57 protein-coding genes (2 of these 57 only partly in view) are annotated in these 56,985 nt (G+C 55.0%); 39 read left to right on the forward strand and 18 right to left on the reverse strand.

Going from position 1 to position 56,985, the window contains the following annotated elements; translation table 11 throughout:
• Positions 1-698, reverse strand: partial view of an MFS transporter gene (locus tag PGR23_RS17130; RefSeq protein WP_045373827.1) — the 5' portion only. It extends 544 nt beyond the left edge of the window; the window shows 698 of its 1,242 coding nt (coding positions 1-698); it begins with the start codon at positions 696-698; the stop codon falls past the left edge of the window.
• Positions 699-921: 223 nt separating this feature from the next.
• Here PGR23_RS17130 and PGR23_RS17135 point away from each other — a divergent pair, with 223 nt between their 5' ends.
• On the forward strand, positions 922-1,917 hold the full coding sequence (locus PGR23_RS17135; protein WP_289575816.1) for a LacI family DNA-binding transcriptional regulator: 996 nt from the start codon (positions 922-924) through the stop codon (positions 1,915-1,917).
• On the opposite strand, the gene araE is transcribed toward PGR23_RS17135, so the two are convergent.
• The 4 genes from araE to PGR23_RS17155 all read right to left on the reverse strand — a co-directional run bounded on the left by araE (position 1,918) and on the right by PGR23_RS17155 (position 6,925).
• Positions 1,918-3,336, reverse strand: coding sequence for an arabinose-proton symporter AraE (araE, locus tag PGR23_RS17140; RefSeq protein ID WP_015369908.1), 1,419 nt, complete (start codon positions 3,334-3,336; stop codon positions 1,918-1,920). It abuts the gene before it with no gap.
• A gap of 295 nt (positions 3,337-3,631) precedes the next feature.
• Positions 3,632-4,393, reverse strand: a complete 762-nt coding sequence (kduD, locus tag PGR23_RS17145; protein ID WP_047044182.1) for a 2-dehydro-3-deoxy-D-gluconate 5-dehydrogenase KduD — start codon at positions 4,391-4,393, stop codon at positions 3,632-3,634.
• Between the two features lie 366 nt (positions 4,394-4,759).
• A complete protein-coding gene (locus PGR23_RS17150; protein ID WP_045396653.1) occupies positions 4,760-5,938 on the reverse strand; it encodes an acetyl-CoA C-acetyltransferase in 1,179 nt (392 codons plus the stop codon).
• A gap of 111 nt (positions 5,939-6,049) precedes the next feature.
• Entirely contained in the window at positions 6,050-6,925 is an 876-nt protein-coding gene (locus tag PGR23_RS17155) for a LysR family transcriptional regulator (RefSeq protein WP_045396649.1), read from the reverse strand.
• Between the two features lie 102 nt (positions 6,926-7,027).
• On the opposite strand from PGR23_RS17155, the gene PGR23_RS17160 reads away from it, so the two are divergent.
• From PGR23_RS17160 to PGR23_RS17180, 5 genes are all read left to right on the forward strand, one after another.
• Entirely contained in the window at positions 7,028-7,489 is a 462-nt protein-coding gene (locus PGR23_RS17160; RefSeq protein ID WP_348875085.1) for a multidrug/biocide efflux PACE transporter, read from the forward strand.
• 139 nt (positions 7,490-7,628) lie between these two features.
• On the forward strand, positions 7,629-8,858 hold the full coding sequence (locus PGR23_RS17165) for an amino acid permease (RefSeq protein WP_015369902.1): 1,230 nt from the start codon (positions 7,629-7,631) through the stop codon (positions 8,856-8,858).
• Between the two features lie 115 nt (positions 8,859-8,973).
• Positions 8,974-9,840, forward strand: a complete 867-nt coding sequence (locus PGR23_RS17170) for an aldo/keto reductase family oxidoreductase (RefSeq protein WP_047078956.1) — start codon at positions 8,974-8,976, stop codon at positions 9,838-9,840.
• Positions 9,841-10,240: 400 nt separating this feature from the next.
• Entirely contained in the window at positions 10,241-10,945 is a 705-nt protein-coding gene (locus PGR23_RS17175) for a flagellar brake protein (protein WP_045396640.1), read from the forward strand.
• Between the two features lie 5 nt (positions 10,946-10,950).
• On the forward strand, positions 10,951-11,535 hold the full coding sequence (locus tag PGR23_RS17180) for a helix-turn-helix transcriptional regulator (RefSeq protein WP_045396712.1): 585 nt from the start codon (positions 10,951-10,953) through the stop codon (positions 11,533-11,535).
• 21 nt (positions 11,536-11,556) lie between these two features.
• On the opposite strand, the gene PGR23_RS17185 is transcribed toward PGR23_RS17180, so the two are convergent.
• Positions 11,557-12,258 (reverse strand): ArsR/SmtB family transcription factor, encoded by a 702-nt coding sequence (locus tag PGR23_RS17185; protein ID WP_047044179.1) that lies wholly within the window; start codon positions 12,256-12,258, stop codon positions 11,557-11,559.
• A 21-nt stretch (positions 12,259-12,279) separates the two neighbouring features.
• Positions 12,280-12,597, reverse strand: coding sequence for an antibiotic biosynthesis monooxygenase family protein (locus PGR23_RS17190; RefSeq protein WP_032709056.1), 318 nt, complete (start codon positions 12,595-12,597; stop codon positions 12,280-12,282).
• A 369-nt stretch (positions 12,598-12,966) separates the two neighbouring features.
• Between PGR23_RS17190 and PGR23_RS17195 the strand changes: the two genes are divergently transcribed.
• Complete coding sequence (locus PGR23_RS17195; protein ID WP_015369896.1) at positions 12,967-13,179, forward strand: YdgH/BhsA/McbA-like domain containing protein; 213 nt, start codon at positions 12,967-12,969, stop codon at positions 13,177-13,179.
• Between the two features lie 112 nt (positions 13,180-13,291).
• On the opposite strand, the gene PGR23_RS17200 is transcribed toward PGR23_RS17195, so the two are convergent.
• Positions 13,292-14,158 carry an EamA family transporter gene (locus PGR23_RS17200; RefSeq protein ID WP_047044178.1) on the reverse strand — a complete coding sequence of 289 codons (867 nt, stop codon included), beginning with the start codon at positions 14,156-14,158 and terminating at the stop codon, positions 13,292-13,294.
• Between the two features lie 80 nt (positions 14,159-14,238).
• On the opposite strand from PGR23_RS17200, the gene PGR23_RS17205 reads away from it, so the two are divergent.
• The 11 genes from PGR23_RS17205 (at position 14,239) to PGR23_RS17255 (ending at position 24,070) form a co-directional block, all read left to right on the forward strand.
• Positions 14,239-14,748 carry a MarR family winged helix-turn-helix transcriptional regulator gene (locus PGR23_RS17205; RefSeq protein ID WP_047044177.1) on the forward strand — a complete coding sequence of 170 codons (510 nt, stop codon included), beginning with the start codon at positions 14,239-14,241 and terminating at the stop codon, positions 14,746-14,748.
• Positions 14,749-14,900: 152 nt separating this feature from the next.
• The gene (locus PGR23_RS17210; protein WP_045373865.1) at positions 14,901-15,377 is read left to right on the forward strand and encodes a MarR family winged helix-turn-helix transcriptional regulator; all 477 of its coding nucleotides are present in this window, start codon (positions 14,901-14,903) and stop codon (positions 15,375-15,377) included.
• 346 nt (positions 15,378-15,723) lie between these two features.
• Entirely contained in the window at positions 15,724-16,869 is a 1,146-nt protein-coding gene (locus PGR23_RS17215) for an amidase (RefSeq protein ID WP_047044176.1), read from the forward strand.
• 39 nt (positions 16,870-16,908) lie between these two features.
• Positions 16,909-18,075, forward strand: a complete 1,167-nt coding sequence (locus PGR23_RS17220; protein WP_015369891.1) for an acyl-CoA dehydrogenase family protein — start codon at positions 16,909-16,911, stop codon at positions 18,073-18,075.
• Positions 18,076-18,092: 17 nt separating this feature from the next.
• Positions 18,093-18,605, forward strand: coding sequence for a nuclear transport factor 2 family protein (locus PGR23_RS17225; RefSeq protein ID WP_396279436.1), 513 nt, complete (start codon positions 18,093-18,095; stop codon positions 18,603-18,605).
• Positions 18,606-18,627: 22 nt separating this feature from the next.
• Entirely contained in the window at positions 18,628-19,932 is a 1,305-nt protein-coding gene (locus PGR23_RS17230) for an aromatic ring-hydroxylating oxygenase subunit alpha (protein ID WP_015369889.1), read from the forward strand.
• Entirely contained in the window at positions 19,932-20,411 is a 480-nt protein-coding gene (locus tag PGR23_RS17235; RefSeq protein WP_045396614.1) for an aromatic-ring-hydroxylating dioxygenase subunit beta, read from the forward strand. Before PGR23_RS17230 ends, PGR23_RS17235 begins: the two co-directional genes overlap by 1 nt.
• 7 nt (positions 20,412-20,418) lie before the next feature.
• Positions 20,419-21,159, forward strand: a complete 741-nt coding sequence (locus PGR23_RS17240; protein WP_047044170.1) for an SDR family NAD(P)-dependent oxidoreductase — start codon at positions 20,419-20,421, stop codon at positions 21,157-21,159.
• A gap of 24 nt (positions 21,160-21,183) precedes the next feature.
• Complete coding sequence (locus PGR23_RS17245; RefSeq protein WP_045396606.1) at positions 21,184-22,152, forward strand: PDR/VanB family oxidoreductase; 969 nt, start codon at positions 21,184-21,186, stop codon at positions 22,150-22,152.
• An 11-nt stretch (positions 22,153-22,163) separates the two neighbouring features.
• On the forward strand, positions 22,164-22,658 hold the full coding sequence (locus PGR23_RS17250) for a flavin reductase (RefSeq protein ID WP_015703350.1): 495 nt from the start codon (positions 22,164-22,166) through the stop codon (positions 22,656-22,658).
• Positions 22,659-22,789: 131 nt separating this feature from the next.
• Positions 22,790-24,070, forward strand: a complete 1,281-nt coding sequence (locus PGR23_RS17255; protein ID WP_047044168.1) for an MFS transporter — start codon at positions 22,790-22,792, stop codon at positions 24,068-24,070.
• Positions 24,071-24,113: 43 nt separating this feature from the next.
• On the opposite strand, the gene PGR23_RS17260 is transcribed toward PGR23_RS17255, so the two are convergent.
• From PGR23_RS17260 to PGR23_RS17275, 4 genes are read right to left on the reverse strand one after another with little or no spacing between them, the layout of a single operon-like run.
• Positions 24,114-25,112 (reverse strand): hypothetical protein, encoded by a 999-nt coding sequence (locus tag PGR23_RS17260; protein ID WP_047078950.1) that lies wholly within the window; start codon positions 25,110-25,112, stop codon positions 24,114-24,116.
• 13 nt (positions 25,113-25,125) lie between these two features.
• Entirely contained in the window at positions 25,126-27,609 is a 2,484-nt protein-coding gene (locus tag PGR23_RS17265; RefSeq protein WP_348876493.1) for a fimbrial biogenesis outer membrane usher protein, read from the reverse strand.
• A gap of 18 nt (positions 27,610-27,627) precedes the next feature.
• Positions 27,628-28,311: a fimbria/pilus periplasmic chaperone gene (locus PGR23_RS17270; RefSeq protein ID WP_047044161.1), complete on the reverse strand. Its 684-nt coding sequence runs from the start codon at positions 28,309-28,311 to the stop codon at positions 27,628-27,630.
• Positions 28,312-28,362: 51 nt separating this feature from the next.
• Positions 28,363-28,929: a fimbrial protein gene (locus tag PGR23_RS17275; protein ID WP_063415452.1), complete on the reverse strand. Its 567-nt coding sequence runs from the start codon at positions 28,927-28,929 to the stop codon at positions 28,363-28,365.
• Positions 28,930-29,279: 350 nt separating this feature from the next.
• Here PGR23_RS17275 and PGR23_RS17280 point away from each other — a divergent pair, with 350 nt between their 5' ends.
• A complete protein-coding gene (locus PGR23_RS17280) occupies positions 29,280-29,525 on the forward strand; it encodes a hypothetical protein (RefSeq protein ID WP_063415450.1) in 246 nt (81 codons plus the stop codon).
• Positions 29,526-29,561: 36 nt separating this feature from the next.
• Here the strand turns inward: PGR23_RS17280 and PGR23_RS17285 are convergent, their stop codons facing one another.
• On the reverse strand, positions 29,562-30,035 hold the full coding sequence (locus tag PGR23_RS17285; RefSeq protein WP_032706451.1) for an Lrp/AsnC family transcriptional regulator: 474 nt from the start codon (positions 30,033-30,035) through the stop codon (positions 29,562-29,564).
• Between the two features lie 138 nt (positions 30,036-30,173).
• On the opposite strand from PGR23_RS17285, the gene PGR23_RS17290 reads away from it, so the two are divergent.
• From PGR23_RS17290 to PGR23_RS17340, 11 genes are all read left to right on the forward strand, one after another.
• Positions 30,174-30,785, forward strand: coding sequence for a LysE family translocator (locus PGR23_RS17290; protein WP_045396582.1), 612 nt, complete (start codon positions 30,174-30,176; stop codon positions 30,783-30,785).
• An 833-nt stretch (positions 30,786-31,618) separates the two neighbouring features.
• On the forward strand, positions 31,619-32,224 hold the full coding sequence (locus PGR23_RS17295) for a tyrosine-type DNA invertase (RefSeq protein ID WP_045396578.1): 606 nt from the start codon (positions 31,619-31,621) through the stop codon (positions 32,222-32,224).
• A gap of 583 nt (positions 32,225-32,807) precedes the next feature.
• On the forward strand, positions 32,808-33,404 hold the full coding sequence (gene fimE, locus PGR23_RS17300; RefSeq protein WP_045373908.1) for a type 1 fimbria switch DNA invertase FimE: 597 nt from the start codon (positions 32,808-32,810) through the stop codon (positions 33,402-33,404).
• A gap of 494 nt (positions 33,405-33,898) precedes the next feature.
• Positions 33,899-34,447 (forward strand): type 1 fimbrial major subunit FimA, encoded by a 549-nt coding sequence (fimA, locus tag PGR23_RS17305; protein WP_045373910.1) that lies wholly within the window; start codon positions 33,899-33,901, stop codon positions 34,445-34,447.
• A gap of 72 nt (positions 34,448-34,519) precedes the next feature.
• Complete coding sequence (locus PGR23_RS17310) at positions 34,520-35,059, forward strand: fimbrial protein (protein WP_045396575.1); 540 nt, start codon at positions 34,520-34,522, stop codon at positions 35,057-35,059.
• Positions 35,060-35,132: 73 nt separating this feature from the next.
• Positions 35,133-35,819, forward strand: a complete 687-nt coding sequence (locus PGR23_RS17315; protein ID WP_047078947.1) for a fimbria/pilus periplasmic chaperone — start codon at positions 35,133-35,135, stop codon at positions 35,817-35,819.
• 81 nt (positions 35,820-35,900) lie between these two features.
• Entirely contained in the window at positions 35,901-38,534 is a 2,634-nt protein-coding gene (locus tag PGR23_RS17320) for a fimbrial biogenesis usher protein (protein WP_396279435.1), read from the forward strand.
• Positions 38,535-38,544: 10 nt separating this feature from the next.
• Positions 38,545-39,075 carry a fimbrial protein gene (locus tag PGR23_RS17325; protein ID WP_430915644.1) on the forward strand — a complete coding sequence of 177 codons (531 nt, stop codon included), beginning with the start codon at positions 38,545-38,547 and terminating at the stop codon, positions 39,073-39,075.
• 12 nt (positions 39,076-39,087) lie between these two features.
• Positions 39,088-39,591, forward strand: a complete 504-nt coding sequence (locus PGR23_RS17330; protein ID WP_045396563.1) for a fimbrial protein — start codon at positions 39,088-39,090, stop codon at positions 39,589-39,591.
• 17 nt (positions 39,592-39,608) lie between these two features.
• Complete coding sequence (locus PGR23_RS17335) at positions 39,609-40,514, forward strand: fimbrial protein (protein WP_047044154.1); 906 nt, start codon at positions 39,609-39,611, stop codon at positions 40,512-40,514.
• A complete protein-coding gene (locus PGR23_RS17340) occupies positions 40,501-41,979 on the forward strand; it encodes an EAL domain-containing protein (protein ID WP_047065316.1) in 1,479 nt (492 codons plus the stop codon). Before PGR23_RS17335 ends, PGR23_RS17340 begins: the two co-directional genes overlap by 14 nt.
• A gap of 37 nt (positions 41,980-42,016) precedes the next feature.
• On the opposite strand, the gene PGR23_RS17345 is transcribed toward PGR23_RS17340, so the two are convergent.
• Together PGR23_RS17345 and yjdI are read right to left on the reverse strand one after the other, a co-directional pair.
• Complete coding sequence (locus tag PGR23_RS17345; RefSeq protein WP_015369862.1) at positions 42,017-42,289, reverse strand: GNAT family N-acetyltransferase; 273 nt, start codon at positions 42,287-42,289, stop codon at positions 42,017-42,019.
• Between the two features lie 11 nt (positions 42,290-42,300).
• Positions 42,301-42,531: a 4Fe-4S mono-cluster protein YjdI gene (gene yjdI / locus PGR23_RS17350; protein ID WP_015369861.1), complete on the reverse strand. Its 231-nt coding sequence runs from the start codon at positions 42,529-42,531 to the stop codon at positions 42,301-42,303.
• Between the two features lie 423 nt (positions 42,532-42,954).
• Between yjdI and PGR23_RS17355 the strand changes: the two genes are divergently transcribed.
• Genes PGR23_RS17355 through PGR23_RS17370 form a run of 4 tightly spaced genes read left to right on the forward strand, consistent with a single transcriptional unit; the run spans position 42,955 to position 47,672 of the window.
• Positions 42,955-43,227 (forward strand): YtcA family lipoprotein, encoded by a 273-nt coding sequence (locus PGR23_RS17355; RefSeq protein WP_015369860.1) that lies wholly within the window; start codon positions 42,955-42,957, stop codon positions 43,225-43,227.
• Positions 43,228-43,233: 6 nt separating this feature from the next.
• Positions 43,234-44,262 carry a multidrug transporter subunit MdtN gene (gene mdtN / locus PGR23_RS17360; RefSeq protein ID WP_047078946.1) on the forward strand — a complete coding sequence of 343 codons (1,029 nt, stop codon included), beginning with the start codon at positions 43,234-43,236 and terminating at the stop codon, positions 44,260-44,262.
• Between the two features lie 9 nt (positions 44,263-44,271).
• On the forward strand, positions 44,272-46,203 hold the full coding sequence (locus PGR23_RS17365) for an FUSC family protein (protein ID WP_047078945.1): 1,932 nt from the start codon (positions 44,272-44,274) through the stop codon (positions 46,201-46,203).
• Positions 46,204-46,208: 5 nt separating this feature from the next.
• Positions 46,209-47,672 carry an MdtP family multidrug efflux transporter outer membrane subunit gene (locus tag PGR23_RS17370; protein WP_396280088.1) on the forward strand — a complete coding sequence of 488 codons (1,464 nt, stop codon included), beginning with the start codon at positions 46,209-46,211 and terminating at the stop codon, positions 47,670-47,672.
• A gap of 649 nt (positions 47,673-48,321) precedes the next feature.
• Here the strand turns inward: PGR23_RS17370 and PGR23_RS17375 are convergent.
• Positions 48,322-49,872 (reverse strand): peptide MFS transporter, encoded by a 1,551-nt coding sequence (locus PGR23_RS17375; RefSeq protein ID WP_045391925.1) that lies wholly within the window; start codon positions 49,870-49,872, stop codon positions 48,322-48,324.
• A gap of 548 nt (positions 49,873-50,420) precedes the next feature.
• On the opposite strand from PGR23_RS17375, the gene speFL reads away from it, so the two are divergent.
• From speFL to potE, 3 genes are all read left to right on the forward strand, one after another.
• Entirely contained in the window at positions 50,421-50,525 is a 105-nt protein-coding gene (gene speFL / locus PGR23_RS17380; protein ID WP_006819052.1) for a leader peptide SpeFL, read from the forward strand.
• Positions 50,526-50,788: 263 nt separating this feature from the next.
• Positions 50,789-52,987 carry an ornithine decarboxylase SpeF gene (gene speF / locus PGR23_RS17385; protein WP_015369855.1) on the forward strand — a complete coding sequence of 733 codons (2,199 nt, stop codon included), beginning with the start codon at positions 50,789-50,791 and terminating at the stop codon, positions 52,985-52,987.
• Positions 52,984-54,300: a putrescine-ornithine antiporter gene (gene potE / locus PGR23_RS17390; protein WP_045391927.1), complete on the forward strand. Its 1,317-nt coding sequence runs from the start codon at positions 52,984-52,986 to the stop codon at positions 54,298-54,300. Before speF ends, potE begins: the two co-directional genes overlap by 4 nt.
• Before the next feature lie 48 nt (positions 54,301-54,348).
• Here the strand turns inward: potE and rcnR are convergent, their stop codons facing one another.
• Complete coding sequence (gene rcnR / locus PGR23_RS17395) at positions 54,349-54,621, reverse strand: Ni(II)/Co(II)-binding transcriptional repressor RcnR (protein WP_015369853.1); 273 nt, start codon at positions 54,619-54,621, stop codon at positions 54,349-54,351.
• A gap of 118 nt (positions 54,622-54,739) precedes the next feature.
• Between rcnR and PGR23_RS17400 the strand changes: the two genes are divergently transcribed.
• A complete protein-coding gene (locus PGR23_RS17400) occupies positions 54,740-55,846 on the forward strand; it encodes a nickel/cobalt efflux protein RcnA (RefSeq protein WP_289575859.1) in 1,107 nt (368 codons plus the stop codon).
• 116 nt (positions 55,847-55,962) lie between these two features.
• Positions 55,963-56,619 (forward strand): epoxyqueuosine reductase QueH, encoded by a 657-nt coding sequence (locus PGR23_RS17405; RefSeq protein ID WP_045391931.1) that lies wholly within the window; start codon positions 55,963-55,965, stop codon positions 56,617-56,619.
• Between the two features lie 70 nt (positions 56,620-56,689).
• Here PGR23_RS17405 and PGR23_RS17410 read toward each other — a convergent pair whose 3' ends face one another.
• Positions 56,690-56,985, reverse strand: partial view of a hypothetical protein gene (locus tag PGR23_RS17410; RefSeq protein ID WP_380376908.1) — the 3' portion only. Its footprint extends 130 nt past the window's final position; 296 of the gene's 426 nt are visible here — the last part of the coding sequence; its start codon lies off the right edge, out of view; the stop codon is at positions 56,690-56,692.

The raw sequence follows: 56,985 nt of genomic DNA on the forward strand, positions 1-56,985 counted from the left end.
CCGTAAATACAGGTGCCGACGACGAAAAATACCAGCGCCCAGAAACGCGGCAGCGTCAGCAGGCGCAGCGCGTCTTCCAGCGTGACTTTACCGCCACTGACCGCCTCCTGCATGGCGTGCGGCGCTGAAGAGACCTTAAGCCGCGCCAGCAGCATGAAGAAAACCAGACCGGAACAGCTGGCGACGGCGAAGTTCAGCTGTGGGTTTATGTTAAACAGCAGCCCGGCGAAAAAGGTCGCCACCGCCCAGCCCAGCGATCCCCACATCCGCGCTTTGCCGAATTCAAACTGGCTTTGCCGCGCCACGCGCTCGGTATAGGACTCCAGCACGCCAATGCCGCCGTTAAAGGTCAGGCCGATGTAGATGCCGCCAAAAATACTGCCGAGTAGCACGTTGATTTTGAGCAGATAGCCAAACAGCAGATAGGCGGGGCCAGAAAGGATCAGTAAGACCGTGATATACCAAAGTAAATTTTTGCGCAGCCCCAGTTTATCCTGGATAAAACCGTAGCAAATCTGGGCGAATAGCGCCGAGACCGACAGCACCGCGTAGATAATGCCGGTATCCCCGGCTTTCAGCCCCACTTCCTGATGTAGCCAGATGGAAAGCAGCGAGCCGGAAGAAGACCAGGTAACAAAAAAGAAAAACAGTAAGGCACTGAGTAAGGGGTAGCTGTGAGAGTGATGCGTCTTCATCATGACATTCTCGTGTTGGAGTAATGCGCGAATGGTAACGTTAACAAAAAACAACTCTCATCTGGTTTTGTGACGATTCATGATGTTAATCACAAAAGTTAACGTTAACATAATGGAGATGCGATCGCGATCAACTATTCCTCGCCATGCTTCACCATCGGGCTGGGATAGACTATCGTATGATCCTTTTACATCAGCGACTTAGTTGTATACCGGAGTAATCACCATGGCATCCCTGAAAGATGTAGCGAAGCTAGCCAATGTCTCACTGATGACGGTATCCCGCGCGCTGAACAGCCCGGAGCGCCTGAAGGCGGATACGCTCGCCCGCGTACAGGCGGCGATTGAACAGACCAATTACGTGCCCGATCTGTCGGCAAAGAAAATTCGCGGCGCCCGGGCAACCCCAAGCACCATCGGCGTGCTGGCGCTGGACACGGTGACCACCCCATTCTCGGTAGAGATAACGCTCTCTATCGAAGAGACGGCGCGGGCCCACGGCTGGAACAGCTTTGTGGTCAACATGTTCTCGGACGACAACCCTGATGCCATACTCGACCTGCTGCTTTCCCATCGCCCGGACGGCATTATCTACACCACCATGGGGCTGCGCCAGGTCCCGCTGCCGGCCAAATTGTTGACGCTGCCCTGCGTGCTGGCCAACTGCGAAAGCCTGAACGAGAACGTCGCCAGCTATATTCCGGATGATGAGCAGGGCCAGTACGACGCGGTGAAAGCGCTACTGGCCGCCGGCTATCGCCGCCCGCTCTGTTTGCATCTTCCGGCAAGGCATCTGGCGACGATACGCCGCCGACAGGGGCTGGAACGCGCCTGCCGTGAGGCGCAGGTTGATCCGGATACGCTCGATCACGGCTATATGACCTACGGTGACGAACACTATCGCGATATTCCCGGCCAGCTGCTTGCCCATATTGAGCAAGGTAAACCGCGGTTTGATTCCGTGGTGTGCGGCAACGATCGCATCGCTTTTATGGTCTACCAGACGCTGCTGGCGCAGGGCCTGCGAATTCCTGAAGATGTGGCGGTAGTGGGTTATGACAACATGGTGGGGATTGGCGATCTGTTCCTGCCGCCGCTGTCGACGGTGCAGTTACCGCATTATGAAATTGGCCGCCTGAGCGCCCTGCATATCATTAACGGCGACAGCCATCGGGATACCGTTAAGGTTCCCAGCCCGTGGCTGCCGCGCGAATCAATGTGATCAGTTGCCGATGTTACGCAGCTTTTCGCCGGACATCAGCTTGCGTTCGATGTGCTCCAGCGTCACGTTTTTGGTTTCCGGGATCAGCCAGAAGGTCACGCCGATAAAGGCCACGTTCAGCGCGGTATAGAGCCAGAACGTGCCTGCCGCGCCAATCGCGTCCAGCAGCGTCAGGAAGGTCGCGCCAATAATCATGTTCGATACCCAGTTGGTGGTGGTCGAACAGGTGATACCGAAGTCGCGGCATTTCAGCGGCTGGATCTCGGAGCAGAGGATCCACACCACCGGCGCGGCACTCATCGCGTACCCGGCTATGCACATCATGGTCATCCCCACCGACAGCCAGGAGAGGCCGCTACCGGCGGTACCGTTATCAAACTGCATCAGGCAGTAGCCCAGCACCAGGGTGCCCAACGCCATCACGCTAAAGCCGATTTTCAACGCCGGTTTACGTCCGGCCTTGTCGACGGTAAACACCGCGATAAAGGTCGCGAACATAAAGGTCAGGCCGACCACCAGCGTGGCGATCATCTGCTGTTCGGTGGTGGTAAAACCGGCCATTTTGAAGATCCGCGGCGCGTAATACATGATGATATTCATGCCGGTAAACTGCTGCATCGCCTGCAATAACATGCCGAGGAATACCGCCCGACGCACGTTGCGGTTCACTTTGAATAGCGCCCAACCGCCCTGCTTCAACTTCAGGCTTTCGCGGATTTCATTCAGCTCATCGCGGGCTTTTTCCGAGGTATCGCGCAGCATGCGCAGCACTTCTTCGGCCTCGATATGGCGGCCTTTTTCCGCCAGCCAGCGCGGGCTGTTAGGCAGGAACACCACCAGGATAATCAGCAATACCGCCGGCAGCGCCAGCACGCCAAGCATCGCCCGCCAGTTGCCGCTGTAGCTGAAAGCGGTATCGGATAAGAACGCCAGCACGATGCCAAGCGTGACCATCAACTGATACATGCTGATCATCTTGCCGCGAACGTTTTCACTCGCCATTTCTGAAAGATAGAGCGGCGCGGTATAGGAGGCGATACCGACGGCGACGCCAAGGACAATGCGCGCCGCCAGCAGCATCTCGACGCTGGTGGCGAATGCCGAACCGATAGAGCCCGCCACAAATAGCACCGCGCCGACCATCAGGCTGTATTTACGGCCAAGACGGAAAGAGAGCCAGCCGTTGAACAGCGCGCCAATCGCCGCGCCCAGCATCATACTGCTGACTACCCACTCCTGCAGACGGCTGGATAACACGAAATGATCGGTAATGAAGGGGAGCGCCCCGGCAATCACGCCAATATCAAGGCCGAATAACAAACCCGCCACCGCGGCGGCAATGGAGACAAACTGGTTCATGCGCCGGGTGTTGCGCTGCGCATTGGGGAGTAAACCCGGATCGGTGGTCAATGAAGTCATTTTTTTCCTGCCTCAACAGAGTATGCGTGCAGTGAAAGTACGGGATCGCAGGGCTAAGGTGTCAGGCGGGAGATGGCGAAGATATGGATAAAACGGCTGGTAGCATTGTTTTTGTGATGGACATTAAACTTTATCTTATGCAAAAAATGCTGTCCGATCGTCAAAACAACCCTGATGTATGGCGAGTATTTTATTTTCCATTACTAACGAGTATGGATTATTTAAACCTCATGATATGGACGATTATTGTTCGGAAAACAACCCGCCGGTCGGCGGGTTGTTCGACTTATGTCTGTTAGCGCGCCAGCCAACCGCCATCTACCGCCACGGTATAGCCGTTAATGTAATCGGATGCGCGGGAGGCGAGAAACACCACCGGCCCCATTAAATCGCTCGGCAAGCCCCAGCGGCCGGCCGGGATACGGTCGAGAATTTCCGCGCTGCGCTGTTCATCGGCGCGCAGCTGCTGGGTATTGTTGGTTGCCATGTAGCCGGGGGCAATGGCGTTAACATTGATATTATGCTTCGCCCATTCGTTGGCCAGCAGGCGCGTCACGCCCATAACGCCGCTTTTCGAGGCGGTATAGGACGGCACGCGGATCCCGCCCTGGAACGACAGCATGGAGGCGATATTGATGATCTTGCCGCCGTTACCCTGGGCGATGAAGTGCTTCGCCGCGGCCTGGGACATGAAAAAGACGCTTTTGATGTTCAGATTCATGACGTCATCCCAGTCTTTCTCGCTGAATTCGATAGCATCCTGACGGCGGATAAGCCCCGCGTTATTGACCAGAATATCGATGTGGCCAAATTCCGCCACCGCACGCTCAAGCAACTGCGGAATACCATCAATCTGTCGCAGGTCGGCGGTGAGGCTCAAAAAACGACGCCCCAGCGCGCTAACGCGCTCAATGGTTTCCGTCGGTTCAACGATGTTAATACCGACGATATCGCAGCCCGCTTCCGCCAGCCCAACCGCCATGCCCTGGCCTAAACCGGTGTCGCAGCCGGTCACTACCGCGACTTTCCCCTGAAGAGAGAATGCATCAAGAATCATATCTGGTTCCTTTCTTTCACGGCCTGCTCACCACAGGCAAGGTTCTGAGGCTAAGAAGAACTCCTGGGGCGTCCCCATCATAAAAATAAAACAGAGTTCCGTTTTGCTAATGGTCACATAGTAGACCGCTGAAAAATCATTTTCAACGACAATTAAAACAACGTTTCATTTTTTGTGATTAAAAATGATAAAAACGCAAAACGGATCACATAGCCAGAAGCTGGTGACCTATACAAAAGCTATAAATACAGTGAGTTAGGTTATCTTTAAAAAATAACCGCGAAGAAAGAAAATCAGGTAAAAAAATGAAGAATGGAAGATCGACGGGGATGATGGGCCTCGCACCGGAGACGGCGCGAAACCCTATTATGCGCGCTCCACCGCCAGCGCAACGCCCTGACCGCCGCCGATACACAACGTCGCGAGCCCTTTACGCGCATCGCGCTTAATCATTTCATGTACCAGCGACACCAGAATCCGGCAGCCGGACGCGCCAATCGGATGGCCCAGGGCGATAGCCCCACCGTTGACGTTAACCCGGCGTTCATCCCATTCCAGCACTCTGCCAACGGAAATCGCCTGGGCGGCAAAAGCTTCATTGGCTTCGATTAAGTCAACCTCATCCAGCCGCCAGCCCGCGCGCTCAAGGCAGCGCCGGGTGGCATGTACCGGCGCGATACCCATTAGCGCCGGATCGACGCCGACGCTGGCGAAGGCGCGAATGCGCGCCAGAATCGGCAGCCCCAGCTCCTGGGCCTTTGACTCGCTCATCATCATCACCGCCGCCGCGCCATCGTTAATACTCGATGCATTACCCGCGGTCACCGACCCTAACTGGTCGAAGGTGGGCATCAGGCTGGCTAATCCCTCAGCGCTGGCGTCCATCCGCGGCTGCTCGTCGGTATCCACCAGCCGTTTACTGCCGTTATGCTCGGTGGCGACCGGCACGATCTCATCGCGGAACCGCCCGGAGTCTATTGCCCGCCGCGCTTTTTGCTGCGAGCTAAGCGCCCAGGCGTCCTGTAGTTCGCGGCTGATCCCATACTCCCGCGCCAGATTTTCCGCCGTTACGCCCATATGGTAATCATTGAAAGCGTCCCACAGACCATCATGCACCAGGCTGTCGATAAGCTGGCTATTGCCCAGCTGCGCGCCGGTTCGGCTGTCGGTAAGCACATGCGGCGCACGGCTCATGTTTTCCTGGCCGCCGGCGATCACTACATCCGCTTCGCCGCACTGGATGGCCTGGGTCGCCAGGTGCAGCGCTTTCAGCCCGGAACCGCAAACGTCGTTGATGGTGATCGCCGAGACGGTATTCGGCAGCCCGCCGCGGATCGCCGACTGGCGCGCCGGATTCTGCCCGGTACCCGCGGTCAGCACCTGACCGAGGATCACTTCATCAATGCACTGCGGATCGATTCCGCTCCGCTCGACTAACGCCTTCACCACCACGCTGCCCAATTCCACCGCCGAGTGACGCGCCAGCGTTCCCTGAAAACAGCCGATGGGCGTACGCAACGCGCCGACGATCACGACATCTTTCATCCTTTACCTTCTGCGCAAAGAACCATCAATAGATGCCGTTATAGTAGAGAATTGTTATCAAAAAATTTCGCAATTGTTTAAAAAAAGTGAGGCGGTTCACAAAGTTCGCCGTCACGACTCGCGGCCTTGCCCTTCAAGATGTTGGCGCAGCCAGCTGCCCGCTTCCCCCAGCGGCGTACGCTTGTTCCATAACAGATCCACCGAGATCGACCGCGGCCAGCCGGCGATATTCAACGCTTTAAGCTTGCCGCTACCGGCGAACTCTTCCACCAGCGCGCAGGGCAAAATACACCAGCCAAAGCCCTGCACCGCCATACTCAGCAGCAGCAAATAGTTGGGCGCCGACCATACCTGGCCGCGCGAGGGATCCGGCGCGCTCTCAAGATAAGTGCTAAGCCGCAGTTCACGCCAGCCGTGCAGATCATCCCAGAAAACCCGCCCCTGACCGGCCAGCGGATGCCCCGGCGCAACATAAATCCCCATCGCCGTTTGCAACGGTAAGCGCATGCTGCCGATCTCCATCGGATAACTGTCCCTGGCTTCGATAAGCCCCACCTGCGCACGCTCCTTTTGCAGTAGATCCACCACATCTTCGTCTTCGCCAATCAGGCATTCAAACTCGGTATGCGGAAAACGCCGATCGAACTGTTCCAGCAAATCCTCCAGTACATCCGGGTGCAGGGTATCCGACAAGACGAAGGTCAACCGCGGTTCGGTATTACCCGATAACGAACTGGCGAGCTCATCCAGCCGCGAACTGGCGGCCAGTATTGCTTTCACATAGCCCAGCACCTGCTCGCCCTGCGCGGTTAGCGTCGGCTGGCGAGTGGAACGATCGAACAGAGTTAACCCCAGGTCGGTTTCAAGATTCGAAATCGCGGTACTGACGGTGGATTGGCTTTTACGCATCCGCCGGGCGGCGGCGGAGAACGAACCGCTGGCGGCGGCTTCTACAAAGGCGGTGAGAGCTTCGGGAGAATAGTGCATAACCTATCTACTTTATCGATGGAATCTATCTTTTGTTTATCACATTTTTCCATAAAATGCCGGGTAAATCTGGATGACAGAACTAACAAGAGGTATCCCAAAATGAAAACCAATAACCTGCAACATAAGACGCTACTGGAACGCGTACTCCACGCGGTGAGCTTTGAAGGCCTCGCCACGTTAATTCTGGCCCCGACCGCGGCCTGGTTAATGCAGCGATCGGTGGTCGAAATGGGCGGCTTGGCCATTTTGCTCGCCACCATGGCGATGGTCTGGAACCTGATCTATAACGCCGCCTTCGACCGTCTGTGGCCGGTTTCACGCCTGGCGCGTACGCTGCGGGTGCGCGCGCTGCACGCCATCGGCTTTGAGTGCGGCTTTATCATCATCGGCGTTACCGTCGTCGCGCTGATACTCGGCGTGTCGCTGGTGCAGGCATTTATGCTGGAAATCGGCTTTATGCTGTTCTTCCTGCCCTACACCATGTTCTTTAACTGGGCGTGGGATACGCTGCGCGTGCGCGTCCTGAAGTATCGCCAGCCGCAGAGTCTGCCGAATAATTAACGTTCTCGATCGCGCGGATCGTCTAACCCTTTGGCGATCCGCGGGTTTATTTATCACCGAAAACTATCACCGCAAACGATTCATAAATGTGGTAAATTGCACTCCTTTTTTTGGGTTATACGGTTGATAAATTCGCATAATGTCTAAAATTTGGTCTAAAGAAGAAACTCTATGGAGTTTTGCTCTATATGGCACTGCCGTAGGCGCCGGCACCCTATTCCTGCCGATTCAACTCGGTTCGGCCGGCGCCATCGTGCTGTTCCTCACCGCTCTGGTTGCCTGGCCGTTAACCTACTGGCCGCACAAAGCACTGTGTCAATTCATTCTGTCGGCCAAAGTAGCTGCCGGTGAAGGGATCACCGGAGCGGTCAATCATTACTACGGCAAAAAAGTCGGCAATCTGATCACCAGCCTGTACTTTCTCGCCTTCTTCGTGGTGATCCTGATCTACGCCGTGGCGATCACTAATTCGCTGGCGGAACAACTGGCGAGACACGTGGCGATGACCCCTGGGGTACGCGCCCTGCTGAGCCTTGCCGTGGTGCTGGTACTGAATCTGATCTTCCTGATGGGGCGCCATATGACCATCAAAGTGATGGGATTCCTCGTCTTCCCGCTGATTGGCTGTTTCCTGTTCCTCTCCATCTACCTGATTGGCAGTTGGCAACCGGAACATCTCACCAGCCAGATGCAGCTGAACGCAAAGACCTGGCACCAAATCTGGATCTCAATTCCCGTGATGGTTTTCGCTTTTAGCCATACGCCGATTATTTCGACCTTCGCTATCGATCAGCAGGAGAAATATGGTGAGCTGGCCATGGGTAAATGCAAAAAAATCATGAAGGTGGCCTACACCATCATCTGCGCCAGCGTGCTGTTTTTTGTTTTCAGTTGCCTGCTGTCCATTCCGCTGCCGTACATCGAAGCCGCGCGTAATGAAGGGGTGACGATTCTCTCTGCGCTCTCCATGGCGCCGGGCGCGCCGGGCTGGCTGGCGGTGACCGGCATTATCGTCGCGGTGGTCGCGATGTCGAAATCGTTCCTCGGCACCTATTTTGGGGTGATCGAAGGCGCCAGCGAGATCGTTAAAACGTCTCTCGGCCAGCTCGGTATTCGCAAGAGCCGCGCCTTTAACCGCGCCATGTCGATTATGCTGGTCTCGGCGCTGACTTTCATCGTCTGCTTTATCAATCCGAACGCCATCTCGATGATTTACGCCATCAGCGGCCCGCTTATCGCCATGATTCTGTTCATCATGCCGACGCTATCGACCTACATTATCCCGGCGCTCAAGCCCTATCGTTCACTGGGTAATCTCATTACCTTGATCGTCGGCCTGCTCTGCGTCTCGGTGATGTTCTTCAGTTAAATCTCTCCTGCGGCGACGCCCTCAGCGTCGCCGCACGTTCTGCCAACATTCTCGCCCATTACCTCTCCCTGACGGGATTACACTTACTCCTTGCCTATCATCGGAGGGAGTCATTATGTCCAACGTAACATTATCCGGGGTCGCGACCTTAGGCGACCGTCAGGTTTACCGGCTTGGATACGGCGCCATGCAGCTCGCCGGCCCCGGCGTATTTGGCCCGCCAAAAGATCCTGACGCCGCCATTCGCGTTCTGCAAGAAGCCGTCGCCGCCGGGGTGAATCATATCGATACCTCCGATTTCTACGGTCCGCACATCACCAATCAGCTGATTCGTCAGGCGCTGCATCCCTATGGCGATGATCTGTGTATCGTTACCAAAGTCAGCGCCCGCCGCGATGAGAAAGGCAACTGGCTACCGGCGATGTCGCCGGCGGAACTCACCCAGGCCGTCGAAGATAACCTGCGTAACCTCGGCCTGGAAAGGCTGGAGGTAGTGAATTTGCGCAGTATGCTCGGCACCCACGGCCCGGTGGAAGGCTCGCTGGAAGAACCGCTAACGACCTTACTGGAACTAAAAGCCCGCGGTCTGATTCGCCACATCGGTCTGAGTAACGTCACCGCCAGACAGGTCGCCGATGCGCAGAAGCTGACCCCCATCGTCTGCGTGCAAAACCAATACAACATCGCTAACCGCGGTGACGACGCGTTAATCGACGCGCTGGCGCAGCAAAACATCGCCTACGTGCCGTTCTTCCCGCTGGGTGGTTTTACGCCGCTACAGGCGCGGGAACTTAACGAGGTTGCCGCCGGGCTCAACGCCACGCCGATGCAGGTGGCGCTGGCGTGGCTACTACAGCGCTCGCCGAATATTTTGCTGATTCCGGGCACCTCATCGGTGGCGCATTTACGGGAAAATCTCGCCGCCGCGACGCTTTCTCTGCCCGTCGAGGCGCTGGCGACGCTGGATAACATCACCGGCTGATGGCGTCAACTCCCCCCTTTACGGCGTTTGTCGTAAAGGGTTATCCCCTTAATATTAAGCTGGAATTAGGCCATCTCTGCTGGCACTATATATCCTACAAATCGGGTTTTGCTGATTCCTTATCCGGGCAATAACCTTATAAATTGCATTGAGTTACGTTATTTCTTAGGCCTCCTAATTGGGAGGCTGTTGTCGTTTGTATTGTTCTATGGTTTTTGTTAACACTCTTGATTACAGGAAAAAACAATATCGGCTTCGACGTTTATACAAATCAATTTGGCCACAAAGATAGTCAATATCATCGAACGTTCACAAAAACATCTGGTTAACATAATCAGTATGTCGCTATTGCTGTAAAAAAAATTAACTATGCACAGTAACGATTCAACAAGGATTACCCATGATAGAGGGAACGATAAAAACCAGTAAGTATGAAATCATTGCTATTTTCAGAGAGGAACAGAGAAAGCAAACAGAGATAGAAATTTTCTTTAATAACAAAAGCATCAGTACTCAGATTGCGCGTGTCGATTTTGCTGAATTCCATATCCGCAGCGAGAGCAAAATCCCGGCGGGGAATAAATTCAAATTTATTCTGCATAGCGATTCAGGAAAGATCGAGTTCACCTCCCAGCGGCAGAAGAATTCCGCTGGCGGCGCGGAGAATAGCAATAAGGTGGCATTTGCGTTACCAGAATGCATCCAGGTTGTACAAAGACGACGAGATCCCAGATTTCGTTTGCGCGATGAGAATGATTTCTTTTGTCATGGCCGCCATAAAAATGGCGAAAACTATGCTTTTGATATCAAAGATATTTCTGATGGCGGCTGCGCGCTGATTGCGCAAAGTCCAAACCTGAAATTCCTGGCCAACAACTCAACGTTGAAAAACGCCATTCTGTCTCTGGCGGAATATGGCGAAATCACCGTTGATCTGGTTATCAAGAACGTGGCGATGGTCACGCTGGATAGCGAAGAGAAGAATCAGGAAAACTACTATCAGATTTCCTGTCAGTTTAAGTTCCGCCGCAGCGACGACAGGAAGAAAATAGAAAAAACGCTGATCGATTTGATTCTGGAAGCCAAGCGGAAGAAGAGAGTTTAATGCCCTTGAACAATATCTTGCTGTACACCGACGACAATATCATTGGCCAATCTATTCACGATTATCTGAGCGATATTCACCAGGATATCACCCAGGCCAGTTATCAGGACATCGTACAAGGGGGCGTCGCGCCCCTGGCTGAGACGGTGATCCTCAATATGATCCACAAGGATATATCCGCTGCCGATACGGTCGTATTACTCAACAAACTGCGCTTTCATTTCTCGCGCTGTACATTGTTGGTATTGATGGTAAAAAGCGATATCGCCAATCTGTGCCGGGAATTAATAGATCTGGAAAACCTGTTAATCCTGACGGAAAAATCTTCCTTAGACGCATTTTCGGCAATTACCAGAACGCAGGATGAAAACCCGCAGTCCCGGTATTTGCGCACGCAGCGAAAGCTGACGGCCAGAGAGCTGCAGGTACTGGAACTTATTATCGCCTGCAATAACAATAAGCGAATTGCCTCGCTGCTCAATATCGACCATAAGACGGTGCACAGCCATCGCATTCACATCATGAAAAAGTTGGGAATGAATAGCTCGCAGGTGATGCATAAGCAAATCGTCAATATGAATCACTGCTGAACGGGCATACCGTCGCCGGGCCTACAACGCCAGAGCAAAATGTTGACGCAGCGCTCGCTTACCGGGTTCGCTAATTGTCACTTCGCGGTAGCCGGGCACCAGCGTGAACCAACCTTTTTGCACGCCCCACTGCAACAAGGCAGCGCCCGCGGCACCACCCAGATGAAAACGGCGCTCGCTCCAGTCGAGGCAGGCGCAGCAGGCTTTGCGGCGGGATCCGTTATCACACGCTATGCCTAAGCGGGCGAAATTCGCCTTCCCCGCCGCAGTAAGCGCTGCGCCATTTGCCGTAAGCCAGGCTTGCTGTTGCAGAAAATCATAGATGGCGACGGCTACCTCGCCCGCCAGATGATCGTAGCAGGTACGCGCCATACGCAGCGTTCCCGGCGTACGCGTAGTCAACGGCACAGCGCTTTTTCCGGCCATGGTCATCATATTTTCCAGCAATCCGGCGACATCGCCGCCCGCCAGGCGATAGTAGCGATGCCGCCCTTGCGCCAGGCAGATCAGTAAGCGACTGCTGACTAACCGGCTAAGATGCGCGCTGGCAGTCGACGGCGAAATATCCGCCGCGACGGAGAGCTCAGTCGCCGTCCATGCCCGGCCATCCATTAGCGCGCAGAGTATTTTCACTCGTGAAGGATCAGCCATCGCCGAGGCAACCGCCGCCATCGCGACGGCCAGCGCTTCGTCATCATCAATGACAACCGCAGGGTGCAACATAGTGCCTCCGCTTAATATTGGTTACGCAGAACGTGAACTCTGCATCTGGTATTCACGCAGTACCTGCGCCACGCGAATCTGATAATCAGCAAAGATAGACTCCCGCCCTTCCCGCTGCGCCGCCTGATGACAAATATTGCGCTTCCAGGCCGTCACCGCCTGTTCGTCCCGCCACCACGACAGCGACAATATCTTTCCCGGCGCACTGAGGCTTTGAAAACGCTCGATGGCGATAAAGCCGTCGATGGTCTCCAGCAGCGGTTTCAATTGCGCCGCCAGCGCGAGATATCGTTCCTGCTGCGCTGGCGTGACCTGTGCTTCAAAGAGTACCGCAATCATGGTTTTTTCCTCCAGTAACGAATAAAGCCGCACTGTAGCGCGTCGTTCGCAATCAATGCTTCGCCAGCGGGCGAAGTATCGCCGGCGTGACAGGCCAGAAAACGACCAAACCATTCACGCAATCAATATCAAACCCAAATTTGGCGAGGATAAAACGCGAAGCGAAGGAAACCATTAGTATCAGCAATTAATTATAACTAATTGTTTTTAATTATATTTTTAATAAAACGTCAATCATTGGTCATCCAGCCGTCATAAAAATGTGATCTAAATCGCACTTTTTGCAACGTACGTTATAGTTAGCAGACTTATTATAAACCCATCGAAAGCACAACGCTTTCCACCATAAAAGTTAAAAGGATAAACACCATGAAAAACGTAAAATTACTTGCTGCTGCTGGTATGCTGTCTCTGGTTTCTTTCGCAAGCTTCGCGGCTCACCCGGTGAGCGTGACCTCTGATACCCTGGACAACGCAGAAGCAAAAATCGCTGCTATCGCTAAAGATCAGGGCGCCTCTTACCACATTACCGAAGCCTATACCGGTAATCAGGTACACATGACGGCGGAACTGTCTAAATAACCGAATGGTCGCAGAGGGAGCTGCCGGACAGGTCGTCTCAGGACGGCTAGTCTGGCTCCCGCCACGTAACAAAACACGGCAATGTCGAGCCCCTTTATGGGGCTTTTTTACGTCAACGTTTCGCCAGCGCGCGCTGAATAGAGAGCACACTCGCCAGCACCACAATCAGCCCTGCCAGCGCCATCCCCTCAATTTTCTGCCCGAGAAATATCCACCCCAACAGCACCGCCGTCACCGGGCTAAGCAGGCTCATTGCCGATACCGCCACCGGCGACAATCTGCTGATACCGCGAAACCATAAACCATAGGCCAGCATCGCCCCGGCCACACACAGCCAGACATAACCTGCCGCCTGTAATAGAGTGATGTTGTACAACGGCGGATCCACCAGCAGCGCGATGGGCAGTAACACGATCCCGCCAATCAACAATTGCCAGCCGGTCATCGCCACGACCGGCAGCGATAACGCCCAGCGCCGCGACAGCCAGGTGCCCAGCGCCATACTGACGGCGCCAAGAAAAGCGGCGCCAATACCTAACGAATCCAGCACCGTGAGCGGAGAAAGCAGCAACATCGCCATACCGATGATCCCGGCGCAGGCGGATACCACCGCCAGCCACGGCGAACGCTGACGATCCACGCACCAGGCAAGCAGCATCACCAGCAGCGGCTGAATCGCGCCGATCACCGCCGCCAGCCCGCCGGGCAGCCGGTAAGCGGCGATAAACAGCAGCGCCTGAAAGGCGCCGATATTTAATATTCCGGTAATGACCAGCTTCCACCACTCACCGCGCTGCGGAAACTGACGGCTCCACAGTAACAACGCAATCCCGGCGGGCAACACCCGCAGCAGCGCGGCGATAAAAGGACGGTCCGGCGGTAGGAACTGCGAAGTAACGATATAGGTGGTCCCCCAGATAGCGGGAGCCAGTGCGGTCAGCAGCAAATCGACCGCCAGATGACGAGTAAAAAAGGCCATGATTTTATCTTCATATCAAGTTAAATTGTGTAGCAAGTATGTATCGATAAATATCTTGATATCAAGATAAGTGAGCACGCATGGACAAATTACCGCCAACGGATGCCGTTGACCGCATTCTCGCCCAATGGCAGCGCGAGCGCCCGGATCTGGATTGCAGCCCAATGGGGCCAATTGGCCGCCTCAAGCGCTGCGCCATGCTGCTGGAGCCGCAGGTGGAGGCGGCGTTTGTTAAACATGGGCTGGTACGTTGGGAGTTCGACATGCTGGCGACGCTGCGCCGCGCCGGCGAGCCATTCGTGCTGTCGCCGACCCAGCTCTTTTCGACGCTGATGATTACTTCCGGCACGATGACCCATCGCCTTAAGGCGCTGGAAAAACGGGGGTTGATCGCTCGTTTAGCGAATCCTCAGGATGCCCGCAGCATGCTGGTGGCGTTGACGCCAGCGGGACGAGCGCTGATCGATGAGGCGGTTGCCACCCACGTGGCGAATGAGCGACAACTGCTGGCAGGGCTTTCAGAGACCCAACTTCAGCAGTTAGACGAAGCGCTGCGGGTGTTTATGCGCCTGCTTGAGGATGAGCACTAGCCGACGATTAGGTCTTATTACGATGACTTACCTGCGACTCACTGAGAGTCGTCGCTACTGAATCGCAAAGCTATGTTGCTGGCGTATTGCGTTTTGCAATAACCGGCAAATACGCATACCATCTGCACATTCTATCGTCGTCAGGCAAGGAGATGCTTGTGGATAAGACTCACTCTTCGACCCCGCCAGAGAGCCACGAAAGCCGCTTTCATAAAGAAGAGTTCCCCTTTTTTTGGGTGGTTAACGTTTACGCCCGTTATACCCAATTAATGGAAATCGAGCTCAAAAAAATCGACATCGACCTTTCCCGTTTCCGCGTACTGATGCTGGTGCACCAATACCACCGCGCCAGTATTTCGCGGATCACCGAATATGCCGTTAGCAAGATGCCGACGGTGACCAAAATTGTTGGCCGCCTGCGCGATGACGGCCTGCTGACGACCCACGTTAGCGTCAGCGATGGCCGGGTCACCGAAGCGGAACTCACCGCCGCCGGTGAAGCCAAGGTAGCCGAAGCCCGGGCGTTAGCGGAAACCGTGTTTACTAAAGCCTTCAAGGGCATCACCCCGGCGCAAGAAAAAAAGATGAACCAGGTGCTGGCGCTCATTCTGCACAACCTCGATGACTAATCCCCTGCACCAATAACCATTTTCCATAAATGGTTATTGCTTTTGTTTTGCCCTCCCTGCGTTTTTCGCACACTTTTTTATCATTTTTTTAACTTATATTTTTCATTTATTTTTGTGACACCCTTCAAGAGATTAAAATTTATACATCACATTTTAATGATTTAAATCAATCAGTTAAAAAACATCCCCTCCTTCATAGCATCATCTTATCCTCAATTACGATGTAAAAAACGGGCAACAATTTACTTGAAATTTCAAGTTTTACTGACAAGATTACCTCAAACGCCAGCGGGTCGTTTTTTAGTCATTTCGCGCGGTAATTATCACCCTCACGGAGATGTGAAACATGGTTACTGAACATCGTACAGAGACAGAAAACGCACAATCCGGGTTTATCTCGCGCTTTACCCTTGGCGACGGCGAGCTGACGTTCGCAGTTAAAGACAGTCTCGATATTGCCGGTTTTCCGACCCGCGCCGGCAGCCCGGTATTGCAGGATGCGCCGCCCGCCGTCCGCCATGCCGCCGTAGTCGAGGCGCTGCTGGATAACGGCTGTCAGCTGCGCGGAAAAACCACCCTGCACGAGCTGGCCTTTGGCGTCACCGGCATCAACCCGCATAGCGGTACGCCACGCAATCCGCATTATCCGCAGTTAATCCCCGGCGGTTCGTCCAGCGGCTCTGCCGCCGTGGTCGCGGCCGGTGAAGTCGACTTCGCCGTCGGCACCGATACCGGCGGCTCGGTGCGGATGCCCGCGGCCTGCTGCGGCGTGGCTGGCCTGAAGCCGAGCTTTGGCCGTCTGAGCCGCGCAGGCGTCATGCCGACGGAAAGTTCACTAGACTGCGTCGGCCTGTTCGCCCGCGATATCGCCACATTGCGTCAGGCGCTGGCAAAAGCGCTGAGGGAACCGGCTCCTCCTGCGCGCCGGGAAGCACCCGCGATAAGCTATCTGGCGGGCACGGCAACGCCGGAAATTGAGCAACTGATCGTCTCACGTCTGCAGCAAGCGGGCCTGGCATGGACTCGCGCTGAACTGCCGGGATTCAACGAAGCGCATCAGGCCGGGCTTACGGTGATAAGCCAGGAAAACTGGCTGGCGTTTCACAGCATCATCAGCGCGCCGAATCTGGCGCCGGACGTCGCCCAGCGGATCCGCGCCGGCGCGGAAATTGGCCCTCAGCAGCGGCAGGCTGCGGAAAGCGTGCGTCAACAATTTAGCGCCGCGGTGGACGCCCAGTTGGCGAAAACACCGCTGATTCTGCTGCCGACCCTGCCGGAATGTCCGCCAACGCTGGAAGAAGCGGCGGATCCGCTCAAGGTAGTCAACCTGACTCGTCTGGTGCGCCCATTTAATTTAAGCGGCCATCCGGCCCTGAGCCTGCCGCTTGGCGAAATTAATCATCGCCCGGTGGCTCTGCAATTAGTCGCCAATAAAAATAAAGAGTTTGATTTACTTAATTACGCTGAGTATTTGCTGGAAAAATTAAAATAATAAAACCGTACTTTCATTAACTGGAAGAGGCTAAATCGCATGTTAAACCCCTCTGCAACTTCGCGTGCGGAAAAGACCCTGCACGCCACGACAATAGAGTTTGCCGAATTACTCGCAGATATTAAAAAGCGCAGCGAGGAGTTCGAGCAGCAGAAATATATCCCAGCGGATATTATTTCCCGCTTTAAAAAGATCGGTGTTTATCGCGCGCTTGTGCCAAAACGCTACGGCGGCGATGAAATATCACCTGCGGAGTTTTGTCAGTTAATTGAAACGCTCTCAACAGCGGACGGATCCGCCGGCTGGGTGGCGAGTTTCGGCATGAATCCGTTTTATCTTGGCGGCCTACCGCCGAGCAGTCTCGATGAGCTTTACCGCCACGGGCCGGATATTGTCTTTGCCGGCGGGATCTTCCCGCCGCAAAAAGCGACGACTCAGGATGGCGGCTACCGCGTCAGTGGGCGCTGGAGCTTCGCCAGCGGCTGCAGCGGCGCCGAACTTATCGGCGTGGGCATTCTGACCGATGACGGCAGCGATCGTCCGCTGCCGCGCATCGCGGTGCTACCCGCCGGGGAGTTCACCATCGATCCGGTCTGGAATACGGTCGGCCTCTCCGGTACCGGCAGCCATGACGTAGTGCTGAATAATGCCTTCGTGCCGCAGGAATGGACCTTTATTCGCGGCGGCGAACTTAACCTCGAAGGCCCTCTGTATCGCTATCCGGTACTGTCGCTGGCCACTCAGGTGCTGTCGGTGGTCGCACTGGGTATCGCCCGCGCGGCGTTATCGGAAATTTACGCCATTGCCGAACGCCAGAGCTCGGTCACCGGCGCGCCGTGCCTGGCGGATCGCCAATTCGCGCAGATGGAAATCGCTCACTGCGAAGCGGATCTTCGTTCGGCGCGCTGCTGGTTCTACGACGCCATCGACGATGTCTGGCAAGCGATTCTGCGCGGCGATGAACCGGGAGAAGAGCGGATTAACGCCATGCGCCTCTCTTCCACCCACATTACCCGAGTTTCTGCGTCGGTTACCACCCGCGCGCTGAAACTGGCCGGGATGCCGGGCATATCGATGCGCAGCCCGCTTCAGCGCTATGCCCGCGACTCCATGGTCATCACCCAGCACGCCTTTATGGGCGAGCTGACATACATCAACGCCGGCAATATGTTCTTCGGCCACTCGCCGCAGCCAGGCTATTTATGAGTTATACGGAGCCGGCAATGAATGAAGAAATGCTGCAACGCCTGGAAAAGCTGGAAGCCGTAGTGCAAATCCGAAACGCCATCAGCCAGTATATGCATCTCTGTGATGACCTGACGCATCCGGATACCGCCCGGCAAATTGGCGCGCTATTTAGCGAAACGGCTATTTGGGAAGGTATCGGCGAATTATATCAACACAAGCTCGGGTGCCACTGCGGCAGAGCGGCGATCGTCGGGATGATGAACGCTTATATTAGCGAGCCGTCACACTTCGCCATCAACGTACATTATTTAACGGCCGAGCATATTCGCGTCGACGAAAATAACCGCGCGGTCGGCCGCTGGAAAATGCTGCAAGCTTCAACGTTTCGCCGCGGCGGCTCGCATTTAAATAGCGCGGAGCTCGTCATTGAATTTATTAAACAAGATCAACAGTGGTTAATTCATCATTTTACCACCCGTAATTTATTTAGCCGCCCGGTAGATGACTGGCATTCGCTCGCCGATTTACCGGTGCCTGATGATCATTAAAAGAGATATGTGGAGAGTGACAATGTCTGAATGTATTCCGGTAAAAAATATCGATACCAGCCATACCGCCGAAACGCTGGCGGCACTGGTGCAAAGCGACCGGGTCCATACCTGTCTCTATACTTCCGAGGAAATTTTCGACCTCGAAATCGACAACATTTTTAACCGTACCTGGGTATGGGTCGCCCACGAGAGCGAAATCCCTGACGCCGGCAGCTATAAATCCTCGATGGTGGGTACCCAACCGGTGATCGTCGTGCGCGATCGCAAAGGCAATATCAACGTGCTGCTCAACCGCTGCCGCCACCGCGCCGCCACCGTCTGCGAACATCGCAGCGGGAAAACGAACGGTTTTACCTGCCCGTATCACGGCTGGGGCTATGGCCTCGACGGCGCGCTGCGCGGGGTACCGCATCCAGAGAGCTACGGCGATACGCTGAACAAATCTGAGCTCGGCATGGTGCGCCTGCGCGTTGAAAGCTACGCCGGAATGATTTTCGCCAGCTTCAACCACGACATTGAGCCACTGACCGACTTCCTCGGCCCGGCGATGAAATGGATGGATCTGTTCATGAAACAGGGGGCTGGCTACGCGCTGCAGGCCACCACCGCGCACCGTTTTCGCTTTCCCGGCAACTGGAAAATCCAGCTGGAAAATACCACCGACGGCTATCACTTCCCGATCGTTCATAAGTCGTTTTTAAGCTCGGTCGATAAACAGACCGAAGAGATGCTCAACTTCGTCGACGGCAAAGGTTTCGTGGAAGATCTCGGCAATGGCCACAGCGTGATGGTGATGATCCCCGAGCTTATCGATCTGGAAGCCAATCTCGATGCGCCAATCCCGGAACGCTTTAGCGAGCTGGCCCAGGCCCTGCGCGAGGAAGGCCACGACGAGCAGCAGGTGCGGCGCATCGTACGCGCGGTCGGCGGCAGCGGTTTTAACCTTAACCTGTTCCCCAATGTCGCCTGTTCAATGGCCTTCTTCCGCGTGCTGCAGCCGATATCGGTAAAAGAGACGGAAATTCATCACATGGTGCTGACCATGAAAGATGGCCCGGCGATCGCCAACCAGGCGCGCCTGCGGCTGCACGAACACTTCCAGGGGCCGATGGGCTTCGGCACCCCCGATGATTCAGAGGCCTGGGAGCGGGTGCAGCGCGGCGGCGGCGCGGGCGACGATCTGTGGATCATGCTCAACCGCGGCCTGCCCGGCGAAGTCCGCACCGCCGACGGCCTGCGCAGCGACGTCAGCGCCGAAACCGGCATGCGCGCCGCTTACCAACAATGGAAAAAGTACATGACCGCTGACAATCGGGGGCAATAATGAACACATCACCTATCCTCAACGCCGCCATTCAGTTTATTAACCTGGAAGCGGACCTGCTCGATCAAGGCGAATTTCGTGAATGGCTGGCGCTGTGGCGCACCGAGGGAATGTACATCATTCCCATCGACCAGCAGACCACCGATTTCGCCAACGTGCTCAACTACGCCTACGACAACCACGAGATGCGGGAAAAACGCGTGCAGCGTTTATACAGCGGCGAATCGATCTCCACCACCCCGCGCGCGCGCACTATCCGCATGAGCGGCCGTTATCGCCTGCTCAGCGCCAGCGATGAGGTCGTCGAAGTACGCTGCGCCCAATTCCTTTACGAGTACCGCAAGGGCAATGAACAGCACTACGCCGCTGACGTCACCTGGACGCTGGCGCCGGAGGGCGACAGTTTCCGTATCCTGCAAAAGGTCGTGCGCCTGATTAACGGCGATGATTACCTGCATAGCATTGGCTACATCCTGTGAGGACTTTATGACACGTAGCGTACTTATTACCGGCGCGGCCAACGGCCTCGGGCTGGTTATCAGCCGCCATCTCTGGCAACAGGGCTATCAGGTGGCGATGGCGGATCTCAACCTCGATGCGGTCACCCGTAGCGCTCAGGAGATCGATCCCAGCCAGCAACGGCTGCTGCCGCTGGCGCTGGATATTCGCCAGCCGCAACAGTTCAGCGACGCGCTGGCGCAGATCCGCGCACGCTTCGGCGAACTCGACGTGCTGGTCAACAACGCCGCCTTAACCCTGACCACACCGATCATGGAGATCGACGTGGAGGAGTTCGATCGCGTCACCAGCACCAATCTGCGCGGTACCTTTGTCGGCTGCCAGACCATCGGCCGCTATTTCAGCCAGCGCCAGCGGGGCAGCATTATTAACCTCGCGTCGCTGGCCGGGCAAAACGGCGGCACTGCCTCCGGCGCCCACTATGCAGCCTCCAAGGGCGGCATTATTACGCTGACCAAAGTCTTCGCCCGCGCCCTGAGCAACGACGGGGTGAGCGTCAACGCGATTGCGCCGGGGCCGCTGGATCTTCCTTCCGTTCGCGCCGCGGTGCCGGAAGAGAAAATGCCGGCGCTGCTGGAGATGATCCCGATGAAGCGGCTTGGCGATCCGCTGCTGGTTGCCCGCGCGGTAGAACTGCTGGCGGCGCCCTCCGCCACCTTTATCACCGGCGCGACCTGGGACATCAACGGCGGCATTTATATGCGTTAAGCCCTTCGCGGGTGGAGAAAAACTATGGCTGAAACATTGACGGTACGCGTCACAGAACGCGAAATTCAGGGAGCCGAGGTGGTAGTCCTGACGCTGGCCTCGCCGGACGGCGCTCCCCTGCCCTCGTTTAGCGCCGGGGCGCATATCGATCTGCATCTTGGCGATGGCATCGTGCGCCAGTATTCGCTGTGCGGCAGCGCCCATCACCCGCAGCGCTATCGGTTGGGGATCCTCAAGGATCGCGCCTCGCGCGGCGGTTCGCTGGCGGCGCACGCTTTACAGCCCGGCGACGAGGTGCAAATTAGCCCCCCGCGCAACCTGTTCGCGCTGGAGATGTCGGCGCCCCATACCATTCTGATCGGCGGCGGCATTGGCATCACGCCGATGCTGGCGATGGCCGATACGCTATTTCGCGCCGGGAAATCCTTCGAAGTGCATTACTGCGGCCACAGCCGTGAGGGAATGGCGTTTCTGGCCGAGCTGGCGGATTGCCACTTTAGCGCCCAGGTTCAGCTACATATCAGCGATGAAAACGGCAGGATCCGCCCTCAGGAACTCCTGACGCCTCACGCCGCCGCCGGCCACCTGTACGTTTGCGGTCCGGAGGGTTTTATGGCGTGGATTAATGAAACGGCTCAGGGATGCGGTTTCAGCGCGGAGCGGCTGCATCAGGAGTATTTCAACCGCGAGGTAGAAACCAGCGGCGGCAGTTTTGAGGTTGAGGTTCCGGAACTCAACCTTAGCGTTACCGTCGGCGAAAACGAGACCATCGTCGCCGCGCTGCAAAAGGCCGGCATCAAAGTGAAAGTCTCCTGCCAACAGGGCGTCTGCGGCACCTGCCTCGCCAACGTTTGTAGCGGCGTACCTGACCACCGCGACGAGTATTTAACCGAAGAAGAACGCGAAGATAACGACCAGATCCTGCTGTGCTGTTCGCGGGCTAAAACCCCGCGGCTGGTTATTGAAGGCTTCGAATACGTCAAACTGAAATAACGGGTATTACTATGAACCTGACATCTGATTTTCGTAATGCCATGGCGCAGCTGGGCAGCGCGATCACCATCATTACCACCGATGGCCCGGCGGGCCGCTTCGGCTTTACCGCTTCGGCGGTGTGTAGCGTGACGGATTCGCCGCCGACGCTGCTGGTATGTATGAACCGCTCGTCCTTCGCGCACGGCAAATTCCAGCACAATGGCGTGCTGTGCGTTAACGTGCTCTCCGGTCAGCATCAACAATTGTCCGGGATTTTCGCCAATGGCCAAATCCGCTCTGAAGAACGCTTCCTGCACGACGAATGGCTGGCGCTGGAGACCGGTTCACCGGCGCTGGCTTCCGCCGTGGCGAACTGCGACTGCGTCATTGCCGACAGCCACGAAGTGGGCAGCCACAGCGTATTTTACTGCGAGGTCAAACAGATCCGCTTCGGCAACCCCAGCGACGGGCTGGTCTGGTTTAATCGCCAGTTCCACACCCTTAGCATGGCGTCGTGCCGTTAAGTTTCATCATAACCATAAAAACCCTGCCGACCCATCGCCCGGCGCCAGCAGGCGCCGCCTGATTCACCTGCACTGGAGTTAACCTTATGTCTGGAGCTGTGAGCGGTACAACGGTCCCCCCGGCGCAACCTATGCGCAAATTAATCATCGGATCTTTTCTCGGCAACTCGCTGGAATGGTACGATTTTTTCCTGTATGGCACCGCGGCGGCGCTGGTCTTCGGGCCGCTGTTTTTCCCCGCCAGTAATGACCCGCTGCTCGGATCATTTTTAGCCTTTTCCGGTTTCGCCATCGGCTTTATCGCCCGTCCGCTCGGCGGCGTGATATTCGGCCATCTCGGCGATCGCTACAGCCGTAAAATGACGCTGATCATCACCCTGACGCTGATGGGCGCCAGTACGTTCTTAATTGGCCTGCTGCCAACCTACGCTCACATCGGCGTGTTGGCGCCAATCGCCTTGATTACGCTGCGCTTTGTACAGGGCGTGGCTTCCGGCGGTGAATGGGGCGGCGGCGTATTAATGCTGAGCGAAAACGCGCCGGAAAGCCAAAAAGGGTACTACACCGCCTGGAGCCAGGTGGGCGTCTGCGGCGGGTTTGTTCTTTCTTCGCTGGCATTCTATCTGGTGCAGCTGCTACCGCAGGAAGAGGTGATGTCCTGGGCGTGGCGTATTCCGTTTTTGCTCAGCCTGTTTATCTTTCTGGTGGGCGTCTATATCCGCCGTAATATCCAGGAGAACGCGGAATTCGTGGCGCGCAAAGCAGAAAACGACAGCAAAAATGAGGCCCATCATTTACCGGTGCTCAGCGCCTTTAAAAATCATCCACGAGCGATATTACAGGCTATCGGCCTGCGGCTGGCGGAAAACGGCGCGGTGTATATCTTCTTCACGTTTTCAGTGGTCTATTGCAAACATATTGGCATCGACACCCGCGACCTGATCGCGGCGGTCACCATCGCCATGACGGTGGAGATCGCCACGATTCTCGGCTGGGGATGGCTTTCCGATCGCATTGGCCGTAAGCGGCTTTACTATATCGGCGTGATAGGTATGGCGCTGGTCGCCTTCCCCTTCTTCTGGCTGCTGAATATGCACACCTTCCCGGCGATGCTGCTCGCCATGCTGTTGGCGTTGCCATTGTGCCATGGCGCGATGATTGCCGCGCAGCCGTGTCTGATGGTGGATCTGTTTCCGGTGGAGGTACGCTACACCGGGCTAGCGCTGGGACATGAGATTGGGGCGGTGATTTCCGGCGGTATTAGTCCGATGCTGGCGGTGGCTTTTCTGATGATGTGGGATAGCTATATCCCCATTGCGCTGATGCTGCTGGCCTTCGCGCTACTGGCGCTGGTGGCGCTAATGAGTATTCGCCAGCAGCAGTTGCGACCTGAACCGGTCGCGACCACGTAAACCGCGTACACCGCGCGCAAAGGAAGGCGCGCGGTACAGAGGGCTAGTTATTGTTCACCACGATAATGACCCGGCTTTTAATCGTACCGCCGCGGATATTCTCGCCATATTTCATCGGCTTGATTTGCAGATAGATCGGGTTGTTGCTGCCATGCCGGGCCTCCTCGTCGGAGTGATAAAGGAAACCGCTGCCGTACTGGAGTTCCCCGCCCTGGCTATCGCGCAGATGAAAACCGACTTCGCCGGCGCCGGTGGCGGCATCCTGATCGTCATTCTTCAATATTTTGCTGGTGCCGGCAAAGCCGGAGGCGGCGACAAAGTAATAATCAATTTTGCCCGGCGTCAGTTCGAATACCGCCGACTCGTCCTGGCTACAGTCGATATCGACGCTTTCCATGCGATATTGCGCTTTGTCTTCTTTAATGTCGAAGTAGCTGTAATCGCCCATATTGATGAGACGGTTCGGGACATTAAAACCGCAGGTCATAATATTAATCTGCAGAGTGACGTTAAAGGTGTAATTGATGGTTATCACATGGCATTCTTTATCGCCTTTACAGTATTCAAAACGCATCGAGTAAAGCAGCGGAAATGATTCTCCTGGCCTGACCTGCGTCCCGGTAGGGGTACCTTCTTTAATCGCATAGCGAATGCCGATCACGCTGTTGAAGATATCCGCTAAGTTATAACTCTGATTTTTGCGGATGTTGCCACTCGCAAGCGCGTTGAGTTTTGCAGGATCGAGAGAAAACTCCATCACATAGGTTTTACTGCCAACCACCACGTAGAAGTCTTTATTTTCAGGGGGCGTCGAGGTTACCGAGACGCTGACGTTTTGTGGACTTTGGCAGATAAAGTGAAATCCGTCGGCCTGAATATCACTGTTTTGGACATTCAATTCGCCGCTGGCCGCCAGCGGTTTAAATGTGTAATTACCGCTAGCATCCACCGTCAGCGATTTAACATCCGGGGTGACATCGCAGTTCCCCGCCCGCGCTAAAAAAGAGCATAAGCTTAATACCAGCAAAATTATCCATTTCATGAAAATCGTCCTTTTAGCGGCAGACATAGGTCTTACCTTCATCAATGGTATGTTTAAATGTAATGGTGCAGTAATGGCCCTGCTGCTTATCGACCGCGATGGTAATCGACGGCGGAACGTTATCAGTGCGGATATACAGCATGCTGCCCTGGCCGACGACGCCGACATTCTGTCCATCGTTATCTTCAATTTCATAGCCAAATTTAAGCGGCGTACCGTCCGGGCGTTCGGCGTGAATAAGCCAGGGTTGACGCTGATCGGTATCAAACCGCGCCAGCACCACCGCCCCGCGGTACGGAGCGACCGCTTTACGGTTGCCAATCAACTCGGTTTTGCTCTGCGTATTGGCGGTATTCAGCAGCAGCGAACTTTCACGGAAAGGCAATACGTGATCGAAAATGACCGTTCCCTGACCGTTGGTAGTGCGATATTTCTGACCATTGACGTAAGCATTTTCCAGGCCCGGCGCCTGAATGATGGCGAAGGTTTCCGAAAGCTGGTTAGCGAAATTGACGCCGCCGGACCAGGCCACCACCCCGCCTGACAGGCTGCCGCTGGCCTGGGTATATTTCGACGACTGACTGTAGCTGCCGCTCAGCGTCGCCAGCGGCGCGTTCCAGGTAAGGTTGCCGCCGGCGGTGGTTTCATGGTTTTGCTGCTGACGGCTAAAGTTCACGCCATAGTCAAACTGGTCGCGCTGGCCGCCTGTGCCGCTGATGCCGGTGTTATTGGAGGCAAAACCGTCATTATCGAAGGTCGTCGAATTCGACAGCGTCAAACGACGCGCCAGTACGCTGTCGCTCTCTCCCCAGATAAGCGGAATCGAAATGAAGAGGTTAAAGCGCTTATCTTCATGATGATCTTCATCATAGGTCTGGCTGGCCGAAATGGTCCAGGAAACCCGCTGCCAGTTATTAGAGTAGCTCAGCTGATAATCTTTATTGCTGCCGCTTTTTCCCCAGTAGTCACGCCATAAGGCACTCAGTGAAAAAGACCCCAACCCTTCCGGCAACGACTGGCTGATGTTGGCGGAGAAACTATTTTTACGTCCAAAATCATAGCGATAATAGTCATCAATGTTGTAAACATCATTATCATCATGGTGATAACTATTACGGTTCTTCGCCCAAACATGATCGTTAAAAGTACGATAGTCGCTGGTTGAATAGCGATAAGCCGCCATTCCGAAACGCGTTTTAGTCTGGGTGAGGTATTTGTTGTAGGCAATCTGATAGCTTTGTCCTTCAAAAGTACCGTTATCCTGATCGCTACGCGCCCAGGTGCCGTCAACGGATATCGCGCCGAGATGGGTATTCCATCCGGTTCCCATAGTGAAAGCCTGATAATCGGTGCCTAGCATGGTACCGCCATACAGGGTCAGCAGGTTGTTCAGGCCATATTGATAGCTGGCCTGCATAAAGTCTTCCTGATTGCTGGCGCCTTCGATATGGCTGCGCCCGGCGGCAATGTCATATTTAGATACCCCCTGCTGCAACATATTGGGTACCGAGGAATAAGGCACCAGGTAGGTGGTTACCGAGCCGTCGGCTTCACGGATAGTGACATCAAGATCCGCCCCGCCGCCGGCGAGTTGTAAATCAGCAATCGCGAAAGGCCCTGGCGGGACCTCTTTCTGATAGACGGTGAAGCCGTTCTGCTCAATGGTTACCAGCGCGTTGCTCTGGGCAATCCCCTGCACGATCGGCGTGAAGTTCTGTTTTGAGTTTGGCAACATTTGCATGTCGCGGAACAGACGAACCCCACGAAAGCGTACCGCATCGAACATATCCGCAGAGGTATACATGTCGCCTGCGCGCAAGGTCCCTAAAATCGACGCAAAGCCGCGTTCCAGATACAGGGTATTGCTTTTCCAGTCGCCGCTGCCGCTATCGACTTTGCTGTAAGTGGCATCAGAGTGCAACTGCCAGCTCAACAGGTTCAGCCCGCTATTGAAGCGGGCGTAGGTGCTTTTGTTATTGCCGTTATTTTTATAGTCACTGTAATACTGGCTCAAATAATAAGAGGTATACAGCGCGTTAACGCCGCGGTCCCAACTTTCCGGCGCGACGTAGCCGCGCTCAAGATCCTCCACGTAGGCCTGCGGAATTTCTAAATCAAGCTGAAAAATATTGATATTAAAGGTATAACTACCGCTGCGCACCGCGGATTTTAGCGTCATGCACTGGTTATCCTTTGCCATCTGCGCGCTATCCGCTTTGATTCCCAACTGATTTAATAATGCTGATGACAGGCAGGTATCATCCGGATTACTGGCGACTACGATTGGATATTTACCACGCCATTGCTTATTGACGTAAATATCCAATTCATATTCACCGGGAAGTGGTTGATTATCCGCAAAGCGAAAGCTTGATGATTTTTCACCTTTCATTCCGCCGATCATGAAATTGGTATCAAAAGTCTCTTCGGCGGCCTGCAACTGACCGGATAATAAAACCAACAATATCATTGAGGAAAGCGGCGTCATCCTTAACATGGCCAACTCCATTATTTATTATTTTACATTGAGCCTGTCGCTAATAAAGTTTCCATTATCATCAATCATCGTTAGCGAATACTGGCGGGCGAGATTATTTTTTAAAATGACATCCTGACTGGATAACGGCGCAATCATCACGCTGCGCTCATTAACTTTAACATTACTGACTTTAACTTCAGTAATCGTCAGCCAATTTGCGGTACCATTGGCGATATGCAGAGCGTTTTTTCGGGAAGACAGCGAAATATTTTTAAAGGTATCTTTATTTACCGCCGCAATGCCTTTAGGACGATAAAAAAGCTTAATACGGTTTTGCATGGCAAACCGTAGCGTATTCGCCCCCTCACTTCCTGGCGTATTCGGAGGAATATCGAGTACGTTGAGATAAAACAGCGACTCCTTGTTTGGCGGAAGTTTGTTGGCTAATTTTTTTATTCGCAGCTGCTGTCCGGAGTTACCCGCTATGCGCGCCACCGGCGGCGACAGCAGGAACGGCACGTTGATTTTTTCCGGCGGCAACGAGGTATTGCCATCGTCAATCCACGACTGCACCAGTGAAGAGCGGGCGCCATGATTCATCAACTGTACGACCACTTCTTGTTTCTCAGCCGGATAAACCACCCGGGTACCGAAAATCACCACTCCGGCATGCGCGGGCTGCATAGCGATAAATAAACCTGCTAATAAAATCCGTTTCATAGCACCACACCCTTAGCACAATAATTGCCGGCGAAGCGCCGGCACAGGTCCTTACTCCGCAGAGACGGCAATCGTTAACACCGAGCGGACTTCACCGGCGGTCACCGGAGTGGCGGCATTAATTCGGGCGTATTGCGCAGAGAAGTTCATTTGATAGACGCCATTGCCCATAGAAGTCACCGCCCCCGGCAAATTATTGACGTCATACATGGTATTTTCATTAATCTCCGATTCACCCAGTTTTAATTTAAAACCGACCCCGTTAGCAGAAGTTGTAGTCGCGATAGGATTAAGTACGCCGCCGGCAGTATAGGTCCCGCCACTAATATCAATCGATTTCAATACTGTGCCTTCCGGGCAAACAATAGTTAATGGATCGCTACTGGTGGCGAAATTACCGGATAAGACTTGACCGGCCGACATGCCGGCAAAACGGGTGGCATCAACATCAGCCAATTGAATTGTACTGCTATAATCGGTTTCAAAACGACAAGAAGAATTAATAACATTACCAATAATAACTAACTCACCCTGCTCTTCATTTGGTACCGCGGCAAAAGCATTAACACTCATCAGCACGGTTGAAAATACTGCAGCAGCAATAACTGAACGTTTCATATAATATTCCTTTTATTAACAATTCCATTTAACTTTGCGGGGACTGAGAAAAATCTCATGCCGCGAGCATCGCATGGCTAAATATCCGCCACAATAGGATGAATAAGGATCGTTGATAAAAATCAATGCAAATACTTAAAGCGAATGAGCCCTGATGCCATATTCGTAATCTCTTTAGCGTAATAAGCTAAAATACGTAGCAACGAGAATAATAAAATGAGAATTTACCAAGCTTGTTTAATAATAAACTAAAAAAAGGAGAGTTCAGCACATTTTGTGTCGATTTACATAAGATTACGAACCACAATTATAACCTTCCGTGATTTATTTTTATATTTAAGGTTCCGACAATGAAAAAAATGATCCTGCCTCTGCTTACCGCCGTCCTGCTGCTGCCGACGCTCACCGCGCACGCCACCTACCGCGCGGAAAAACGCCAGGATGCCCGTGATATCCGTCAGGATGCGCGCCAGAGTGGACGCGAAGAAAAACACGACTGTGTGAGAAACGATCAACAGAGCAACATGAGCTGTCGCGTAGATAAACGCGACAACCGCCGTGAGGGTCGTCAGAACGCGCGTGATGAGAAATGGTGATTCGCCATACGAGCGCTAATGCCCTGCCACAGGGCATTAGCGGGAAGCGTTTAACGTCTCCAGTGGGAAAGGACGATCCTGCACCACCGTCTTCATCACCAACGTTGAGCGTAAATGCTGCACGCCCGGCATCGCCGATAGTTTGTCATCATAGAGTTTCTGAAAGGCAGGAAGATCCCGGGTGACGACGTGCATCAGGTAGTCCGGATCGCCAAACAAGCGTTGCGCCAGCACAACCTGCGGGATCTCCGCCACCGCCTCCTCAAAAGCGCTGACCGCTTTCTTATCGCCCTCTTTTAACGTGGCGAACACGATAGCCAGAAAATTGAACCCCATTTTTCCCGGATCGAGATTGGCGCGATAGCCGGTGATTACCCCCTCTTGCTCCAGTGCGCGTAGACGTCGGTGGCAAGGAGAAAGGCTCAAATTCACCCGCTCCGCCAGTTCGGTTATCGACAGACGCCCATCCGCCTGCAGCTCAGCAAGAATTTTTCGATCTATGCTATCCATTTGGAAGATTTTCTCTTTAATCGCCGGTTTTCAACATAACATTGAAAGCTCATTTCGCTTCTATGTCGATATTCTTTCTCACACGATAACCTAATTTTGCGAGTGTGTGATGTCTAATATCGTTGCGGAGCGTTGCTGATGGAAATGAGCCTGATCGCCAGCTTCTGGATAGTTTCGTTTCTATTGATTATTACCCCTGGCGCCGACTGGGCCTATGCCATTAGCGCCGGTATCAACGGTCGTCGCGTCGTTCCGGCGGTGATGGGACTGATGTCAGGCCATTTACTGGCGACCATTATCGTCGTCGCTGGCGTCGGGGTGTTAATCGCCGGTCATCCGCTAGCGCTATCGGCGATCACGCTGGCGGGCGCGGCCTATTTACTGTGGCTCGGGGTTACGATATTACGCCATCCGGCGGCGCCAGGCGCGGCGCAACAATCGGCTGGCAGCTGGAATGCGTGGGCGATGAAAGGATTATGTATTAGCGGCCTTAATCCAAAAGTCTTTCTGTTGTTCCTCGCCCTGCTACCGCAGTTTACCGATCCGCACGGCAGTTGGCCGCTGGCGCTGCAGATGTCGGCGCTGGGCGCGATGCACCTGATGACCTGTACGCTAATTTATCTGTTGGTCGGCTACGGTTCGCGCGCGGTACTGGCAGCCCGCCCGCAGGCGGCTAAGGGAGTAAGCATGGTTTCTGGGGTGATTATGATTGCCATCGCTATTATCCTGTTCTACCAGCAGTTAAGATAATTCGTAAGCAGCGGCGCTCATAGGGTAACTTCTTTAGCGCCGCATGGCCTTACCAACAAATATAATCGTGGGTCACAGGTAGCTATTAAGTTGCTAAACCACGGAAGCTGGCTCATCTATTTCCCTGAGCTCCTGAAGATGAATTATCTATGTATCATAAGTGGTTACGGCTGAATGGCCAACATCGATAACTTCCTAAAACTGCTGAAAAACTCCGATTTAGTCATCCATTAACTGATTACTCGAGCGGAAAATTCCGACTGCTCGATAATAAGTAAAATCTCTCTTTGAAACGTCTGCACATTTATTAACGCTATTCTCTCTACGATTTTTGCAGTATGGTTTAATCGCTGTTGTCGTGTTGCAGTGAATGCTAGCAAGTGCCTGACGCTGTTTGCCTACGGTAAAACATTTACGCAATACCAACCTGTTTATTGAGGCAATTATCCTCATGGATAACGGTCACAACGTTATCCAGCCAGGACTCAGTTTATCAGCTGGTAGTCAATGACCTTGCTGTAAGCGCGCATACTCAAGAGGAGAAAGGATGAACAGGACGTGTAAACCCCCAGGAAAAGCGATATACATCAAATGCCTGAGCGCATCGCATCAAAAATTCGCCAGCGCACTTCACCCCGGCGGCGGGGAGACTTCATTATACCCACTGGATTTCGCGCAGCGTTGCCGCGATACAGTCCTTGTAACTTGAGGGATATTAAAAACGATCCGCATCATGCTTACTCATAAAATGCGAAACCTATCTTCGGATCCTGTAATAGGCCAACCAGAGCCTATGGGATAGTAATGTACGCCTGCAATAGAAAGGGAACATAATGAAGAATAATAGCGAAATAAAAAAAAGGAACTTCCTGACTCAGAATGAAATCGAGTCACTACTTAACGCTGCCAATAGTGGACCACATGCTGCTCGTAATTATTGCCTGACATTGCTTTGTTTTATTCATGGATTTCGTGCCAGTGAAATTTGCCGACTGCGAATTTCAGATATTGATTTACGCTCAAAATGTATTTATATCCACCGTTTAAAAAAAGGGTTCTCAACCACTCATCCGTTGCTTAATAAAGAGATCCAGGCGCTAAAGCGCTGGCTGGATATTCGTGATGAATATCCGCAATCCACCAGCGAGTGGTTATTTTTATCACGCAAAGGTAATCCACTTTCACGCCAACAGTTTTACCAGATTATTTCCGCCTCCGGCGATCAGGCAGGATTACCGCTGGAAATTCATCCGCACATGTTGCGTCACTCCTGCGGCTTTGCGCTGGCCAATATGGGTATCGATACGCGTCTTATCCAGGATTACCTCGGTCACCGTAACATTCGCCATACCGTCTGGTACACGGCCAGCAACGCCGGACGCTTTTACGGGATTTGGGATAAATCCCGTGAGAAGCAGAGAACGTCGCTTTTCCAGTAAGGTAACCTTACGCCACGGATGGCGTTTCGTTATCGGTTCCCCCCTACTACTGCCAGCCCCTGCCCGCTATCCCCGGCAAGACTGTTGCAAATTTGCTCTGTTTAGGCTGCGATAAAAAGCAGCTTACCTCATATATAGATTTTTTCTTGCAAAACATTAATAAAAATTAACCATACGTTAAATATGTTTATTGTTCTTAAAAGTTCTTATTTAGAACATGAAAAAAAACGTTTCTATGCACCTGTAATTTATCAGGATATAAGTTCGTTATTTATTGTTAAATTAATCCTTTCAGCACATGTTTTCCGTTCAATAAATAGCTGGCATTAACTTTTTTCCTTGCTATTTTATGCACCTGCCAGCGACCTGGCGCGGCTCTATTGTGGTAAAGAATAAAATAGATAAAAATAAGAATTATCGCGTGGCGATAATTTATGCATGTGTAAATGTAATGTGATACCTGTTTTGTCATTAGCCCCTTCAAATAATACGGCCTTTGCATTCAGATTATTTTTTATCCATCCTGGGATCTTTTTCTCAGGATATCCCTTATAAGTAAACGTAAATTCAGGAGCTCAAAATTGTGAACCGACGTCGTTTTCTCACCGCCAAAGAAGTACAGGCAATGATGCAGGCGGCCCAGCACGGCCCAACCGGTGAACGGGATTACTGTCTGATCCTGTTGGCGTTTCGCCACGGGATGCGTATCAGTGAACTACTCGATCTGCACTATCGCGATCTCGATCTCAACGAAGGGCGCATCAATGTACGGCGTTTAAAGAACGGTTTCTCTACCGTGCACCCGCTGCGTTTTGATGAGCGCGAAGCGATAGAGCGCTGGACGCAACAACGGGCCAGTTGGAAGGCCGCAGGCAAAAGCGACGCGCTATTTATCTCGCGCCGCGGTACGCCGCTTTCTCGCCAACAGGCCTATCGCATTATCCGCGCTGCCGGAGAAGAAGCCGGTACCGTCACCCATACGCATCCGCATATGCTGCGTCACGCCTGCGGCTATGAGCTAGCTGAAAGAGGGGCTGATACCCGTTTGATACAAGATTATCTCGGACATCGTAATATTCGCCACACTGTCCGTTACACCGCAAGTAATGCAGCACGTTTTGCCGGGATTTGGGAAAGAAACAACCTTTTGGAGGAAAATTTACAAGCGCGAAAGAAATAAGATAACCAATTGATAAAAAGGAAAATTTTTAATATTGAACAAGTCAATTGGGGCCAAACTGTCTATATCATAAAAATGTTTTGTAATCTTTTGCAACTGACAAGTGCATATTTCATCAAAAAAAATTTTATCTAATTGATTTTCATTAAATTCTCCAACGACCTTTCTTTACTTATCCTCGTCAGACTCTCTCCCATACGCCCGCTTCTCAACATTGAACTCAAACAAGCCGTTTTTCCATGCCCGGCAGGTAAGCAGTTATTAAATCCACAAAACAAATAATTATCAGTATATAAATCCAAAAATATATCAGCATTAACAAAATAAAAGCCATAAATCCCGATGAGTCAAAATGGCCCCAATTGACTCATCAGTGGGGCGAAAACTGTGCAGAACCGGCAGTCGCACCATTCGGCTGATTTATGGAATGCCTGGAAGGCAAAACGGCTGCCAATTTTGGTTCGTAATATCGATTTTGTTTAAAGGAAAACAGCATGAAAATCAAAACACTGGCAATCGTTGTTCTGTCAGCTCTGTCCCTGAGCTCCGCGGCGGCCTTGGCCGATACCACCACGGTAAATGGCGGTACAGTGCATTTTAAAGGAGAAATCGTCAACGCAGCCTGTGCAGTCGATGCCGGTTCTATCGATCAGACCGTTCAGTTAGGCCAGGTTCGTTCAGCAAAACTGGCTACCGCGGGCAGCACCAGCTCCGCTGTAGGCTTCAACATTCAGTTAGACGACTGTGATACCACTGTTGCCACTAAAGCCTCTGTGGCTTTCTCTGGTACCGCGGTTGATAGCACCAACACCAGCGTTCTGGCTCTGCAGAGCTCCGCTGCTGGCGGCGCGACCAACGTCGGCGTACAGATCCTCGACAAAACCGGCACTCCGCTGGGCCTGGATGGCGCAACCTTCAGCGCGGCCACCACGCTGAACGACGGCACCAACATCATTCCTTTCCAGGCGCGTTACTACGCCACTGGCGCGGCTACTGCCGGTACTGCTAACGCAGACGCCACCTTCAAAGTGCAATACGAGTAATTCAAACATCAGACAGGGAAGCATTCCGGGCCAGGATGGCCCGTTATCCACTACGGGATTGGGGTGATAACGATGCAAGGAGTGAAGACAGGTCTGCTGATGTTTCTGCTTTCGCCGCTGGCGCTGGCCGGCAACCACTGGAACGTCACGGTCGCCGGGGGAAACATGCGTTTTCAGGGCGTCATCATCGCCGAGTCCTGCCGCGTTGAAGCCGGCGACCAGCAGATGACCGTCAATATGGGGCAGATCAGCAGTAATCGCTTTCATTCAGCCGGGGAAGATGCCAACCCCGTGCCATTCGATATTCACCTTCAGGATTGCAGCACCGCGGTCAGCCAGCATGTCGGCGTGTCGTTTCGCGGCGTGGCTGATGGCAAAAATCCAGATGTGCTCTCGGTTGGCGAAGGACCGGGTATCGCCACCGGCGTAGGCATCGCGTTATTTGATAAAGAAGATCAATTGATTCCGCTGAATAGCCCGCCGGGCGCCTGGCGGCGGCTGTATACCGGCCCCACCACGCTACATTTCGTAGCCAAATATCGGGCGACCGGCAATCAGGTCACCGGGGGAGCGGCAAACGCGCAAGTTTGGTTCTCTCTGACCTATCAGTAATTAACCAGCAGACATCCGGAAACAGGAAACAACGGTGAGTACAAAAGGGGTAAACGTGAAAAAGAGACTGGGGATGACGCGCGGACTACTGGCGGGATTATTGATGATAGCCGCAAGCGGTTACTCCGCCTGGGCTCAGGCCGGCGTTGCGCTCGGCGCCACGCGGGTTATCTATCCGGCCGGGCAAAAACAGGTTCAGTTAGGGGTGACCAATAATGACGACAGCAGCACCTATCTGATTCAGTCGTGGGTGGAAAACGCCGACGGCGGCAAAGACGGCCGTTTCGTGATTACGCCGCCGCTGTTCGCCATGCAGGGTAAAAAAGAGAATACCCTACGCATCATTGACGCCACTAATAAACAACTGCCGCAGGATCGCGAAAGTCTGTTCTGGATTAACGTGAAAGCCATCCCATCGATGGATAAATCCAAACTGAGCGAAAATACCCTGCAGCTGGCGATTATCAGCCGCATCAAGCTCTACTATCGCCCGGCGAAACTGGCGCTGCCGCCGGATCAGGCGGCGGAAAAGCTGAGCTTTAGCCGCAGCGGTTCGTCGTTAACACTGACTAACCCCACTCCTTATTACCTGACCGTCACCGAACTTAACGCCGGCACCCGGGTGCTGGAAAACGCGCTGGTGCCGCCAATGGGCAAAACCTCCGTCAAGCTGCCGCCGGATGCCGGTAGCAACATTACTTATCGCACGATTAATGATTACGGCGCGCTGACCCCAAAAATGAACGGCGTGCTGCGCTAATACAGGTTTGGCCCGCCGAGCGGGCCATGCCGCGCATAACAATAAGAACTGACAGCCGGGCGAATTCAGACCGGAGGGACTATGTCACATCTCAAATATGGACAGGACCGTTTTGGTTCCCGCAGCGCCTGGCTCCGCCCGCGCGCTATTTTGACCATGGCGAAATTTCCCGTGGCGCTCTGTTTTGTCCTGCAGGCGGGTCACGCGCAGGCTGAACTCTATTTTAACCCGCGTTTTTTGGCTGACGATCCTGCGGCGGTGGCCGATCTTTCCGGTTTTGAAAACGGGCAAGAGGTGCCGCCCGGCACCTACCGCGTCGATATTTACCTTAATGACGGCTTTATGACCACTCGCGATGTCACATTTAACCGCGGCGAAAAAGGCCATGGGTTAAGCCCGTGCCTGACCCGCGGCCAGCTGGCGGGCATGGGGGTCAACACCGCGGCGGTGACCGGGATGAACGCCCTCGCCGCCGACGCCTGCGTGCCGCTGACCGAACTTATCACCGATGCCACGACGCGCTTCGATGTCGGCCAGCAGCGCCTGTACCTCACCGTGCCGCAGGCCTTTATGGGCAACCGCGCGCGCGGCTACATTCCGCCTGAAATGTGGGATGACGGCATCAACGCCGGGCTGCTGAACTATAACTTCACCGGCAACAACGTCCATAACGATACCGGCGGCAGCAGCAATTACGCCTATTTAAACCTACAAAGCGGCCTTAATCTCGGCGCCTGGCGACTACGTGATAACACCACGTGGAGCTACAGCAGCGGCGGCAGCAGTTCCAGCAATGAGAATAAATGGCAGCATGTTAATACCTGGCTTGAGCGCGACATCACGCCGCTGCGCTCGCGCCTGACCCTCGGCGACAGCTACACCAACGGCGATGTTTTCGACGGCATTAACTTCCGCGGCGCCCAGCTGGCGAGCGATGACAACATGCTGCCGGATAGCCAGAAGGGCTTTGCGCCGGTGATCCACGGTATCGCCCGCGGCACCGCGCAGGTGTCGATCAAACAAAACGGTTATGAGATTTACCAGAGCACAGTACCGCCGGGCCCGTTCACCATTAACGATCTGTATGCCGCAGGCAACGGCGGCGATCTGCAGGTGACGATTAAAGAAAACGACGGCACCAGCCAGGTCTTTAGCGTGCCGTGGTCAACGGTGCCGGTACTGCAGCGCGAAGGGCATACCCGGTACGCGCTGACCGCCGGCGAATACCGCAGCGGCAACGCTCAGCAGGAAGAGCCGAAGTTCTTTCAGAGTACCGTGTTACACGGCCTGCCTGCGGGCTGGACCCTATATGGCGGCACTCAGCTCGCCGACCGCTACCGCGCCTTTAATCTCGGCGTGGGGAAAAACATGGGCGATTTCGGCGCCGTCTCGCTGGATGTCACCCAGGCTAACGCCACCCTGCCCGACGACAGCGATCACCAGGGGCAGTCGATTCGCTTCCTCTATAACAAGTCGCTGAGCGATGTCGGCACCAATATCCAACTGGTGGGCTATCGCTACTCCACTAAAGGTTATTACAGCTTTGCCGATACTACCTACCGCCGGATGAGCGGTTACGACGTACAGACCCAGGATGGCGTGATCCAGGTGAAGCCGAAATTCACCGATTACTACAACCTCGCCTATAACAAGCGCGGCAAAGTGCAACTGAGCGTGACCCAACAGTTGGGGCGTACCGCCACGCTCTATCTGAGCGGCAGCCATCAGACCTACTGGTCGACCGGCAAGGCGGACCAGCAACTGCAGGCCGGGCTCAACGCGGCGGTGGACGACATCAACTGGACGCTGAGCTACAGCCTGACCAAAAACGCCTGGCAGCAGGGCCGCGACCAGATGCTGGCGGTCAACGTCAATATTCCGTTCAGCCACTGGCTGCGTTCCGACAGCAAATCGGTATGGCGGCACGCCAGCGCCAGCTACAGCATGTCGCACGATCTTAATGGCCGGATGACCAATCTGGCGGGACTTTACGGCACCCTGCTGGAAGACAATAACCTGAGCTATAGCGTGCAGACCGGCTATGCCAGCGGCGGCGAAGGCGATAGCAGCGGCACCGGCTACGCGGCGCTGAACTACCGCGGCGGCTACGGCAACGCCAACGTCGGCTACAGCCGCAGCGACGGCTTTAAACAGCTGTACTACGGCGTCAGCGGCGGCGTATTGGCCCATGCCAACGGCGTGACCCTGAGCCAGCCGCTGAATGACACGGTGGTGCTGGTGAAAGCGCCGGGCGCCGACAACGTAAAAGTGGAAAACCAGACCGGGGTGCGTACCGACTGGCGCGGCTATGCGGTACTGCCTTACGCCACCGAATATCGCGAAAATCGTGTCGCGCTGGATACCAATACGCTTGCCGATAACGTCGATCTCGATGACGCGGTGGTCAGCGTCGTCCCTACTCACGGCGCTATCGTGCGGGCGGACTTCAAAGCCCACGTCGGGGTCAAGTTACTGATGACGCTGACCCATAACGGCAAACCGGTGCCGTTTGGCGCGATGGTCACCTCGGGCAGCAATCAGAGCGGCAGTATCGTGGCCGATAACGGCCAGGTCTACCTGAGCGGGATGCCGCTCGCCGGCAGCGTGCAGGTGAAATGGGGCGAAGGCGCGAACGCCAGCTGCGTGGCCAGCTATCGCCTGCCGGAAGAGAGTCAGCGACAGGCGCTGAGCCAGCTATCGGCAGAGTGCCGTTAAGGAACGCATGATGATGAAAAAACCACTTAACCTGTTCGGTGCCGTCCTGACGCTGGTCTGCGCCAACGCCTTTGCGGCCGATAGCACCATCACCATCAGCGGCTACGTGCGCGACAACGCCTGCGCGGTCGCCACCGAATCGAAAGAGTTTACCGTCGATCTGATGGATAACGCCGCGAAGCAGTTTAACGCCGTCGGCGCAACCACGCCGCTGGTGCCGTTTCGCATCGTGCTGTCGCCCTGCGGCAGTTCGGTGACGGCGGTAAAAGTCGGCTTTAACGGCACCCCGGATAGCGACAATAACGACCTGTTAAAAATCGACGGCGGCGCCTCCGCGGCGGCGGGCATGGCGGTGCAGATCCTCAACGGCCAGCAGACGATGCTGCCGGTCAACGCGCCCTCTTCGTCGCTCGCCTGGACCACCTTAACGCCGGGGCAGACCAACACCCTCGGTTTTTACGCCCGGCTGATGGCAACCCGCGTACCGGTGACCGTCGGCCACGTCTATGCCACTGCCACCTTTACCCTTGAATTCCAGTAACCGGAGGCTGAGATGAAAGCACACTACGCAGGATGGCTTCTGGCAGGCGCGCTGGCGTTAAACATTACCCCGCTACAGGCCGCCGACATCACCATCACGGTGAACGGCAAAGTGGTGGCCAAGCCGTGTACGGTCTCCACCACCAACGCCAATGTTGACCTCGGCGATCTATATACCTTCAGCCTGGTGTCGGCAGGTTCCGCTTCAGCGTGGCACAGCACCGCGCTGGATTTAAGCAATTGTCCGGTCGGTACATCGCGCGTCGTCGCCACCTTTAGCGGCACCGCAGACAGCACCGGTTATTACAAGAATCAGGGTACCGCGGGCAACATCCAGCTCGAACTACAGGACGACAGCGGCACCACGCTCAATAACGGGGCGCAAAAGTCGGTTCAGGTCGACGATAGCTCGCAGTCGGCGCGTTTTCCGCTGCAGGTCCGGGCCCTGTCGGTTAACGGCGGCGCCACCCAGGGAACCATTCAGGCGGTGATTAGCGTCACCTATACCTACGCCTGAGTCAGGAGAGTTTGTTCATGAAAAAAGTCATCGCTCTGTTTACCACCCTGCTGCTGATGGGCTGGTCGATTAACGCCTGGTCCTTCGCCTGTAAAACCGCCACCGGCGCAACTATCCCCATCGGCGGCGGCTCGGCCAACGTATACGTCAATCTGACCCCGGCCGTTAACGTAGGGCAAAACCTGGTGGTCGACCTGTCGACGCAGATTTTCTGCCATAACGACTATCCGCAAACCATTACCGACTATGTGACGCTACAGCGCGGATCCGCCTACGGCGGCGTGCTGTCGAGCTTTTCCGGTACCGTAAAATATAACGGTACCTCTTATCCGTTCCCGACCACCACGGAAACTTCGCGAGTGATCTACGATTCGACTACCGATAAACCCTGGCCGACCGTACTCTATCTGACTCCGGTCAGCACTGCGGGCGGGGTGGCGATTACCGCCGGATCGCTAATTGCCGTGTTGATCCTGCATCAAACCAACAACTACAACAGCGACTCCTTCCAGTTCGTGTGGAATATTTACGCCAATAACGACGTCGTTGTGCCGACCGGCGGTTGCGATGTCTCCGCCCGCGATGTGACCGTGACGTTACCCGATTATCCGGGCTCGATGGCGGTGCCGGTCACCGTCCACTGCGCGCAGAACCAGAATCTTGGCTATTACCTTTCCGGCACCACCGCCGATAGCGCCAACTCCATTTTCACCAATACCGCTTCCGCTTCGCCGGCGCAGGGTATTGGCGTCCAGATGACGCGCAACGGTAGCGTCGTTCCGGCCAACAGCAATGTTTCATTGGGAACGGTCGGCACTTCACCGGTTAATCTCGGTCTGACCGCTACCTATGCGCGCACCAGCGGTCAGGTGACGGCGGGTAACGTCCAGTCGATTATTGGGGTGACGTTTGTCTACCAGTAAAGCCGATACCCCGCAGGCGACAACGGATTACATCCTGTCGCCCTGCGCCATGGCGGCGGCGGGATTAGCCCGAATGGTCGACGACGGTTGCCGCCATCCGGTGTGGCTACAGCCGCGGGTGCAGAGCATGCTGTCGATATCTGCGCCAGCCGACGTCCGGCAAATTGTGGTTTTTCTGCCCGACGATCCCTGGTGGCTACTGTTCGTCCTGCGCGAAGCCGCCTGGTTACTCACCCAGGCCAAACGACCTTTGCCCATGGTGATCTTAAGCCGCAGTCCGGCGCCGTGGCTGTGGCAAACCTTACTGCACCAGGTTGGCGACCGCCGCCTGCTGGCCGCCGTGCAGGCAATCTCCTCCGATCTACCGTGCCGCCGTCTGGCGGCATTGTTGAAAGGCGGCCTGGTCGGCTACCCCGGCCTGCAACAGCTTTCGGCCATCGAGGCGCTGGCGCGCGGCAAACCGCCGTCGGGCTTAAGCAAAATCGAACTTAACGCCACCCTCGCCCTGCTGTATGGCCACAGCATCACCAGTCAGGCGCAGATCCGCGGCGTCAGTCAGAAAACGCTCTACAACCAAAGAACCTCAGGACTAAACAAGATGGTGGAGTATCATCCGCATCTGGCGAGCCGGTTTCCGGGCAGCCGAAGCAAACGCGTAGCTGGTCAGGGCATGACCGCGCTGACCCCCTTCGAACGTGAGTTTATCCACGCCATTCACAGCCGGCAGATCTTTCCGGTCTTTCAGCCGATTGTTGATGACCGCTTACGCCTGCAGGGCATCGAGATATTATCGCGCTGGCGCAAAGATGGCGTGGTATTGCCGCCGGGCGAGTTTCTCCCGCATATCCGCTCCGAATACGCCTGGCTATTACTGACCGCCTTTGTCCTGCAGGAAGCGGTGCAGAATATCAATCGCTATCAGGGCGAGTTCTATTTTTCGGTCAATATCCCTCCCTGCATTGCCCATCACGATAATCTTGCCCGCATGATGGAAACCGCCTGGCAACAGCTACAGAACCCACTGTGGGCCGACCGACTGGTGCTGGAATTTGCTGAAACCGTTGATTTACAGCAGCAAGGAAAAGCGGTGGCGAATATGAGCAATATTCAGCAGCAGGGCTTTCGCATCTTTCTCGACGACTGCTTCTCGCACAGCAGCGTCATGTTCCCTGTGCGCACGGCGCGTTTTAGCGGCTATAAGCTGGATATGAGTATCGTCAATGATTTTCAGCGCGACCCGCACGCGCTGGTGCTGATTAAAAGCCTGGTCTACTACTGCCAGCTGACGCAGAGCCGCTGTATCGCCGAGGGAGTGGATAGTCTGGAGAAATTTAATCAGCTAAAAGCGCTGGGGGTCGATCGTTTCCAGGGGTATCTGTTCTCACCGCCGGTCACTCGCGAACATCTGGGAGAGATCATTCAGCGATTTTTACCGGATCATGCCACCTGCCGGTTAGCCGGGTAAATCGCGGAGCAGCGCCAGCCACAGCTGGCGCCGTATTTCAGGCGCGAATATCGTCGTACTCGCGGGTGTTATCGAATTCGTGTTTGGCAAACGGGCACAGCGGAATGATTTTGCGCTGTTCCTGGCGCATTTTCTCGACCACTTTCGCGACCAGCTGTTTACCGACGCCCTGGCCTTTCAGGCTGGGATCGACATCAGTATGCTCAATAATGCTCAGATGTTCACCGGTTGGAACAAAGACAATTTCCGCCACCTGGTTTCCCTCGGCGTCATTAACGTAGAACTTGTTGTGACCTTCCAGAATTTCCATCATTTCCTCGCTTATTTGTGGCGATACTTCAATGCGCCGCTGGGACAGGTATCGATCACTTTTACCACCGTCGCCACATCCACCTGATCGGGGATGATCCACGGTTTACGTTTCAGATTGAACAGCTTCGCGCTGCCGCGCACGCAGTTACCCGAGTGCTGACAGATATCGGTATTGAAATAGACATCTATCTTCTCGCCGGTATAGGCCCGGTAGCCCGCTTCCAGTAGTTCCTTATCCATGACATTGCCTCGGTATTTTTATTGTACTTACCTAAGAGCCTATCTCATTAGGGCTATTTTGCTTGCCATTTTGAACCTGGGCAGTGCTCAAAATCCTCACGTACTACGTGTACGCTCCGGTTTCTGCGCGCTGTCCGTGTTCAAACTGGCTGCGCCAATTACGCCTACTGGGATAGGCTCTAAGAATAGCTCGCGGCATAGCCGCTGACTATGGAGAAATGAGAAACGCCCTATTTCAATTATTTCGCTAATGATAAAGCGACTTTTTAATACCTACGCGAAATTAAACTATTATCAGAGGATAACCATAACTCGGCTAAGCAAACCATCAGCGCTATAATTTAGGCGGTGTATTGAGGGTTTATTTGATTTGCAACGAATAAACTCAATTGTTCAATGGCATGAACATTCAGGTATCTTCCTTTGAAGCAAATTGTAAAACGGGCGCGCCCGGCATTGTTATTACTTCTTTTGGCGGTCTCCGGTTGCTCTTTATCCCCCGCCATACCGGTATTAGGCGCAGCATTCCCCGGCTGGTTCTTCTGCTTTTTAGGCGGCGCATTACTGCTGATCCCTTGCCATATCCTGATTGCCCGTAAAGGCTGGCAGGCGCGCTTTTCCCCGCTGGTATTAAGTTACCTGGCGTTAATGTTTCTATTTGCCACTATTCTGTGGTTTCTTCTTTTCGCACATTAAATACCTATGACTCAATCCAGCCCAAGCGTTTTACGGAAAAAATGGCCCTTGTTGGCTCTCGTCCTCGCCGCCATTGTGGCGCTGATCGTAGTTATCTGGCAGTTACAGACTTCGCCGGAAACCAACGACGCCTACGTCTACGCCGACACCATCGACGTAGTGCCGGAAGTCAGCGGGCGAATCGTTGAGATGCCGATCCGTGATAATCAGCGGGTGCAGAAAGGCGATCTGCTGTTCCGCATCGATCCGCGCCCCTATCAGGCGATGCTGGAGGATGCAAAATCACGGCTGGCGGCGCTTGATGCGCAGATTATGCTGACCCAGCGCACCATTAAAGCCCAGCAGTATAACGCTCAGTCGGTGAGCGCCGCGGTAGAGCGGGCGAAGGCGCTGGTGAAACAGACCACCTCGACCCGTATCCGCCTGGAACCGCTGGTGCCGCAGGGATTCGCCGCGCAGGAGGATCTCGATCAGGCGCGCACAGCGGAAAAAGCCGCCCGCGCCGAACTGGAAGCCACGCTGCTGCAGGCCAAACAGGCTGATGCCGCGGTCACCGGCGTCGATGCGATGGTCGCGCAGCGCGCCGGGATCGTCGCGCAAATCGCCCTGGCGGAACTGCACCTGGAGTTCACCGAAGTCCGTGCGCCGTTTAACGGCGTAGTCATCGCCCTGAAAACCACCGTCGGACAATATGCTTCCGCTCTGAAACCGGTCTTCACGCTGCTGGATAACGACCACTGGTATGTGATTGCGAACTTCCGCGAAACCGATCTGCAAAACGTTCGGCCGGGCGTGCCGGCAACCGTGACGGTGATGACTAACCACAGCCGCCCCTTTGACGGCGTCGTCGATTCCGTTGGTTCAGGCGTACTGCCGGAGGGCGGTAGCGTCATTGGCGGGCTGCCGGTAATTCAGAAGAGCATCAACTGGGTACATGTGTCGCAGCGCTTCCCGGTCAAAATCGCGGTGAAAAATCCCGACCCGGAACTGTTCCGGATGGGCGCCTCCGCCAGCGCCGTGCTGCAGGCGAAATAAGGGTCCGGCATGCATAATTTCTGGTTGTTTCTGCAACGGGAGCTCGCCGACGCGCCGGGGCGGGCCAACTATACCCTGCGCCTGACGCTGAGCTGCGCGGTGCTGATCACCCTGTTTATGACCCTGCAGATCCCGTTTCTCGCCGTGGCGCTGATCGTGGTGTTTTACGTCAGTCAGCCGAACATCCTGATGATTAAGCTGGGCAGCGTCCTGTTTTTTGTCACCATCAGCGTGGCGCTGGGGCTGGTGCTGCTGATCATCAAGTGGACCTATGATTTCCCGCTGATTCGCCTGGTCGCTTCGGTATGCCTGTTCTTTGGCGCGATGTATCTGATGCGCGTGCTGGGCAAACTCGGGCTGGCGTTTTTCGTGGTGGCGCTGGCGGTGATTTATGCCCAGACCTTCCCGTCGATGACCAGCCAAAGTGAAGTTCTGGTGCGCCTGCTGCTGTGGCTTTGGGTGGCGATCAATACCGCAACGCTGGTCACGCTCCTGGTCAACGCCTGCTTTCGCCAGGCCTTTCCCGGCTATCAATTCCGCGCTCAGCTGGTGGTGATGCAGCGGCAGGTCGCCGACGTACTGACGCAGAACGCCGCGCCGCCGACCTTCAAAGAGATCGCCGGGCGTTTTAATCAGTTGCAAGGATTGTTTAAGCAGGCGCGCTTTGCGGCGCCGGAAATTGCCGCCGATCCGCCGCGCTGGCAGGCGCTGATGGCGGCCACCCTGCGCTGCTATCACCTCGCGGCGCTGCTGCAACCGGGCGATGACCACGCCGCGGCGCGCCAGCAGATCGCCGCCGCGCTACAGGCGCTGGCGCCGTCGATGAACGAGGGTACGCCGTTTTCATTCTCCGCGCCGGTCATTGATGATCGCGGCGCCAATACGCTGATTTTACAAGAGATGGCCGATGTGCTGGCGAAGCTGGCGCGCGGTGAAAGCATCGACCTGCCGCAGGGCGAAGCCGAGAAGTCGCCGCTGCTGCTGCCGGATGCCTGGCGCAATCCCGCTTATTTGCATTTCGCCCTGAAAACCCTGCTGGCGACGCTGCTGTGCTACGTCTTCTATACCGCCGCCGACTGGCAGGGCATCCACACCATTATGCTGAGCTGCGTGATTGTCGCCCAGCCGGGGCTGGGAGCGACGATGCAAAAAACCTGGCTGCGTATCGGCGGCGCGCTGCTCGCTACTCTGCTGGCGCTATTGTTGATCGTCTTTGTACAACCGTGGACCGAGTCTATCGTCGGCCTGCTGGCGATGGTTCTGCCGGTAATGGCGCTCTCGGCGTGGATTGCCGCCGGGTCAGAGCGTATTGCCTACGCCGGGATCCAAATCGGCTTTACCTTCTCGCTGGCCTTCCTCAGCTGGTTTGGTCCACTGACCAACCTGACCGAACTGCGCGACCGGGTCATCGGTATTTTGCTCGGCGTACTGGTCTCATCGATCGTCCATCTTTACCTGTGGCCGGATAGCGAAGCGCCGCAGCTGAAATCGCGGCTGGCGCAACTCTATCGCCAGATAGCCGACTTCCTGCGCGCGAAAGATGATAAGCCGCAGATGGTGCCGCTATTCCAGGCGCTGACCACCAGCGAAACGCTGATGCATCGGGTCGCCGCCGAGCCGCTGGGCACTTTTGCGCATCCGTGGCCGCAGGCGAAATCCTGGCCGAGCAAAGCCACCTGGCAGCAGGCGCAGGAGATAGTACGCCTGAGCGAGGGCTACCGGCTGTATGCCGCGCCGGGAGACCCCTTCTTAAGCCGCTGCGCCGAACAGTTACAGACGTATGCCGATGATATTGAACGTCAACAGCCGACGACACCCGTTGCGCCGCTGGTTGTCGATCCGGCTAATCCGTTCGGCGAACCGCTGGCGGCTTTACTGACCACCCTGCCGGACTGGTCAGACAAACCTTCTGAATTTACGCGACAGGCAGAACCGTCATGATAAAAATGGACGCCGCAGCACGTTTTCTGCGCTACTCACCGCTGGCCTTCGCCATCAGCCTGTTAACGGGATGCGCGCTGATTCAGGACGATCCTGGCGAAGTGCCGATCGTTAATCCGCAACAGGCGCAGCTGGCACAGGTGATCCACCTGGCGAATAGCGGCTGGCCGGCGGCCCGCTGGTGGGAGGGGTATCACGATCCCCAGCTCAACATGCTGGTAAACCGCGCGCTGCAAAATTCGCCGACCATGCAGGCGGCGCGGCTGCGCATCTCACAGTCACAATCCACCGTCGAGCTGGCGCAGTCGGCAATGGGCGTGCAGGCGACCGCCGTGGCGGCGCAGAACCGGATGCGTATAACCGATAAATCCTTTAGCTGGCCCTACTCCTATTCTCTGCCGGTGGATAAAAACGGCCCGTGGTACACGCTCAATACCGTGGGTGTCGGCGCGACGCTGAATATCGATTTATGGGGCGCCGACCGGGCCCGCGTCGCGGCAGCTATTGGCGAAAAGAACGCTCGCCAGGCGGAAACCGCCGGTATCGAACTGGACCTTGCCAGCAGCGTGGCGCAGCTGTACTTCGCCATGCAGGCCACCTTCCAGAAGATAGTTCTGCTGCAGCAGCTAGAAGAAATTGCCCGGTTGTCGGTGCAGGCGCATGAACACCGCACCCAGCGCGGCGTGGAGGATAGCGTCGATATCGCCAATGCGCAGGCGGAACTGCTGGGCGCGCAGCAGCAGGTGATTACCGCCCGCGGCACGCTAACCCAGTACCGCGAAACGTTGCGGGCGCTGATTGGCGCCGACGCGCAGAGTATGCCGGAGATCCACCCGGTCGCCCTGCCGGCGTTGCAGGAAACGCTGCCGGATTCACTCTCCTTCGAATTGCTGGCGCGTCGCCCGGATCTGCAGGCCCTGCGCGGTTATGTGACCGCCTCAATGAGCCAGGTAGATGCGGCGAAAGCGGCCTTTTATCCGCATTTTGATATTAAAGCCTTCTGGGGATATAACGCGCTGAGCGTCGGCGATCTGTTTAAGTCGTCCTTCCAGCAGATTAACCTGCTGCCGGGGCTGTATCTGCCGATATTCGATGGCGGACGCCTGAACGCCAATCTGAAGTCGGTACGTACGGCGAGCAATATCCTGATTAAGCAGTACAACCAGGCGGTGCTGGATGCGGTGCGGGATGTGGCGATAAGCTCCAGTCAGCTTAACGATCTCAACCAGCAGGTGGCGCTGCAGGAGCTGAAGGTGACGGCGGCGATGGCCACCACCCGCAGCGCCAGCGCCCATCACCAGCGCGGCCTGTTAAGCCGCTATGCCGCGCAAGAAGCGCGGCGACCGGCCATCGCCCAGCAGCTGTTATTGCTGGATATCCAGGCCCAGCGTCTTAGCACCGATATCACGTTGATTAAAGCCCTCGGCGGCGATTACCGCGGCCCGGCGGTGGATTCCGTAGAACCGTAGCCCTGCTAAGCGTAGCGCAAGCAGGGAAATCCCCGGTGGCGCTACCGCTTACCGGGGCTACATGCGACAATAAATTTGCCAACAGACCCGGTCCATAGGCCCACGCAAGCGCAGCGCCGCCGGGCAATATCCACGGATTAGGTGCCGCTTTTGCGCCGGATGGCGGCTGCGCCTTATCCGGCCTACGGTCTGTGCGGCCTGCCTTTAATTTATTCACCACGCTGGCTGAAACTGCCGGTGTTGGTGGCCTCAAAATCGCTGAGACGTTCCCGGAAGGCCGGGGCAGCCCGCATGGATGCGGGCTGAGGGCCGTGATTTGCAGGGACGCTGCCTCGGCCCGACCCGAAGCCTGCCGGGATAAGTCGAAGGAACCACGAAGTGGCGATTTTGGCGGCCAAAGCCCGGGAGTACAGAGGGCGGCGGCGACTGGCCGCCCTTTGTGCGCTCCCTGCGCCACGGAAAACATATTACATAAAGAATCAACCGGGAGCGCAATGTCCTCTGAAGCGACACGCGATAAACATTTTTCTCAAGCGAAAAAGTTGTAAACCGATAACATTATCTACCGTTTTCATCCTCGGCTTACCTGGGGATTGGCCAATAAAAAAGCCGGCGCTCAGCGCCGGCTTTTCATTGACCGCTTGCGCAATCAGGCATTGGTCGCCGGTTTTTGCTCTGCGGATTTGCTGTTCTCCAGCATACGGCGCACCGGCACAATCAGCACGCACAATACCGCGGCGCAGATCAGCAGCGCCGTCGAGCAGCGGGCAAACAGATCCGGCAGCATATCCAGCTGGTCGGCCTTCACGTGGCCACCAATCAGGCCCGCCGCCAGGTTACCCAGCGCGCTGGCGCAGAACCACAGCCCCATCATCTGGCCGCGCATTCTTTCCGGCGCCAGCAGAGTCATGGTCGCCAGGCCGATTGGGCTCAGACACAGTTCGCCCAGCGTCAGCATCAGAATGCTGCCCACCAGCCACAGCGGCGATACGCCGGCGCCGCCGTTGCTCAGCACGTTCTGCGCCGCCAGCATCATCAGGCCGAAGCCCGCCGCCGCGCACAGAATCCCGATAACAAACTTGGTGATGCTGCTCGGACGCACGTTTTTACGCGCCATTGCCGGCCACGCCCAGCTAAATACCGGCGCCAGCAGGATGATAAACAGGGCGTTAATCGACTGGAACCACACCGCCGGGATTTCGAAATCACCGATCATGCGGTTAGTGTAGTCGTTAGCAAACAGGTTAAACGAAGTCGGTTTCTGCTCGAAGGCTGACCAGAAGAAGGCGGCGGAAACCAGCAGAATAAAGCAGACCAGCAGACGCGCGCGCTCTTTACGGTTGAGACCCGCAAAAACAAACAGATAGATGAAATAGAGCACCACCGACGCGGCAATCACGTACACCAGCATGCTAGCCACCGCCACCGGGTTAATGACTATCACCCCTTGAGCAATCAGCGTAATCACCACCGCCACGCCGACCGCCAGCGCCAGCAGCCAGGCGCCAACGCCGTTTTTCTTCGCGACAGGACTATTCCAGGTAGAGTCGAGACCCACTTCGCTGTCGTAGCGTTTCATCGCCGGGACCGCGAAAAGGCGGAAAATCACCAGCGCCACCAGCATACCGATACCACCGATGCCGAAGCCCCAGTGCCAGCCGTGGGATTTAATCAGCCAGCCGGAAATCAGCGGCGCGATAAACGATCCCATATTGATACCCATATAGAACAGCGAGAAACCGCCATCGCGACGGCTATCGCCTTTCTTATACAGCGTACCGACCATCACCGAGATACAGGTTTTAAACAGGCCGGAACCGAGCACGATAAACATCAGCCCGATAAAGAACAGGTTGTTGCCCATAAACGCTGACAGCGCAATCGACAGATGGCCCAGCGCGATCAGAATCGAGCCGTACCACACCGCTTTCTGCTGGCCGAGCCAGTTGTCCGCCAACCAGCCGCCCGGCAGCGCCGCCAGGTACATGGCGCCCGCGAAGATGCCGACGATGGCCGACGCGTTCTCACGGGCTAAGCCCATACCGCCGTCATAGACGGTGGCCGCCATGAACAGGATTAATAACGGGCGAATGCCATAAAACGAGAATCGCTCCCACATTTCGGTGAAGAACAATGAACCCAGAGGGTAAGGGTGACCAAAGAAGGTCCGGCTTTCATTTTTGTTAACAGAGGAATGCATAACTTCTCCCAATAAGGCGATCTTAGCGCTTAGTCATGCCGAAAAGCGTATTGACCATTTTTTCTACCTGCCTATAGTTCACACAGGCGTTAATTTTATTTAACCATTTGATAACCAGATGGTGGTTTTGTCTAGCCCCTGGGCGATATCTTTTAGATGAAAACTCGACCAGGCTCTCTTTTCCCAGATTTTATGTTGGCAACAAAGGGATAATGATTGACAGCATTTTTTCGTACTACAGGAACCTCTTAATCCTTAATAAACATAATGTTAAGAGGATAGAAGTCAGAAAGTCCCGAGTATACGACATAATTCCGTCATATGGCTGAAATAACGCAATGATTAACCGGTCATTATTCTTTTTAACCACATTGCAACACAATATATTTACACAAAGGCAACAAACCAGTGAATAATGTTGGATAAGATCAAAATACCAGCCATTGATATCATAATGAGAGGCTATTAGTGATCGGCGTCACAGATTAAGTCTAAGCCGGATATAGAATATGCCATACCTTCAGTCAATCATTTGAAAGGTGTATATCATGGAAAACAATAACAGGATGATGCCACACATAAGGCGGACAACGCATATTATGATGTTTGCTCACCGTAACAGCTTCGATTTTCATTTCTTTAATGCCCGGTAGTCTTCCGACTACGGGCGCTTCAGCATACAGGTCTTCCTGCATCTTTTGTTGTTAATACAGGCACTCGCCTGTAGCTAACCGCGCTCGCCCTAATAAATCCTGCTATTTACCAGCCACCGGACTGGTAGGGTTTATTGCATCTCAAAAGGTACTCTACTGATATTTATTATATCAGCGGCAGACTATTACCTTTTGTCCGGCGTAATCAATTTCTCATTTGAGAAATTGAGGGCCTGCTATTATCTGAAAATAAAGAGATAACAATGACTGATTTAAAAATTGCCGTTAGCCGTACATGTCCAAACTGTTTTTCTACCCAGCGTAATATTGTCAATACTAGCGAAACCAACTTTATTGATGTGGCCGCGGTAGTGTTAACTCTGGAAGATATCGAATGCGGTAAACTCGATGAGTTAAAGGCCACTGGCTATAACATCCCGGTATTTATCGCTATTAATAAAGAAGAGGTTGTCCCGGCCGAATATATGGCTTCGGTGCAGGGGGTATTTGAACACGACGAAACCCGCAACGACTTCTACGGCCGCCAGCTGGAAGCCGCTGCGCATAAATATGAAACCGAGCTGCGTCCGCCATTTTTTAGCGCGCTGGTCGATTACGTCAAACAGGGCAACAGCGCTTTTGACTGCCCGGGGCATCAGGGCGGCGAATTCTTCCGTCGTCACCCGGCCGGTAATCAGTTCGTCGAGTATTTTGGCGAGACGCTGTTCCGCTCCGACCTGTGCAACGCCGACGTCGCCATGGGCGACCTGCTGATCCACGAAGGGGCGCCATGCATTGCCCAGCAGCATGCGGCAAAAGTCTTTAATGCCGATAAGACCTACTTCGTGCTCAACGGCACCTCCTCTTCTAACAAAGTGGTGCTCAACGCGCTGCTGACCCCGGGCGACCTGGTACTGTTCGACCGTAACAACCATAAATCCAACCACCACGGCGCGCTGCTGCAGGCCGGGGCGACACCGGTCTATCTGGAAACCGCGCGTAACCCGTATGGTTTTATCGGCGGTATCGACGCCCACTGTTTCGAAGAACGCTATCTGCGCGAGCTGGTTGGGGAAGTGGCGCCGAATCGGAAACAGGATGCCCGTCCGTTCCGCCTGGCGGTGATCCAGTTAGGTACCTACGACGGCACCATTTATAACGCTCGTCAGGTAGTCGATAAAATTGGTCATCTGTGCGATTACATCCTGTTTGACTCCGCGTGGGTCGGCTATGAACAGTTCATTCCGATGATGGCTGATTGTTCGCCGCTGCTGCTGGAGCTGAATGAAAACGATCCGGGCATTCTGGTGACCCAGTCGGTGCACAAACAGCAGGCCGGTTTCTCCCAGACCTCGCAAATCCATAAAAAAGACAGCCATATCAAAGGTCAACAGCGCTATGTTCCGCACAAGCGTCTGAATAACGCCTTTATGATGCACGCCTCCACCAGCCCGTTCTATCCGCTGTTTGCCGCGCTGGATATCAACGCCAAAATGCATGAAGGCGAGAGCGGCCGCAACATGTGGATGGACTGCGTCATGAACGGTATCAAGGCGCGTAAGCTGATCCTTGAAAGCTGCAAACACATCCGTCCGTTCGTACCCAAAATGGTCGATGGCAAACCGTGGCAGTCATATGAAACCGCGCAAATCGCCGTTGACCTGCGCTTCTTCGAGTTTGGTCCAGGCGAACGCTGGCATGCCTTTGACGGTTATGCCGAGCATCAGTACTTCGTCGATCCGTGCAAACTCCTGCTGACCACGCCGGGTATCAATACCGCCAGCGGCGAATATGACGCCTTCGGCGTACCGGCCACCATTCTCGCCAACTTCCTGCGTGAAAACGGCGTGGTACCGGAAAAATGCGACCTTAACTCCATTCTGTTCCTGCTGACCCCGGCGGAAGATATGGCCAAACTGCAGCAGCTGGTCGCCCTGCTGGCGCGCTTCGATAAGCTGCTCGACGCCGATGCGCCGCTACAGGAGGTTCTGCCGTCTATCTACAGCCAGCACAAAGAGCGTTATGCCGGTTATACCCTGCGCCAGCTGTGCCAGGAAATGCATGACCTGTATGCCCGCCACAACGTCAAACAGCTGCAAAAAGAGATGTTCCGTAAAGATCACTTCCCGCGCGTGGTGATGAACCCGCAAGAGGCTAACTACGCCTATCTGCGCGGCCAGGTCGATCTGGTGCCGTTGCCGCAAGCCGAAGGCCGCGTGGCCGCGGAAGGCGCCCTGCCTTACCCGCCGGGAGTGCTGTGCGTAGTCCCGGGAGAAGTCTGGGGCGGCGCGGTGCTGCAGTACTTCACCGCTCTGGAAGAAGGGATCAACCTGCTGCCGGGCTTCGCGCCGGAACTGCAGGGGGTTTATATCCAGGAGCACGATGGCCGTAAACAGGTCTGGTGCTATGTCATCGCGGAAAGCGAGAAACAAAGCGCGCTGCTGAAAGGGGAAACTGTATGAGCAAATCCAGTAACAAGATGGGAGTGGTACAGCTCACCATCTTAACCATGGTCAACATGATGGGCTCCGGTATCATCATGCTGCCCACCAAGCTGGCGGAGGTGGGGACTATCTCCATCATCTCCTGGCTGGTGACGGCGGTAGGATCGATGGCGCTGGCGTGGGCCTTCGCCAAATGCGGGATGTTTAGCCGTAAATCAGGCGGGATGGGCGGTTACGCCGAGTACGCGTTCGGCAAGTCTGGCAACTTTATGGCCAACTATACCTATGGCGTCTCGCTGCTGATCGCCAACGTCGCCATCGCTATCTCCGCGGTGGGTTACGGCACCGAGCTGTTCGGCGCCACCCTGTCGCCGGTGCAGATTGGCCTGGCGACTATCGGGGTGCTGTGGATCTGTACCGTAGCCAACTTCGGCGGCGCACGCATTACCGGCCAGATCAGTAGCATCACCGTATGGGGGGTCATCATTCCGGTTGTCGGCCTGTGCGTTATCGGCTGGTTCTGGTTTAGCCCGACGATGTACGTCGAGTCCTGGAACCCGCACCACGTACCGTTCTTCGGCGCCGTTGGTTCGTCAATCGCCATGACGCTGTGGGCCTTCCTCGGTCTGGAATCCGCTTGCGCCAACACCGATGTGGTCGAAAACCCGGAACGTAACGTGCCGATCGCCGTACTCGGCGGTACCCTCGGCGCGGCGGTTATCTATATCGTTTCGACCAACGTCATCGCCGGGATCGTGCCGAACATGGATCTGGCTAACTCCACAGCGCCGTTTGGCCTGGCGTTTGCCCAGATGTTCACGCCTGGCGTAGGGAAAGTGATTATGGGGCTGATGGTGATGTCCTGCTGCGGTTCGCTGCTCGGCTGGCAGTTCACCATCGCGCAGGTCTTTAAATCATCGTCTGACGAAGGCTACTTCCCGAAAATCTTCTCCCGCGTCTCGGCTTCCGGCGCGCCGATTCAGGGGATGTTAACCATCGTTATCCTGCAAACCGGCTTGTCGCTGATGACCATTAGCCCGTCGTTGAGCAATCAGTTCAACGTGCTGGTTAACCTGGCGGTGGTGACTAACATCATCCCGTACATTCTGTCGATGGCCGCGCTGGCGATTATCCAGAAAATGGCCAAGGTCGATCCCGGCAAAGCGCGTTCCACCAACGTGATAGCCTTTATCGGCGCGGTGTACAGCTTCTATGCCCTGTACTCCTCTGGCGAAGAGGCGATGCTCTACGGCGCGATCGTGACCTTTATGGGCTGGACGCTGTACGGCCTGGTATCACCGCGTTTTGAGATGAAGAACAAACACAGCTAATGCTGAAGCCGGCGGCGCGTCTGTCGCCGCCGGTACTCTTCGTGGCCGCTATTTGATATAGGAATCCAGCACCTTCAGCACCACATCCAAATCTTCTTCACGTTTCACTTCATCGCCTTCATGAACGATATGTTCCGTCAGATGGCCCTTGATCACTTCACGCATTAGTCCGTTTACCGCTCCGCGAATAGCGGCAATTTGCTGCAGCACGGCGGCGCATTCGTGCGGCTCATCCAGCATCTTTTTCAGCGCGCTGACCTGCCCTTCAATCTTGCTGGCTCTGGCCTGCAGCTTCTTTTTATCCCGAATCGTATGCGACACGTTAACCTCACTAGCGAACTCAATGCCTCAATTATAGGTTTGTAATCTACTGGGGGGTAGTATCTTATACTGGGGGGGAGTAGAATCCCGTTCACCAACGACAACCTACTCTCTTCTTATGAACGAATTCTTACCGTTACTTCAGCAGGGCAATGCCTGGTTTTTCATTCCCAGCGCCATTCTGTTAGGCGCGCTACACGGCCTGGAGCCAGGCCATTCAAAGACCATGATGGCGGCATTCATCATCGCCATTAAAGGCACGGTACGTCAGGCGGTAATGCTGGGCCTCGCCGCGACCCTTTCGCATACCGCCATCGTCTGGCTGATCGCCTTTGGCGGCATGTATTTTAGCCAGAAATTCACCGCCGAAGCGGCTGAACCCTGGCTGCAGCTGGTTTCAGCGTTCATCATTCTCGGTACCGCAATATGGATGTTCTGGCGCACCTGGCGCGGTGAACGTAACTGGCTGCAGGCCATGCAGGATCGGGATACGCATCATCATGATGATGAAACGCAGATCGTCGACACCGGCCACGGTCAAATCGCGCTTTCTATCTTCGAAGAAGAACAACCGCCGCGCTGGCGCATACGCACGCTAAGTGGCAACCGATGGGCGGCTGGCGATGTCTCACTGGCGACACGGCGCAGCGGGAGCAGCTTCGCGCAGATGTTCTCCTTTGTTGATAGAGGCGATTATTTAGAATCCGCGCAGACCATCCCGGAACCGCATGACTTTAACGTCCGCCTGACGCTCGGCCACCAGCGCCATACCCACGATTATGATCTGGCGTTTCATGAACATCATCATCATGAACTGGACGGCCTTGAGGAAGGAAGTCAGGCCTATCAGGACGCCCACGAGCGGGCCCATGCGAACGATATTCAACGTCGTTTCGACGGCCGGGAGGTCACTAACTGGCAGATCTTACTGTTCGGCCTGACCGGCGGATTGATCCCCTGCCCGGCGGCGATCACCGTACTGCTTATCTGCATCCAGCTCAAAGCCCTGACCTTAGGTGCGACGCTGGTCCTCTCTTTCAGCATCGGCCTGGCGCTGACGCTGGTCACCGTCGGCGTTGGCGCGGCGGTAAGCGTTCGCCAGGTGGCTAAACGCTGGAGTGGTTTTAACACGCTCGCCCGCCGGGCCCCCTACTTTTCCAGCGTGCTAATCGGCGCGGTGGGGATCTATATGGCGATCCACGGCTATCTCGGCGTGAGAGGTTAATTTGAGATGAATTCAGCGCCGCGTGAGGTTGCGCGGCCTGACATTTCTGGGGAAGGATAGCAGCCATTCAACGTGCTACAGTTGCCGCTGGATGTATTTACTTCAGGAATGACTTGATGTCCGAGTTCCAGCGCCCACAGCTGACGTTGCCCAACGGAGCCGATAAACTGCTGCTCCACTCCTGCTGCGCCCCCTGCTCCGGGGAAGTGATGGAGGCGATTCAGGCTTCCGGTATCGACTACACCATTTTCTTCTATAACCCCAACATTCACCCGCAGAAAGAGTATGAAATCCGCAAGGAAGAGAATATTCGTTTTGCGCACAAACACGGTGTGCCGTTTATCGATGCCGATTATGACACCGATAACTGGTTCGCGCGGGCCAGGGGGATGGAATGGGAACCCGAGCGCGGCGTGCGCTGCACGATGTGCTTTGATATGCGCTTCGAACGCACCGCGCTTTATGCCTACGAGCACGGCTTCAGCGTTATCAGCAGTTCGCTGGGAATTTCACGCTGGAAGAACATGCAGCAAATCAACGACTGCGGCGAGCGCGCCGCCGGACATTATCCAGACATGGTCTACTGGGATTACAACTGGCGCAAACAGGGCGGATCCTCGCGGATGATCGATATCAGCAAGCGCGAGCGCTTTTACCAGCAGGAGTACTGCGGCTGCGTCTACTCGCTGCGCGACAGTAATCTGCACCGAAAATCCCAGGGCCGTCCGCTAATTAAGATCGGCAAGCTCTATTATGGCGATGAAGGTGAGTAGCTGAAGGAAAGGGAATGATGTGGAGAAATAACCGGCCAGGAGGGCTCCTTTTAATGAGATCGTTACCTCCCTAATTTCGGGCCAGAAAACTCACCTGCGGCCTGAATGTTTCTCCCTTATATTCATAAACAATCGAATTACTGAATGATAAAACGCGTCCGCTATAGCTGATATTTATTACCTCTCCCTCTACGCTGACGTTTGCGCCACTACCCGCAGCAATAAGGAACGGAATCCGTTTTGCCAGATCGGTCGCAGCATTACCTTCAATCTTACCGGTAAGGTAGTAGCGATAAGTATCTGCTACGGTTGCCCCACCACCGCTAAAACCGGTGACATAAAGCCAGGTATGGCTATCCAATTGTT

The sequence above is a fragment of the Klebsiella sp. 141162 genome (genome assembly GCF_050600755.1).
Classification (GTDB): Bacteria; Pseudomonadota; Gammaproteobacteria; order Enterobacterales; family Enterobacteriaceae; genus Klebsiella; species Klebsiella aerogenes.

Excerpts from the sequence above, each read along its gene's own strand:
- PGR23_RS17135 (WP_289575816.1), top strand. The coding sequence starts at position 922 with ATGGCATCCCTGAAAGATGTAGCGAAGCTAGCCAATGTCTCACTGATG.
- araE (WP_015369908.1), bottom strand. The coding sequence starts at position 3,336 with ATGACTTCATTGACCACCGATCCGGGTTTACTCCCCAATGCGCAGCGC.
- kduD (WP_047044182.1), bottom strand. The coding sequence starts at position 4,393 with ATGATTCTTGATGCATTCTCTCTTCAGGGGAAAGTCGCGGTAGTGACC.
- PGR23_RS17150 (WP_045396653.1), bottom strand. The coding sequence starts at position 5,938 with ATGAAAGATGTCGTGATCGTCGGCGCGTTGCGTACGCCCATCGGCTGT.
- PGR23_RS17155 (WP_045396649.1), bottom strand. The coding sequence starts at position 6,925 with ATGCACTATTCTCCCGAAGCTCTCACCGCCTTTGTAGAAGCCGCCGCC.
- PGR23_RS17160 (WP_348875085.1), top strand. The coding sequence starts at position 7,028 with ATGAAAACCAATAACCTGCAACATAAGACGCTACTGGAACGCGTACTC.
- PGR23_RS17165 (WP_015369902.1), top strand. The coding sequence starts at position 7,629 with ATGTCTAAAATTTGGTCTAAAGAAGAAACTCTATGGAGTTTTGCTCTA.
- PGR23_RS17170 (WP_047078956.1), top strand. The coding sequence starts at position 8,974 with ATGTCCAACGTAACATTATCCGGGGTCGCGACCTTAGGCGACCGTCAG.
- PGR23_RS17175 (WP_045396640.1), top strand. The coding sequence starts at position 10,241 with ATGATAGAGGGAACGATAAAAACCAGTAAGTATGAAATCATTGCTATT.
- PGR23_RS17185 (WP_047044179.1), bottom strand. The coding sequence starts at position 12,258 with ATGTTGCACCCTGCGGTTGTCATTGATGATGACGAAGCGCTGGCCGTC.
- PGR23_RS17190 (WP_032709056.1), bottom strand. The coding sequence starts at position 12,597 with ATGATTGCGGTACTCTTTGAAGCACAGGTCACGCCAGCGCAGCAGGAA.
- PGR23_RS17195 (WP_015369896.1), top strand. The coding sequence starts at position 12,967 with ATGAAAAACGTAAAATTACTTGCTGCTGCTGGTATGCTGTCTCTGGTT.
- PGR23_RS17200 (WP_047044178.1), bottom strand. The coding sequence starts at position 14,158 with ATGGCCTTTTTTACTCGTCATCTGGCGGTCGATTTGCTGCTGACCGCA.
- PGR23_RS17205 (WP_047044177.1), top strand. The coding sequence starts at position 14,239 with ATGGACAAATTACCGCCAACGGATGCCGTTGACCGCATTCTCGCCCAA.
- PGR23_RS17210 (WP_045373865.1), top strand. The coding sequence starts at position 14,901 with ATGCTTGTGGATAAGACTCACTCTTCGACCCCGCCAGAGAGCCACGAA.
- PGR23_RS17215 (WP_047044176.1), top strand. The coding sequence starts at position 15,724 with ATGGTTACTGAACATCGTACAGAGACAGAAAACGCACAATCCGGGTTT.
- PGR23_RS17220 (WP_015369891.1), top strand. The coding sequence starts at position 16,909 with ATGTTAAACCCCTCTGCAACTTCGCGTGCGGAAAAGACCCTGCACGCC.
- PGR23_RS17225 (WP_396279436.1), top strand. The coding sequence starts at position 18,093 with ATGAATGAAGAAATGCTGCAACGCCTGGAAAAGCTGGAAGCCGTAGTG.
- PGR23_RS17230 (WP_015369889.1), top strand. The coding sequence starts at position 18,628 with ATGTCTGAATGTATTCCGGTAAAAAATATCGATACCAGCCATACCGCC.
- PGR23_RS17235 (WP_045396614.1), top strand. The coding sequence starts at position 19,932 with ATGAACACATCACCTATCCTCAACGCCGCCATTCAGTTTATTAACCTG.
- PGR23_RS17240 (WP_047044170.1), top strand. The coding sequence starts at position 20,419 with ATGACACGTAGCGTACTTATTACCGGCGCGGCCAACGGCCTCGGGCTG.
- PGR23_RS17245 (WP_045396606.1), top strand. The coding sequence starts at position 21,184 with ATGGCTGAAACATTGACGGTACGCGTCACAGAACGCGAAATTCAGGGA.
- PGR23_RS17250 (WP_015703350.1), top strand. The coding sequence starts at position 22,164 with ATGAACCTGACATCTGATTTTCGTAATGCCATGGCGCAGCTGGGCAGC.
- PGR23_RS17255 (WP_047044168.1), top strand. The coding sequence starts at position 22,790 with ATGCGCAAATTAATCATCGGATCTTTTCTCGGCAACTCGCTGGAATGG.
- PGR23_RS17260 (WP_047078950.1), bottom strand. The coding sequence starts at position 25,112 with ATGAAATGGATAATTTTGCTGGTATTAAGCTTATGCTCTTTTTTAGCG.
- PGR23_RS17265 (WP_348876493.1), bottom strand. The coding sequence starts at position 27,609 with ATGTTAAGGATGACGCCGCTTTCCTCAATGATATTGTTGGTTTTATTA.
- PGR23_RS17270 (WP_047044161.1), bottom strand. The coding sequence starts at position 28,311 with ATGAAACGGATTTTATTAGCAGGTTTATTTATCGCTATGCAGCCCGCG.
- PGR23_RS17275 (WP_063415452.1), bottom strand. The coding sequence starts at position 28,929 with ATGAAACGTTCAGTTATTGCTGCTGCAGTATTTTCAACCGTGCTGATG.
- PGR23_RS17280 (WP_063415450.1), top strand. The coding sequence starts at position 29,280 with ATGAAAAAAATGATCCTGCCTCTGCTTACCGCCGTCCTGCTGCTGCCG.
- PGR23_RS17285 (WP_032706451.1), bottom strand. The coding sequence starts at position 30,035 with ATGGATAGCATAGATCGAAAAATTCTTGCTGAGCTGCAGGCGGATGGG.
- PGR23_RS17290 (WP_045396582.1), top strand. The coding sequence starts at position 30,174 with ATGGAAATGAGCCTGATCGCCAGCTTCTGGATAGTTTCGTTTCTATTG.
- PGR23_RS17295 (WP_045396578.1), top strand. The coding sequence starts at position 31,619 with ATGAAGAATAATAGCGAAATAAAAAAAAGGAACTTCCTGACTCAGAAT.
- fimA (WP_045373910.1), top strand. The coding sequence starts at position 33,899 with ATGAAAATCAAAACACTGGCAATCGTTGTTCTGTCAGCTCTGTCCCTG.
- PGR23_RS17310 (WP_045396575.1), top strand. The coding sequence starts at position 34,520 with ATGCAAGGAGTGAAGACAGGTCTGCTGATGTTTCTGCTTTCGCCGCTG.
- PGR23_RS17315 (WP_047078947.1), top strand. The coding sequence starts at position 35,133 with ATGACGCGCGGACTACTGGCGGGATTATTGATGATAGCCGCAAGCGGT.
- PGR23_RS17320 (WP_396279435.1), top strand. The coding sequence starts at position 35,901 with ATGTCACATCTCAAATATGGACAGGACCGTTTTGGTTCCCGCAGCGCC.
- PGR23_RS17325 (WP_430915644.1), top strand. The coding sequence starts at position 38,545 with ATGATGAAAAAACCACTTAACCTGTTCGGTGCCGTCCTGACGCTGGTC.
- PGR23_RS17330 (WP_045396563.1), top strand. The coding sequence starts at position 39,088 with ATGAAAGCACACTACGCAGGATGGCTTCTGGCAGGCGCGCTGGCGTTA.
- PGR23_RS17335 (WP_047044154.1), top strand. The coding sequence starts at position 39,609 with ATGAAAAAAGTCATCGCTCTGTTTACCACCCTGCTGCTGATGGGCTGG.
- PGR23_RS17345 (WP_015369862.1), bottom strand. The coding sequence starts at position 42,289 with ATGGAAATTCTGGAAGGTCACAACAAGTTCTACGTTAATGACGCCGAG.
- yjdI (WP_015369861.1), bottom strand. The coding sequence starts at position 42,531 with ATGGATAAGGAACTACTGGAAGCGGGCTACCGGGCCTATACCGGCGAG.
- mdtN (WP_047078946.1), top strand. The coding sequence starts at position 43,234 with ATGACTCAATCCAGCCCAAGCGTTTTACGGAAAAAATGGCCCTTGTTG.
- PGR23_RS17365 (WP_047078945.1), top strand. The coding sequence starts at position 44,272 with ATGCATAATTTCTGGTTGTTTCTGCAACGGGAGCTCGCCGACGCGCCG.
- PGR23_RS17370 (WP_396280088.1), top strand. The coding sequence starts at position 46,209 with ATGGACGCCGCAGCACGTTTTCTGCGCTACTCACCGCTGGCCTTCGCC.
- PGR23_RS17375 (WP_045391925.1), bottom strand. The coding sequence starts at position 49,872 with ATGCATTCCTCTGTTAACAAAAATGAAAGCCGGACCTTCTTTGGTCAC.
- speFL (WP_006819052.1), top strand. The coding sequence starts at position 50,421 with ATGGAAAACAATAACAGGATGATGCCACACATAAGGCGGACAACGCAT.
- speF (WP_015369855.1), top strand. The coding sequence starts at position 50,789 with ATGACTGATTTAAAAATTGCCGTTAGCCGTACATGTCCAAACTGTTTT.
- potE (WP_045391927.1), top strand. The coding sequence starts at position 52,984 with ATGAGCAAATCCAGTAACAAGATGGGAGTGGTACAGCTCACCATCTTA.
- PGR23_RS17400 (WP_289575859.1), top strand. The coding sequence starts at position 54,740 with ATGAACGAATTCTTACCGTTACTTCAGCAGGGCAATGCCTGGTTTTTC.
- PGR23_RS17405 (WP_045391931.1), top strand. The coding sequence starts at position 55,963 with ATGTCCGAGTTCCAGCGCCCACAGCTGACGTTGCCCAACGGAGCCGAT.